General features: G+C 42.4%; 43 protein-coding genes (1 of these 43 cut by a window edge). 26 read left to right on the forward strand and 17 right to left on the reverse strand.

What is annotated here, in order from left to right; genetic code table 11:
• From FHS10_RS23265 to FHS10_RS23325, 13 genes are all read left to right on the forward strand, one after another.
• Positions 1-1,603 carry the 3' portion of a S41 family peptidase gene (locus FHS10_RS23265; protein WP_259095722.1) on the forward strand. It extends 134 nt beyond the left edge of the window, so the window shows 1,603 of its 1,737 coding nt (coding positions 135-1,737); its start codon lies beyond the left edge, outside the window; its stop codon occupies positions 1,601-1,603.
• 125 nt (positions 1,604-1,728) lie between these two features.
• The gene (locus FHS10_RS23270) at positions 1,729-2,253 is read left to right on the forward strand and encodes a hypothetical protein (RefSeq protein ID WP_259095724.1); all 525 of its coding nucleotides are present in this window, start codon (positions 1,729-1,731) and stop codon (positions 2,251-2,253) included.
• A gap of 653 nt (positions 2,254-2,906) precedes the next feature.
• Positions 2,907-3,533, forward strand: coding sequence for a hypothetical protein (locus tag FHS10_RS23275; protein WP_259095726.1), 627 nt, complete (start codon positions 2,907-2,909; stop codon positions 3,531-3,533).
• Positions 3,534-3,819: 286 nt separating this feature from the next.
• On the forward strand, positions 3,820-4,473 hold the full coding sequence (locus FHS10_RS23280) for a metal-dependent transcriptional regulator (protein WP_259095728.1): 654 nt from the start codon (positions 3,820-3,822) through the stop codon (positions 4,471-4,473).
• An 842-nt stretch (positions 4,474-5,315) separates the two neighbouring features.
• Positions 5,316-6,260: an FAD:protein FMN transferase gene (locus tag FHS10_RS23285; RefSeq protein WP_259095730.1), complete on the forward strand. Its 945-nt coding sequence runs from the start codon at positions 5,316-5,318 to the stop codon at positions 6,258-6,260.
• A gap of 302 nt (positions 6,261-6,562) precedes the next feature.
• Positions 6,563-6,787 (forward strand): hypothetical protein, encoded by a 225-nt coding sequence (locus FHS10_RS23290; RefSeq protein ID WP_259095732.1) that lies wholly within the window; start codon positions 6,563-6,565, stop codon positions 6,785-6,787.
• A 30-nt stretch (positions 6,788-6,817) separates the two neighbouring features.
• Positions 6,818-7,690 carry a hypothetical protein gene (locus FHS10_RS23295; protein WP_259095734.1) on the forward strand — a complete coding sequence of 291 codons (873 nt, stop codon included), beginning with the start codon at positions 6,818-6,820 and terminating at the stop codon, positions 7,688-7,690.
• A 9-nt stretch (positions 7,691-7,699) separates the two neighbouring features.
• Positions 7,700-8,383: a response regulator transcription factor gene (locus FHS10_RS23300; protein ID WP_259095735.1), complete on the forward strand. Its 684-nt coding sequence runs from the start codon at positions 7,700-7,702 to the stop codon at positions 8,381-8,383.
• A 3-nt stretch (positions 8,384-8,386) separates the two neighbouring features.
• Positions 8,387-9,721 carry a sensor histidine kinase gene (locus tag FHS10_RS23305; RefSeq protein WP_259095737.1) on the forward strand — a complete coding sequence of 445 codons (1,335 nt, stop codon included), beginning with the start codon at positions 8,387-8,389 and terminating at the stop codon, positions 9,719-9,721.
• A 586-nt stretch (positions 9,722-10,307) separates the two neighbouring features.
• Positions 10,308-10,988, forward strand: a complete 681-nt coding sequence (locus FHS10_RS23310) for a YiaD family glycine zipper/OmpA-like lipoprotein (protein ID WP_259095739.1) — start codon at positions 10,308-10,310, stop codon at positions 10,986-10,988.
• A 439-nt stretch (positions 10,989-11,427) separates the two neighbouring features.
• Positions 11,428-11,817, forward strand: coding sequence for an HYC_CC_PP family protein (locus FHS10_RS23315; protein ID WP_259095741.1), 390 nt, complete (start codon positions 11,428-11,430; stop codon positions 11,815-11,817).
• A 76-nt stretch (positions 11,818-11,893) separates the two neighbouring features.
• Positions 11,894-12,394 carry a heavy-metal-associated domain-containing protein gene (locus FHS10_RS23320; RefSeq protein ID WP_259095742.1) on the forward strand — a complete coding sequence of 167 codons (501 nt, stop codon included), beginning with the start codon at positions 11,894-11,896 and terminating at the stop codon, positions 12,392-12,394.
• A 21-nt stretch (positions 12,395-12,415) separates the two neighbouring features.
• The gene (locus tag FHS10_RS23325; RefSeq protein WP_259095743.1) at positions 12,416-13,216 is read left to right on the forward strand and encodes a hypothetical protein; all 801 of its coding nucleotides are present in this window, start codon (positions 12,416-12,418) and stop codon (positions 13,214-13,216) included.
• Positions 13,217-13,587: 371 nt separating this feature from the next.
• Here the strand turns inward: FHS10_RS23325 and FHS10_RS23330 are convergent, their stop codons facing one another.
• The 4 genes from FHS10_RS23330 to FHS10_RS23345 all read right to left on the reverse strand — a co-directional run bounded on the left by FHS10_RS23330 (position 13,588) and on the right by FHS10_RS23345 (position 21,410).
• Positions 13,588-14,718, reverse strand: coding sequence for an acyltransferase family protein (locus FHS10_RS23330; protein ID WP_259095745.1), 1,131 nt, complete (start codon positions 14,716-14,718; stop codon positions 13,588-13,590).
• Between the two features lie 108 nt (positions 14,719-14,826).
• Entirely contained in the window at positions 14,827-16,608 is a 1,782-nt protein-coding gene (locus tag FHS10_RS23335; protein ID WP_259095747.1) for a RagB/SusD family nutrient uptake outer membrane protein, read from the reverse strand.
• Positions 16,609-16,630: 22 nt separating this feature from the next.
• A complete protein-coding gene (locus FHS10_RS23340) occupies positions 16,631-20,125 on the reverse strand; it encodes a TonB-dependent receptor (RefSeq protein WP_259095748.1) in 3,495 nt (1,164 codons plus the stop codon).
• Between the two features lie 223 nt (positions 20,126-20,348).
• Complete coding sequence (locus FHS10_RS23345; protein ID WP_259095749.1) at positions 20,349-21,410, reverse strand: FecR family protein; 1,062 nt, start codon at positions 21,408-21,410, stop codon at positions 20,349-20,351.
• A gap of 305 nt (positions 21,411-21,715) precedes the next feature.
• Between FHS10_RS23345 and FHS10_RS23350 the strand changes: the two genes are divergently transcribed.
• Positions 21,716-22,282 carry an RNA polymerase sigma-70 factor gene (locus FHS10_RS23350; RefSeq protein ID WP_259095750.1) on the forward strand — a complete coding sequence of 189 codons (567 nt, stop codon included), beginning with the start codon at positions 21,716-21,718 and terminating at the stop codon, positions 22,280-22,282.
• A gap of 59 nt (positions 22,283-22,341) precedes the next feature.
• On the opposite strand, the gene uvrA is transcribed toward FHS10_RS23350, so the two are convergent.
• A complete protein-coding gene (uvrA, locus tag FHS10_RS23355; protein WP_259095751.1) occupies positions 22,342-25,188 on the reverse strand; it encodes an excinuclease ABC subunit UvrA in 2,847 nt (948 codons plus the stop codon).
• Between the two features lie 309 nt (positions 25,189-25,497).
• A complete protein-coding gene (locus FHS10_RS23360; protein ID WP_259095752.1) occupies positions 25,498-26,265 on the reverse strand; it encodes a lytic transglycosylase domain-containing protein in 768 nt (255 codons plus the stop codon).
• Positions 26,266-26,510: 245 nt separating this feature from the next.
• On the opposite strand from FHS10_RS23360, the gene FHS10_RS23365 reads away from it, so the two are divergent.
• The 4 genes from FHS10_RS23365 (at position 26,511) to FHS10_RS23380 (ending at position 30,120) form a co-directional block, all read left to right on the forward strand.
• A complete protein-coding gene (locus FHS10_RS23365) occupies positions 26,511-28,037 on the forward strand; it encodes a pseudouridine synthase (protein WP_259095753.1) in 1,527 nt (508 codons plus the stop codon).
• A gap of 58 nt (positions 28,038-28,095) precedes the next feature.
• Positions 28,096-28,575 (forward strand): DUF6932 family protein, encoded by a 480-nt coding sequence (locus FHS10_RS23370; RefSeq protein ID WP_259095755.1) that lies wholly within the window; start codon positions 28,096-28,098, stop codon positions 28,573-28,575.
• A gap of 9 nt (positions 28,576-28,584) precedes the next feature.
• The gene (locus FHS10_RS23375) at positions 28,585-28,863 is read left to right on the forward strand and encodes a hypothetical protein (protein ID WP_259095757.1); all 279 of its coding nucleotides are present in this window, start codon (positions 28,585-28,587) and stop codon (positions 28,861-28,863) included.
• Positions 28,864-28,983: 120 nt separating this feature from the next.
• Positions 28,984-30,120, forward strand: coding sequence for a lactonase family protein (locus FHS10_RS23380; RefSeq protein WP_259095758.1), 1,137 nt, complete (start codon positions 28,984-28,986; stop codon positions 30,118-30,120).
• A 102-nt stretch (positions 30,121-30,222) separates the two neighbouring features.
• Here the strand turns inward: FHS10_RS23380 and FHS10_RS23385 are convergent, their stop codons facing one another.
• The 5 genes from FHS10_RS23385 to FHS10_RS23405 form a co-directional block, all read right to left on the reverse strand.
• On the reverse strand, positions 30,223-30,711 hold the full coding sequence (locus tag FHS10_RS23385; protein WP_259095760.1) for a hypothetical protein: 489 nt from the start codon (positions 30,709-30,711) through the stop codon (positions 30,223-30,225).
• Between the two features lie 47 nt (positions 30,712-30,758).
• Entirely contained in the window at positions 30,759-30,929 is a 171-nt protein-coding gene (locus FHS10_RS23390; RefSeq protein WP_259095762.1) for a hypothetical protein, read from the reverse strand.
• 74 nt (positions 30,930-31,003) lie between these two features.
• A complete protein-coding gene (locus FHS10_RS23395) occupies positions 31,004-31,588 on the reverse strand; it encodes a non-canonical purine NTP diphosphatase (protein WP_259095764.1) in 585 nt (194 codons plus the stop codon).
• Positions 31,589-31,664: 76 nt separating this feature from the next.
• Positions 31,665-31,910, reverse strand: coding sequence for a hypothetical protein (locus FHS10_RS23400; protein ID WP_259095766.1), 246 nt, complete (start codon positions 31,908-31,910; stop codon positions 31,665-31,667).
• 56 nt (positions 31,911-31,966) lie between these two features.
• Entirely contained in the window at positions 31,967-32,563 is a 597-nt protein-coding gene (locus FHS10_RS23405; RefSeq protein ID WP_259095768.1) for a hypothetical protein, read from the reverse strand.
• Positions 32,564-32,743: 180 nt separating this feature from the next.
• Here FHS10_RS23405 and FHS10_RS23410 point away from each other — a divergent pair, with 180 nt between their 5' ends.
• Together FHS10_RS23410 and FHS10_RS23415 are read left to right on the forward strand one after the other, a co-directional pair.
• A complete protein-coding gene (locus FHS10_RS23410; protein ID WP_259095770.1) occupies positions 32,744-34,177 on the forward strand; it encodes a peptidylprolyl isomerase in 1,434 nt (477 codons plus the stop codon).
• Positions 34,178-34,192: 15 nt separating this feature from the next.
• Positions 34,193-35,155 (forward strand): AAA family ATPase, encoded by a 963-nt coding sequence (locus tag FHS10_RS23415; protein WP_259095772.1) that lies wholly within the window; start codon positions 34,193-34,195, stop codon positions 35,153-35,155.
• 18 nt (positions 35,156-35,173) lie between these two features.
• Here FHS10_RS23415 and FHS10_RS23420 read toward each other — a convergent pair whose 3' ends face one another.
• The 6 genes from FHS10_RS23420 to FHS10_RS23445 all read right to left on the reverse strand — a co-directional run bounded on the left by FHS10_RS23420 (position 35,174) and on the right by FHS10_RS23445 (position 41,125).
• Entirely contained in the window at positions 35,174-35,542 is a 369-nt protein-coding gene (locus FHS10_RS23420) for a hypothetical protein (RefSeq protein WP_259095773.1), read from the reverse strand.
• 119 nt (positions 35,543-35,661) lie between these two features.
• Entirely contained in the window at positions 35,662-37,257 is a 1,596-nt protein-coding gene (locus tag FHS10_RS23425; RefSeq protein WP_259095774.1) for a hypothetical protein, read from the reverse strand.
• 17 nt (positions 37,258-37,274) lie between these two features.
• Entirely contained in the window at positions 37,275-39,005 is a 1,731-nt protein-coding gene (locus FHS10_RS23430) for a M56 family metallopeptidase (protein WP_259095775.1), read from the reverse strand.
• 3 nt (positions 39,006-39,008) lie between these two features.
• Positions 39,009-39,374 carry a BlaI/MecI/CopY family transcriptional regulator gene (locus FHS10_RS23435; protein ID WP_259095777.1) on the reverse strand — a complete coding sequence of 122 codons (366 nt, stop codon included), beginning with the start codon at positions 39,372-39,374 and terminating at the stop codon, positions 39,009-39,011.
• A gap of 426 nt (positions 39,375-39,800) precedes the next feature.
• Entirely contained in the window at positions 39,801-40,214 is a 414-nt protein-coding gene (locus FHS10_RS23440; protein WP_259095779.1) for a hypothetical protein, read from the reverse strand.
• A gap of 332 nt (positions 40,215-40,546) precedes the next feature.
• The gene (locus tag FHS10_RS23445; protein ID WP_259095780.1) at positions 40,547-41,125 is read right to left on the reverse strand and encodes a DUF1543 domain-containing protein; all 579 of its coding nucleotides are present in this window, start codon (positions 41,123-41,125) and stop codon (positions 40,547-40,549) included.
• 219 nt (positions 41,126-41,344) lie between these two features.
• Between FHS10_RS23445 and msrA the strand changes: the two genes are divergently transcribed.
• The 6 genes from msrA to FHS10_RS23475 all read left to right on the forward strand — a co-directional run bounded on the left by msrA (position 41,345) and on the right by FHS10_RS23475 (position 45,563).
• Positions 41,345-41,971, forward strand: a complete 627-nt coding sequence (gene msrA, locus FHS10_RS23450; RefSeq protein ID WP_259095782.1) for a peptide-methionine (S)-S-oxide reductase MsrA — start codon at positions 41,345-41,347, stop codon at positions 41,969-41,971.
• Positions 41,968-42,489: a peptide-methionine (R)-S-oxide reductase MsrB gene (gene msrB, locus FHS10_RS23455; protein ID WP_259095784.1), complete on the forward strand. Its 522-nt coding sequence runs from the start codon at positions 41,968-41,970 to the stop codon at positions 42,487-42,489. Before msrA ends, msrB begins: the two co-directional genes overlap by 4 nt.
• 62 nt (positions 42,490-42,551) lie before the next feature.
• Positions 42,552-43,124 (forward strand): thiamine pyrophosphokinase, encoded by a 573-nt coding sequence (locus FHS10_RS23460; RefSeq protein ID WP_259095786.1) that lies wholly within the window; start codon positions 42,552-42,554, stop codon positions 43,122-43,124.
• 179 nt (positions 43,125-43,303) lie between these two features.
• Positions 43,304-44,404, forward strand: a complete 1,101-nt coding sequence (locus FHS10_RS23465) for a DUF6515 family protein (RefSeq protein ID WP_259095788.1) — start codon at positions 43,304-43,306, stop codon at positions 44,402-44,404.
• Positions 44,405-44,446: 42 nt separating this feature from the next.
• Positions 44,447-44,584 carry a hypothetical protein gene (locus FHS10_RS23470; RefSeq protein WP_259095789.1) on the forward strand — a complete coding sequence of 46 codons (138 nt, stop codon included), beginning with the start codon at positions 44,447-44,449 and terminating at the stop codon, positions 44,582-44,584.
• Positions 44,585-44,777: 193 nt separating this feature from the next.
• Positions 44,778-45,563, forward strand: coding sequence for a DUF1835 domain-containing protein (locus FHS10_RS23475; RefSeq protein ID WP_259095791.1), 786 nt, complete (start codon positions 44,778-44,780; stop codon positions 45,561-45,563).
• Positions 45,564-45,753: the final 190 nt, after the last annotated feature.

A 45,753-nucleotide genomic window follows, 5' to 3' on the forward strand; every position in this document is an offset into this window, starting at 1 on the left:
AGAAGTGAATATTAATTATGTTGATGATATCAACTCGGCCAAGCTGGTAAAAACCGGCGTTGATGCCATGTTAGATGGCCTTGATCCTTACACCGAATTTGTACCCGAATCTGAAATTGAAGACTATAAGCTACACTATGTAAGCACCCAGTACGGCGGCATAGGCGCAAGTATATTTGTACGCAACAACAAAGTATATGTATCTGATGTATTTGAAGGGTTCCCGGCCCAAAAAGGCGACGTACATCCCGGCGACCAGGTATTAAAGATAAACGACATTGAACTCAATGGTAAAAATAACGACCAGGTAAGCCTGCTGCTTAAAGGTTCAAAGGGTGCAGCTATAAAATTGCTTATCAAAAGAGATAACATAGCGCAACCATTTGAAAAAAATCTTGTTCGCGATGAGATCAAACAACCCAACGTATCCTACTACGGTATGGTGCAGGGCAACATGGGTTATATTAAGCTCGATAAATTTTTAGAGAACTCGGCTGCCGAAGTTACCAATGCCCTTGTAGCTTTAAAAAAGAACAACCCCAACGGCATCATCCTTGACCTGCGTTCAAACGGCGGTGGTATTTTACAGGAGGCTGTAAAAATTGTGAACCTGTTTGTACAAAAAGATGTTGAGGTGGTATCGCAAAAAGGAAAAATAAAAGACAAAAACTTTACTTACAGCACAGTAAACACGCCGCTTGAGCCCAACTTGCCATTGGTAGTTTTGGTAAACAGCCATTCGGCATCGGCATCAGAAATTGTTTCGGGGTCATTACAGGACCTGGATAGGGCTATTATTATCGGTCAGCGTAGCTATGGCAAAGGGCTGGTTCAGCAAACATTTAATCTACCTTATAATAGCCTGGTGAAGATCACCATCGCTAAATATTATATCCCATCGGGCCGTTGCATACAGGAAATTGACTACACACATCGCAAGGATGATGGCAGCGTAGTTAAAGTTGCCGATTCACTGATCCATGAGTTCAAAACCAAAAATGGCCGCTCTGTATATGACGGCAGTGGTATTTACCCGGATATTTTTGTTAAACAGGAAAAATTTGCCAACGTAACCCAGGCTTTGGTAGGTAAGCTTTTGATATTTGATTACGCCACCATTTATCACGATAAACATGCTAAAATATCCGAGAGCAAATCGTTCACGCTATCAGATGGCGACTATAATGACTTTGTAAAATACCTGGCCGATAAAAATTACAGCTACAACACGTCATCTGAAAAAATGCTGAATAGCCTTAAAACCGAGGCGACTAAAGAAAAGCAGTTTGGAGAGATCCAGACTGAGTATGACGTGCTGAAAAACAAGCTGATGGCAACCAAAAAGAACGACCTTCAGCTGCATAAAGACGAGATCAAACAGGTGCTTGAAAACGAAATAGCCTCAAGATACTACTACGAAAAAGGCCGCTATGAGACCAACTTCAAATACGACCAGGAGCTTGCCCAGGCTGTAAAAACCATGCAGGATAAAACCCAGCTGGCGTCTATTTTAAAGGGCGAAGGCAACTATAAAGTGATAGGTAAACCTGTATTGGCTATGGCTGGTAAGAAAGCAGCAGAAAAAGAAAGCGACGACGAATAGCCTCATTTACTGAAGCTTACAACCACACCTAAACATTGTAACCGATTAGTTACCTGTTATAACAAGCTATTGGCTAAACTTTATGGCCCTGTTATTGTCATACATCCAAACAAAACAATAACACAATGAAAAAGTTCATTTTAGCCGCAGCTATAGCTTTAGGCTTTTTATCAATAAAACCTGCAAGCGCACAAATTAGTTTAAGCATTAATATTGGCAGCCAGCCAGAATGGGGACCAACCGGTTATGACCGTGCCGATTATTATTACATGCCCGATATTGATTCATACTACGATGTAAACGCGCATCAGTATGTATACTTCAACAATAATATCTGGGTACATTCAACAGCTTTACCTCCGCGTTATGCCAACTACGATGTTTACCATGGTTACAAAGTTGTAGTAAACGAACGTACTCCATGGGTACATAATACTGTTTACCGTACCAAGTACGCCAACTACAAAGGCCGCAGGGATCAAACCGTTATTCGCGATAGCCGCGATGTTAAATACAGTAACCATTGGAAGGGCAATAACGGAAACGGGCACGGCACAAGAGTAACTAACCGTAAGGTAGTTGTTCATAAGGACGTACGTAATAATAACCGCAAAGACGACCGTCATGACGACCACGGTCACAAAAATTAATTTTGATTGTTAATTTTTATACAAAAGGGGCTTCCTATAATGGGGAGCCCCTTTTTTGTGTTTTGCAGTAGGGTACTATTTAAAACAAGCTACAGTTTATCCGGAAAATCTTACCTATTGGCGGCCGTCTTTCCTACGTGTTCCACCGGAACGCTGGAACACGTGGAACGCTTTGGAACGCATTGGCATTGACAATCAGCAAGTTAAGCATTTTAAAACACGAGAACAGTGGAACACTTTTCTCCCTCACTTTCAATCACTTAAGCCCAGATAATAGTTTTTACCCTAAAAAATCGAATAAAAACATGGAACAATTCTGGTTACATCGGCCTGAAAAAGTTTACACTTTTATTGATTAATCCTGTGGTTAGTTTACACTTTTCTAAAGCTGTATCAACCTGGAAAAAAGTTTACACTTGTCAGTTTTTTTGTTCCAGTCCAGGCTGACAAACAACCTCAATGGCCGCTAACTGACACCTTGTTAAAAGCAATTATATATTAGTTTCTTAAAAAATCCAGGTAACTTTTAAGTAAGTTATCAAACCATGTAATTAAATTTTAAACTTTTTGCACTAAACATTGTCATACATCCAAACAATGCGCAACCTGTAAATTATTTTAACAATAACGCGCATTTTAAAACATACTACAAAATGAAAAAGATAATCTTATCAGCAGCCATACTATTAAGCTGCTTAGCCGTAAAAAACGCCAATGCCCAGGTAAGCTTTAGCTTAGGGGTTAACATTGGCAGTCAGCCAGCGTGGGGTCCGGTGGGTTACGAAACCGCCAACTATTACTACATGCCAGATATTGACACTTATTACGATGTGCCTACCCATCAGTATGTATATTTTGATAACAATGTTTGGGTGCACCGTGCTTATTTGCCGGTACGATATCGTAATTACGATTTATACCACGGTTATAAAGTGGTGATAAATGATCGTAACCCATGGGTTAGGCATGATGTTTACAGAACACAATATGCAAGCTACAGGGGCCGTCATGACCAGGTGATCATTCGCGATAGCCGCGATGCCAGGTATGCCAACTATTGGAGAGGCGGCCGCGGTAACAGGGCGGTAGCATATAATCGTGGCGGTCACTTTGACAATGGTAACCACGGCGGTCGCGGGCCACAATATCATGGCAATGGCGGCGGACACTGGGGCGGTGACCATGGAAATCGTGGTGGCGGAGATCATGGAAACCACGGTGGTGGTGACCATGGCAATCACGGTGGCGGAGATCATGGCGGTGGTCACGGCAGGCACTAATCAAAATCATTTTAAATAAAATATAGGCTTCCCTTAAACCGGAGGCCTTTTTTTTTTGAGCTGATAATAAACAAATCAGACCAAATGTTATTTTTCACCCAAAGATCGCCAAACCGCTAAGAACTTAAAATTTTCAATTGCGCCTTAGCGATCCTTGGGTGAAAAGTCCATTACGCAACAGCTTTTGAATCCCCCTTTTCAAAAGCGATTTCCCTTTAATAGTACACCCCCTTATTAAAACAGCCCGCTTTTTATTTATGTTTGTGTGTTAGCAGGTACTACACGGATGTATACATTATCAGAAGAAAATTATTTAAAGGCAATTTACCGGATCGCGCAGCAAAAGGACGTTAAAATAACGCCCACTGCCATAGCCGAAACCCTGGGTAACAACCCGGCTTCGGTGGTTGATATGATTCGTAAGCTTACCGAAAAGCAGCTGATAGCATACGATAAAAAACAAGGCGTAAAACTTACCACCCAAGGCTTAAAGGATGCCGTGCTGATAGTACGCAGACACCGTCTTTGGGAGGTTTTTTTGTTAGAGAAGCTGGGCTACCATTGGGACGAGATCCACGATATTGCCGAAGAGCTTGAACACATCAGCGACGCCACCCTGGCCGACAGGCTGGATAAATTCCTCGGCTTCCCTGATTATGACCCCCATGGCGACCCAATCCCGAAGGCAAACGGTAAAGTACCCAAATCATTTTCGGTAGCACTCACCCACTTAAAAGCCGGCGCAACCTGCAGGGTAGCGGCCGTTAGGGACACCACCAATACTTTTTTGCAGTACCTCATTAAACTCGATATTGGCATAGGCACCCGCATACAAGTGATAGAAAAAATCCCTTTTGATAATTCATTGGTGATCAGCATCAACGGTAAAGAACACACCACCGTATCGCAAAGGTTTGGGGAGAATATATTGATAGACTGACAAGCATGCCATTGTGAGTTGTAAAATTTTGCGAAATTCTGAAGGTGGAATGACATTAAAAAAAAAGGCTGTCATCCTGAGTAAGTTTTATTTGCGCACAAATAATAGCATTGCAAATGACACTAAAAATAGCTCTAGTAATCAGCAAGTTACAAATGTGTCAATGGCAGTCCGTCGAAGGATAGTGGGCAAAGGCCTCTACGCGCGACCCTTCGACAGGCTCAGGGCGACAGGCCCACCCACCTAAAAACACAACTTGTCATGGGTAGAAACGAAGCAATCGCGAACTATGCAGGTTCGCCCTGTAGAGCATGAGATTGCTTCGTACCTTATAATGACGTCCATGTAAGTTATTGATTATCAAATATGTTTTTTTTGTAGAGACGCAATATTTTGCGTCTCTAGCTATACAGAGCGGATTTGCGTGGTGCATTTGCACGCGGGAGACGCAAAATGTTGCGTCTCTACACAAGCGCGTTAACGATGTCATCACTGTTTTTTTCAGGTTACCCTGATGGATACTCGCAATGACATGGCTTATTTAAGGGCAAATATCAGGTAAACGAAAAGTGTAAGCCAGCTCAATCATTTGTTCCTGAACTTTTAAAAAGTCCTTATTCCTTGCTCCGAAAATCCTTGCTCCAAAACAATTGTCTTCCAATTGTTAAATAATGTGAAAACTAAACATTTACAGTAATTGTAAAAACGTTTTCATCTTAATTTCATAGAAGCCCGCTACTTTAGTCTTTATAGCGTGATGATGTTGCGTTTTTTATAAATGCCACGTCATTACATACAACATCTAAGCCGTTAATTTTTAACTATATTATAATTGATATTTTATGCTGGCTGTAAAAACTTTAAGTAATAATTTAACCACCTATAGGCGTAATGTACATGCAATGGGTGATAAATTTGAGATTAGTGTAGTTGGTAATGATCCTTTACTGGCCAATGAACAAATTGAAATTGCCATTGATGAAATTAACCGGGTTGAAAAACTACTCTCAGCTTTTGGCGACGACAGCAATATTAAACAGATTAACCGCAATGCAGGCATCGCACCGGTAAAAGCAAACGGCGAGATCTTCAGGTTAATCAGCAGGGCTTTACAGATCTCAGAACTTACCCACGGCGCTTTTGATATCACCTACTTTACCGGTAACGTGGCAGGAAATGATAATTCGTTAGTTGAAAATGCAACTGTTAAAACTGCTCCTTACACTGTAATGCAAACCAACTACCAAAATGTAGTGCTCGACGCTGTTAAGCAAACCATTTTTTTAAAAGAAAAAGGAATGCGCATTGGCTTTGGTGCCAATAGCAAGGGTTACGCTGCCGATAGGGCAAAATTTATATTGCAAATGAACGGTGTTAGCAGTGGCGTTATTAACTCTGGTGGCGATTTGCTTACCTGGGGCACGCAGCCCAACTTTAAACCGTGGACAGTTGCTGCTGCCGATCCGGAACAAAGGAAGCAACCATTTGCACAGCTTAATATTAGCGATATGGCATTTGCAACCGCTATAAATGCCGAAAGATACGCCAGTATTGGCAACAAAAAATTCCAAAGTGCTGCCAGCAGCAAAAAAGGCTTCCCGGTAAGCGAAATAAAAAGCGTAAGCATCATGAGCCCAACAGCCGAATTGGCCGATGCCATGGCATCGCCTATCATGAACATTGGTGTTAATGCTGGTATGTATTTGATTAACCAGTTAAACCAGATAGCTTGTGTGGTAATTGATGATCAAAACCGGGTGTATACTTCAAAAGGTATCAGCATCTGATCATATTATTGTAAATAAAATAAACCAATCATCATAATCCCGGTAAACGTATACATAGCCTGTTTGTCCCTGCTTTTAACCTTTGCAGTAGCAAACAGGCTATAATTGTTATCAACAGTACCCCTCCCATTGGGTATTACTGTTTATATTGACCGATATTTGAATATAATTTTAAGTTTTTCTTCTTCCCAATGATAAAGTGGTTTGCGTATATTGTCCTGTTATTGATATTTGCGCCATGTTTATCATCTGCCGGCATTACAAACAGCCCACCAAGCCCTGTTTATAGTTATCACTTGATAATGATGCCAAATCATGATATATTGGCAGATACCACCACCAAAAGCAAAAAGGAGCAGGAAGAAAAAAATAAGATTAAAGAGGTAGCTAAGGCAAGGCGGCAGGCAAAACCCGAAAAGGTGATTGAAACCGGTACCCCGGTACAGGTTAAGCCCAAACCCAAAAGACAGCGACGCCCTGAAGGGCTGGAGCGTCCGCCGGAAATACCACGAAGAAATGGCGATTAAACAGGTTAACAAACAATTTACCGATTTTTGATGAAGTACCTTTGCTTACTTTTTTTTGTTGCCGGCAGTAATGCCTTATACGCTGCAGGTATCAACCCAACCGGTTTTACCGGGAGAGATTATCATGTTATTGCCGATACCGATACCATCATCAGGAAACAATCTGTTTCGGTAGGGGTAAATTACGGCAGTGATGCGCTTTTTTTCGGTCGTACAAGCCCCATTAAATACCCTTTTGTTACCGGCGATATCATTTATAACAGCAAACCCGGCTTTTTTGCCTACGGCTCTGTATTGAAAGTTTTGGGATATACCCCGGTAGATGAGGTGGACGTGGGCGGCGGCTACTTTTATAAGCTATCAAAAAAGTTTTCGGGTACGGCCAGTTACACAAGGTTTATATTTAACAAGGATGCCAACGTAATCAAATCGGCATCGTCAAATGATATCAACCTCAAAAACTCTTACGACTGGCATTTTTTTAAAACCAGCGTAATTGCCGATTATCTTTTTGGTAAATCAAACGATATTTTTGTTACCGTTACCAACTCCAAATACATTGAAACCAGCTGGAGCATTTTTGACGACCAGGATTATCTTTCATTTAATCCATCGTTTAACTTTATAACCGGCACTCAAAACTTTGTACAGCGCTATTCTGTTGACCATCAATATAAACAGGAGGTTGATAATATATACATAAAAGACGATGCAAATTCGGCACGATACAACCGCGTGTTCAGAATGCTCAACTATAGCTTTAAAGTACCTATAGCCTACAACAGGCCGCATTATACACTGGAAGCTTCGTGGCGTTATTCGATACCGGTTAACGTTGAGGGGGTACTTGAAAATCACAGGGAATCGTTCTTTAACTTCACATTTTACTACTTGTTTTATTAGCCCCGGCGTATGAATGTATTGATCATCGAAGACGAAAAGGCGCTGGCACAGGAACTGGAAATATTTCTGACTAATTATAACTATGTATGCGAGGTTTGTTACGATGGCACTTCGGCATCTGAAAAGATAGCTACCAATTTGTACGATTTTATTTTGATAGATCTTGGCCTGCCTGATTACGATGGGCTTGACCTGCTCAAAGAACTTAAAAAGCTTGGTTCAGACGCGGCCTGTATCATATTAACAGCCCGCGCTGAAATTGACGACCGCATTAAAGGCCTTGATCTGGGTGCCGATGACTACCTGCCCAAACCGTTTTCGTTACTGGAATTGCAAAGCCGGATGCAGGCTATCATCCGCAGAAAGTTCGGGGTTAAAAATAATATTATGGACCTTGATGGTTTTTTAATTGATTTAACCAACCGCACCATTTCATACGGCAGCAGCGTGGTTAACGCCATCACCAAAAAAGAGTTTGATTTAATAGCCTACCTCATCCTGCATAAAAACCGCACCTTAACCCGTATGCAGCTAAGCGAACATATCTGGGGCAGCGTGGTTAATAATGATTACGATTCCAATTATATCGACGCCCATATTAAAAATATCAGGAAAAAACTCAATGTTTTTGCATCGCCCGATTGGCTGGAAACCGTACGCGGATTGGGCTATAAAATAAAGATCAACGCTTAGGTATTGAAACTAAGAACAAAACTTACCCTTTTTAACGCCATATCAAAACTGGTGATTGTGATACTGTTTGTATTGCTGGTACCCGTATTGATCAAAAACATCAGCAGCAATTATGTTGATAACAAGCTTATCAAACAAAAAAACAAGCTGCTTCAAATTGTTAAAAGCCAGGGTATTGAAACCTATATTGTAAACGGTGAAGCCTATGGCAGCTACCTGCCACTTAAAGACGAGTACATTAGCTTAGATGAGGTAGATGCCAATTACTTTTTAGATACCATTCAACGTGGCAAACGCTTGTTTAGCGAGGGCGATACACTCGAATACCGGATACTGAGCCATACTTTTAAAGTAAAAAATAAAAACTACCTGCTTGAAATAGGCAAAAGTGTTGATACGCTTGATGAAACCAGCGTACCGCTGCAAAACATAGCTTTTGAGGTGCTGCTGGGTATGATTCTGCTCACCATCGTGGCCGACCAGGTGTACTCCAACTACGTGCTTAAGCCGTTGCGGATCATTATAAAAACCAAGCTGGTAGGTCAAAAATTTCCAAATTTTCAATCGTACCGGAAGGTGCGCACTACAACATCAGATTTTGAACACCTTGACCTGAGCATCCACAGAATGGTAGAAACCATTGCCGATAAATTCCATAAAGAGCGCGAGTTTATCTCCAACGCATCGCACGAGCTGATGACACCGATATCCATCCTTCAATCAAAAATTGAAAATATGTTTGAGGAAGAGGATGTTAACGACGACTTAAAGGTGCGCCTGCTGGAAATGCAAAAAATCCTTAACCGTTTAAAAAGCATTACCAAAACTCTTTTGCTTATTTCGCAGATAGAAAACGAGCAGTTTTTAAAAGAGGATAAGGTAAGCGTTAACGAACTGTTGCAGGATGTTTATGACGAGATCTCCATCCGTTTGCAGGATAAAAATATCAGTTACGAAATGATTGTCCCTGACAACTGGTACATGGTTAACATCAACAAATTCCTGCTGTTCAACCTGTTTTTTAACCTCATCAACAACGCCATCAAATATAACCGGGAGGGTGGCAGCATCAGGATCACCGCCGTGGCGGTACATGATAAATTTGTGATCAGCATAACCGATACTGGTATTGGTATTGATGCCGAAGCGCTACCTGTTATATTTAACCGGTTTAAAAAATTCCGCCAGTCGTTACAGCAGGATAGTTTTGGATTGGGACTGCCCATTGTAAAATCAATAGCCGGCTTTCACGATATTGAAATTGACGTATCCTCAGAAAAAGGTGTGGGCAGCACGTTTAAGCTTATCTTGCCAGCGGTGCTGATAGTGGTGAATTGAGTAAACGAGTTTTTAAATCTGGCGACGCTGAAAGGGGAAATGACAAAGCGACGAGAGACTTACGAAGTTTTAAAAACTTCGTAAGTCTGGGTCTACAACTTGTTATGGTTAGGTGCAAAACAAGCCCCAATTAGCAGGTGCCCTTGCAAAGCCGCCGTGTATAGTTGGGGATTGCTTCATCGCACCTCCTACCCATGACGTTTTATAAAAAACGTTTGTCATCCTGAACGTAGTGAAGGATCTTCTTCATTATAAAAGTCGGCGATGAACAGGGCGAAGAAGATCCTTCGTTCCTCAGAATGACAAATCTTTTACGTCATTTCCACCTTCACAGTCCGCGGATTTTACTCCTCGCAATGACGATCTAATAATATCCTCCCCCATCCTTTTGTATCTTGAATTTTACAATCTGTACTAAAAACAAGTCAACACTTCTTGTTCGCGCTAATCAAGCGCGGCGTATCAAATGCCCAATTTCTTAAATGTTAAAAAAATAAAGCATTAGTAGGTGTTTACCCTCGTCGCGCTGCAATATCTCCTTTGGCATTAGCTTTGTAATTGATAGTGTATATACACGTATACTATTATGAAATCGTTAAAAATTAAGATCGCTACTTTCAGCTTAGCATTGGCAACCGTTGGTATTTTAGGTGCCGGCTGTAACTCACTTACCAAAACACAAAAGGGCGCTGCTATTGGCGCAGGTGCAGGTGGTACTGTAGGTGCTTTTATTGGCAAAGCTGCGGGTAACACTGCTTTAGGTGCTATTATTGGTGGCGCTGTTGGTGGTACTGCCGGTGCTTTTATTGGCCGTAACATGGATAGGCAGGCCGCCGAAATTAAACAAACTGTTCCTGGTGCTACTGTAACCCGCGAAGGTGAAGGTATCCTGGTTAAGTTTGACTCGGGAATTTTATTTGATACCGATAAATCGGCATTGAAACCAGAAGCACAGTCCAACCTGCAAAAATTAGCCGTATCGCTTCAAAACAACCCTGAAACAAACATTACCATCATTGGCCATACCGATAATACCGGTACCGACGCCCACAACATGGATCTATCTGTACAACGTGCCGAATCGGTAAAATCATTTATAGCTGCAGATAACGTAGCTGCATCACGCCTGCAAACAATTGGTAAAGGCGAAAGCGAACCAATTGCAGATAACACCACAGCTGCAGGTCGTGCTCAAAACCGCAGGGTTGAGATCACCATTGTAGCTAATTCAAACATGAAAAACCAGGCTAAGCAAGCCGGTCAATAATATAAATTGTTAATATAAAAGATCAAGTTAATTAGAAAAACCTGCCCGCGAGGGGCGGGTTTTCTTGTTTTATATGCGCCCTGTTCGCATATATACAAATTTGTATGTGGGCGAACCAACCGCCATCCATCCCCGATGCACATTCCACTATGTGCACACATCTTTTTAAGCAAAAGAAAATGTCATTTCGATAAAGCGAAGGTAGGATTTGAGCGGGGTGCGAAAGAGAAATCTTCTGCGCTTGCCATGGCCGAATGTCCGCTTTTAGAAGATTTCTCCTCACCTCCGGCACACAATCCCCCCAGGTTCGTTCGAAATGACAAACGTTTTGCTTGGTGATAAGATTTCAAAGGAGGTATACATACTATAGGATGTCTATTAATACTTTTCTCCCAAAAAACTATTTGTAATCAACAAGTTAATCACCTATTTTTGTTTTATGCTAAAAAGATCAGGAGCGATATTATTGACCATGCTGTACGTAGTTACAGTAATGGGCTTTGCTCTTAATCTGCATTATTGCGGTAACCAGATTGCCTCGGTAAAAATTAATGCCCCGGCTGTTAACTGTGGCATGGATAAGGTTGCCGGCAAAATGAAATGCTGCAAGGATAGCCAGTTGCAGGTAAAAGTAAAAGACGTGCACCAGGGTGAGGCGGCCTCGGTTTTAGCCAAATTGTTTGGCTTCGAAATGCCCAACCTCTCGTTTGGCGGCTATTTCTTTTCTTCCCAGGAGTCGGTGTTTGAAAGGTTTTTCAATAAAGCCCCTCCCGACCGGCCCACACAAAGCATTGCTACTTTCATCAAAAACTGCATTTTCAGGATCTGATAAATTAATTGAACATTTAACACCCGGTAATTTTACCACCAGTTTATTTTTCGACAATTAATTTAAAAAAGCACACATGAAAACGCTTAAAATATTTCTCCTTATATTTTCGTTTACTGCTACTGTAGCACAAGCCCAATTTACCAAAGCCGAATTACAGGTTAGCGGCCTCACCTGCGCCCTTTGCGCCAAATCAACAGAAAAAGCATTACGCACACTTCCTTTTGTAGGCGATATTAAAACCGACCTCATCCGCAACACCTATCTCATCACTTTTAAAAATGATGTACCTGTAAACTTCGAGCAGATCAGCAAAAAAGTGCAGGGTTCTGGCTTTTCTGTAAACAGCCTGAAGGCTACTTACAACTTTGATAATACCAAGGTTGATAATAACGTTTTCAGCTATGGCGGCGATACCTATAAACTGCTTAGTCCGGCAGATAAAACAACCACAGGTAATGTAAATTTTATTGTTGTCGACCAGGGCTTCGCGCCTAAATCGGTATCAAAAAAATACCTGGGCCAGGTTGCCGATACCGCGCCCGCATCGGGCCGCATTTATCATTTAGCTATATAGATCACCCATAAAGCAATTTTTATGAAGATCTTATTTCTGGCTATCTGCCTAACGGCGCTGGCATACCCCACCTTTGCGCAGGAATTATATGTAAACACCGAACCGGCCAGCAACATGGCTACCGGCTCTTTAGGCCTACGTGTTGAAAACCAAGGTTTCTTTAAGCCATCGTACAAAAACCGCAGTACATTTGAAGCCATGTATGGCGTAAGCCGGCACCTGATGATTCATGGCTCATTGTACACCTCAGACTATTACAGCAACAGCCAGCATTTTGAAGGGGGCAGTGTATATGCCAAGTATCGTTTTTTATCTATCGATACCGTACAGAAACATTTCAGGGGGGCGGTGTTTGCCAAATTAGCCAGCATTAATAACCCGCTACCTAACCAGGAGATCACTTTAGAGGGCGATAACAGCGGCCTGCAAAGCGGCGTGATATTTACCCAGCTTTTACACAAGCTGGCCTTGTCCGGCTCGGCAAGTTACCTGCGGGCGTTTGATAACCGCGGGGGCTATAACCTGCCCGCATGGCAAGCCAGGAACGCGGCTGCTTATACCCTATCTGCCGGCTACCTGGTACTCCCCAAAAACTACCGCGATTACAAACAGGTGAACATGAACCTGTATGTTGAGCTGTTGGGCAAAACCAATCCCAGCCATGGGCAAAGCTACCTGGATGTTGCGCCAGCGGTACAATTCATTTTTAACAGTGTTTGCCGGTTAGATTTTTCGTACCGAACACCGCTGTATAACGATATGGAGCGCAATTCGAAAAACATGTACCTGGTTAGGTTAGAGTACAATTTTTTTAATTTGTAAGAGCAAGTAAAAAGCAAGGGTACGAGCGAATCCCCTCTTGAGCTACCGTGTACCCACATCTTGTTAAGCCTACTTTCCAAATAAAAACGGTTGTCATTTCGAACGAACCGGTAGGATATTGTGCGCCGGAGGTGAGGAGAAATCTTGTAAAAGCGGACATCCGGCTATGCAAATCGCCTAAGATTTCTCCTCGCACCCCGCTTTTTTCCCTCGCTCGCTCGTTCGAAATGACATTTTTCTTTAATAAAAAGATGTGAGCACACGGGAGTTCTCAAGAGGGGATTGAAAAAATGAGCACGAATTTTACTGCTTAATCAAAAAGCGCGGCCATTTTCACAGCCGCGCTTTTTATTTTCATTCGCACAAAGTATCTAAACCCTGATATAAACATTTTTCTTATCCAACAACCATCCCACGCTCCAACAGATGAGCATATAGCTGATGGCAAACAACAAAGAGCCTATGGCACCTGGCGCTATTACCTGGTAAAAGTTGTCATTTATCCAGCCGTATAAGCTGCCGCCTTTTACGGTTACCATGTAAAAGAAAATCACCAGTGTTTCTGATAGTACATAAACCGGTAAAGGGTTTTTACCCAGAATGGTAAAAAAGCGGGTCCAGTTGCCTTTGTTCCAATCATTGATCTCTAAAGCGTAGATGAGAAAGGATAGGATCACCAGGTCCAGGCCGGTGGTTAGCAGCGTAAACGGACTGCTCCACAATTTTTTACCTATCGGGAATACCATGTTCCAGCACAGGGCTAAAAAGATAAACAGGCAGCCCATTAGCAGCATTTTGGAGATCACATCGTAGCCTTTCCCCTTTTGCTGAATGAATTTACCGGCGTAATACCCCACAACTACGTTTACAATAGCCGGCAGTGTGCTTAGGATGCCTTCGGGATCAAAGGCTATTTTTTCGCCGTGATACAGGTGATTATCGCCCAAAACAAACTTATCCAGGAAAATACCGGCATTACCGGTCATACTGAACGGATTGGTAGGATCGCCAAATACCAGCAACAATATCCAGTAGCCAAACAGCAATATAACAGACAAAATGATAACTGATTGTTTTGACAAAAAATGGATCATGAGCGATGCGAAGCAATAGCACAAAGCGATGCGCTGCAAAACCCCCATAATACGTGTATGGCTTATAGGCGACCACGCGAAATGCCCGTTATCGAAATTAAAGAACGGAAACCAATACATAAGGTAGCCTATCAAAAAGATAAGCAATGTGCGTTTAAAGATTTTGGTTAGTACGGCCGCGTTACCCATCTCTACATAACGTTTCATAGAAAAACTCATGGCATTACCCACCGCGAATAAAAACGAAGGGAACACCAGGTCGGTTGGGGTAAAACCAAACCAGGCCGCGTGTTCAAGCGGCGCAAAAGGAGCGGCTCCGCTGCCAGGGGTATTTACAATGATCATAAAACATATGGTCATGCCCCTGAATACATCCAGCGATAAAAATCGGGTTGATGATTTATTCATAATTTGGTTTAAAATAATTTACCGGTTTACAGTAAGGGGAGTAATTATAAGCAATTTGATAAAATATGCCGGGATATGCAAGCCCCGGCATATTTATGTTATACAGGATTAATGATATCCCGGGTTTTGTTTAAGTACAGGTGCGCCACCTTTTACACTCAGGTCAATTTCGGTAAGCGGAATAGGGAAATACTCGTTTTTCCCCTTGATAAACTTACCTCCTTTTACATCGTTGGTTTGGGTGCTTTGGTAAGCTACATAAGCGTTCAGCTCGGTATCGGCAATGCCCCATCTAACCAAATCAAAAAAGCGGTGACCTTCCATAGCCAGTTCAATTTTGCGCTCAAAATAGATGGCTTTTAGCGCCACATCCTGACTGGTAAAAGAACCGGCCGGGTAAGGGCTAACCTTGTAGTTAGCAGCAGCAGTAGTTGTAAAACCTTTGGTTGGGTTATCATTATCTTTATACGTATGTACCCATCCTGCGGTATTAGCAGCCCTGTTACGCACCATGTTAACATAATTTAGGGCAGCGTTAAAGTTGTTAAGCTGCGCTTCAACTTCGGCGGCCATTAGCAGCACATCGGCAAAACGGATAAGGTTTACGTTTATGCCCGATCCTGGCGCCCATGAAGTATTATCGCCATTGGTTGATTGCTCGGCCTGGCCATAAACATTTTTAATTGGCGAATACGGACCACCATATTGCTGATCCCTGATCCAATCAGTACCAGGGTGTAAGCCCCAGTCAAGGTACGGAATACCACGGCGACCCACCGTCCAATCCAAACGAGGGTCGATGGTACCAGCATCAGGCGTGTAATCATCGCCTGCGGCTACACCCATATCGGTTTTTAAAGCATGGCTGTTATAATCATCAAGATAAGGTAAACCGGTAGCGGGGTTGGTGCGGTAATGGTTTGCCAGCTCGATAGAGGGCTGGTAAAAACCGCAGCAGCTAAACGGACTACTGTTGCCATAAGGGAAGTTCAGCATATCGCCATCATTAGCGTTTGAAGGCCCGTTGGGGTCTGAATTGGCAGCCGCCTGCACCGCGAATACCGACTCGGCGCTGTTATTGGTGGCTGTTCTGAAGTTGTCATTGAACCTGGTATTCAAGGCGTATTTTAAACCCGATGCAGTTTCACCCTGGCTGATCACGGCATCGAACACCGCTTTGGCATCGGTGTACTTGTGCTCATATAAATAGGTTTTAGCCAAATAAGCGCCTGCTGCCCATTTATTTGCCCGGCCAACATTATCCTGGGTAACCGGCAAATTATCGTAAGCATATTTAAAATCCGCCTCAATTTTTGGCCAGATATCGGTGGTATTAGGCTGATTGATATCGGTTGTGGTTTCGTCCATATAAGGAACATTATTAAACATCTTTTTAAGATCGAAGTAATAATGACCGCGTAAAAACTTAGCCTGGGCAAGGATGTTGGTTTTAGTCGCATCTGCCAGTGCCGGAACTTTTTGGGTAACCATAATGGTATTATTTGCACGCGAAATACCCTCATAATCTGCACGCCATTTGCTGTCAAAGAAACCATTACTGGCATCCGGGTTGTATTTCATGATGGGTTCAATAGGCTGCTGATCGCCGGCTATACTTCCTTTTGAAGCATCGCCACCGGCCACACCGCCATAAATCCAGTTATCGGGCGATGCTTCCCATGAACCACCACCACCAATCGCGGCATCGCCGCCTTGCTGGCCGTCTAAAGCGGCATAAGCACCAACCAATAATTCATTGGCACCTGCTTCTGTTTCTAAAAACTGGGGTTGCAGGGCACCATTAATGGGTTTATCTAAAAATGATTTTTTACATGCAGCAAGCGATAAAACGCTTAGCAACATGATGCTGAAATATATTTTTGCTTTCATTGTAATACGCTTTATGTTGTTGTTATAATGAAAAATTTACGCCGAATAAGAATGTACGCGGACTGGCATAACTGCCTTCATCAATACCAAAATCTTTGGTGTTACCGCTCAGCTCAGGATCAATGCCGCTGTAACCTGTTAAAGTGAACAGGTTAGTTGCCGATACATAGATCCTCAGTTTTTGAATGCCTGCCTTCTTTAAAGCGTTCACTTTAAAGGTGTACCCTATCTGCGCGTTACGCAGGCGTACATAGGTTCCGTTTTCAACAAAATAAGAGTTTGGTGTGGCACCGCTGCTGGTTGATGCATCAAGCTCCTGGATAGGCGCTTTAGCATCCTGGTGGGTTGGTGTCCAGGAGTCGTTTAGCGCGGTGTAGCTTTTTGCAGTACCATATGACGCGTAAAAGTCTCTCCAGTATTTTACACTGTTCCATAACTTGTTGCCAAACGAGCCATAAAGGAAAACACTGGCATCAAAATTCTTATAATTTACAGCCAGGTTTAAGCCCGCGGTTACCTTGGGGTTAGGGTTGCCAATAAATGTACGATCTGCGTCGGTAATCATGCCATCGCCATTTACATCCTTGTATTTAAAACGCCCCACTTTAACATCAGATTGGTAAACCGCATTTGGATCGTTGCTTATTTTTTGGGCACTCGCATTGGCCGCGTCAATCTGGGCCTGGTTATTCCAAAAGCCATCTACCTGGTAACCATAAAACTCGCCTAATGAGTGGCCAACCGCGCTGCGGGTTATCGGGTTATCAAAACGGCTGGTGGCATCGCCCACAAAATAATCCCTGTCGTCAGATACTTTTAAGATCTTGTTATTATAGGTTGTTATAGTACCGGTGGCGCTAAAGTTAAGATCTTTATTCGCGGTAAAATTACCGGTTACAGAGATATCCAAACCATCTGTTTTCATTTTACCTACGTTTTGGGCAGGCACTTGTCCGTTACCGGCTGTACCCAACTGGCGTGCTGCATACAACAGATCGTTGATGTTTTTGCGGTAATAATCGGCAGTTACCGCAATTTTACCATCAAATATGGTGGCATCAAAGCCGATGTTGGAGTTGATGTCTTTTTCCCATAAGGCATGAGGATTAGCTATCTGATCCTGGTAAAAGCCAGGTACCAAAGGAGCGTTACCGTCTAAAGGATAGTAAGACTGCCCGATGTTTGTGCTAAAGGTGGTATAAGCATCTTTGGCACCCATATTAATCTGGTTGCCCATAATGCCCCAGCCACCGCGTACTTTTAAATCGGTAAGCCATTTTACATTTTTAAGGAAGCTTTCCTGCGATACACGCCAGCCGCCGCTAAATGCAGGGAAATAACCATAACGCTGATCTACCGGGAATTTTGAAGAGCCATCCCGGCGAATGGTCGCGTTAAACAGGTACTTGTTATCAAAAATGTAGTCGAGACGTGCAAATTCTGAAAAAAGTGAATTTGAGGCTGTGCTGCTATAAGTATCCTTATTATTGGTTCCGGTTGAAAGGTTCACATAATTAGGATCGAAACTATAAAACCCCTGAATGCTGCCGCCAAGGCTGCTATCATGATCTTCAACAGCTTCGGTACCTACAACCACATTCAGGTTATGCTTTCCAAAAGTTTTTTGATAGGATAGTGTATTTGTCCAGTTAAAACTATAGGCATTTTCAGAGTTTTCGCTGTAGCTGTTTATCTGCGAGTTTTCTACGTTTTCATAAGTTGGGTAATTAAACGAATGATTTTTACTGTTCAAAATATCGCCGCCAAAGCTGGTGCGCAACACAAGTCCTTTAAAAATATCGGCCTCGGCAAACATATTTCCCAACAGCCGGTAAGCAGTAGCACCATTTACTTTAGTACGTTGCTGTATGGCTACCGGGTTATTGGCATCGCCTAAACCTGTACCATAGCTACCTGCATAATTGCCTTTAATGTCATAAACGGGTATAATAGGCTGCTCCCGTAAACCCATAGCAATAACACCATCCGGGTTGTTGGCCGTTATCTGTGCATGGTTTGTGCCCGATACCTGTGGTGTATTGGTGATAGAATACGCCAGGTTTTCGCCCACCCTGATGTGCTTGGTAATGTTAAAGGTAGTATTTGAGCGCAGGGTATACCGCTTAAGATAGGTATCTATTAATGTACCTTGCTGGTTAAAATAGTTTAACGAAAACAGGTAACTTGCCTGATCGCTACTACCGCTTAAAGTTAAGTTGTGGCTGGTTATCGGTGCTGTTTTAAACAGCTCATGATACCAATCGGTACCAGTTTTATTGGCTTTTGTGATCCTGTAGAAGTTATTATAGTCATCGGGCGATGTATAATTAGGATTCACATAATATTTTGAAGGATCAACCGAAGGATCGCCGTTTTTAGCACCCGCGGGTGTGATATAATCGGGCAGTGTAAAGTTTGCGCCATGGCCATTGGGATTATACAAAGGGTCCTGAAAATCTGTAGTACCGGAGTTTTTTTCGGCTAACAATTGCAGGTTAGCTGTTTGTTGCGGGTTTAAAGTATTCCAAACGTTACCACCTTTAGGCACCTGTGAGCCATAATAAGCATCGTACTGAATACTTACTTTGCCTTTACCCTTTTTGGTTGTAATAATTATTACCCCGTTGGCTGCCCTGGCACCATATATAGAGGCCGAGCTCGCATCCTTTAACACCTGTAAAGATTCGACATCGTTAGGGTTAATGGTGCTGATATCATAGGTTTCCATCCCGTCAACCACATATAATGGGGTATTATCGCCAAAAGTGTTAAAACCCCTGATGTGTACCTGTGGTTCTTCGCCTGGCTGTCCTGATCCGGTAACGGTGACACCCGATGCCTGGCCTTGTAACTGACTGTTTACCGATGATGAGGCCTGTTTGTTAAGATCTTTAACATTTACAACAGCTACCGCGCCGGTAAGGTCCTTTTTCTTTTGGGTGGCATAGCCCACTACCACAACCTCGTTTAAAGCTTTTGATTCTTCGGCAAGTTTTATATTGATGACCGCTTGTCCGTTAACTGCAGCTTCCTGTCCTGTAAACCCTAAAAAGTTATATACCAGCGTACCGGTACCATCGGGCAGGGTGATGCTGTATTTACCATCGGTATTGGTTACTGTACCTAAGGAGCTGCCTTTGAGTTTTATACTTACACCCGGCAGCGGCGCGCCGCTTGCATCGGTAACTGTGCCAGTAACGGTAAGGGTTACTATTTCTTTACCATCAGGTTTAATGATGATGATATCATCCACTACCTGGAAGGTAAGCTGCTGATTTTTGAGTACATTTTTCATTACGGTTTCAATGTTGGCGTCTTGCAGCTCTATATTGATCTTCTTATCAACATTGACCTGGTCCAACCGGTAAAAAACCGTGTACTTGCTGTTTTTCTCAATCTGTTTAAACATTTGTTTTACAGATACATTGTTCACATTAAAGTTGAAAACGTTTTGTGAGTAAACAGCCGCATGTATTTGCATTATTCCCGTGAAGAGTAAAACAGTTACAAGCTTCATAATTTTAATCGTTTTTTGCCACGCATGCGCAGCCCTTACAGATTTTCTGTCAAAATTTATCATAAATTTGTTTGTTAATCAGTTAATACGATGCTTCCCCAAGCGTAGGGTATTAGCTATTGATTTTATAGGACCCGGAGTGTTAGCGCACATCGGGTTTTTTTATTTTGAAAGAGAGCGTTAGTTTTTCGTCATATGTTTTTTGTTTTTTAAGGTTAACAGATTAGTTTTTATTGTTTTTGGTTATGTTCACGGTGTTCCCGGTTATGGAATAATCAATTGGGGTATTACCCTTAATCAGTTCCAAAACCTTATTGATACTTGTCACATTTTTAAAGCTGCCCGAGTAGCGGATACTTTGCAAACCGGCATCATTCATTATAATTTTCACATTGTAGCGACGCTCCAGCACTTTTGAGATCTCATCAAGTGTGTTGCCGTCAAATACCAGCAGATCATCTTTCCAGCCATCATAACGGTCCAGTTTTGCCGAATCAATTTGCATTACCTGGATCTCATTAAGATTATCAAGATCTTTTTTGTTGGCAGGCTTGCTAAATTCTTCCGGTTTTGGATAATAGATTCTGAGCACCTGGTGTGGCTTTACATAAATGCGGTTCATTTCATGGGCGTTGTTATCTATATTGCCCTCCACAGCTACTTCGCCTTTTACTACTGTAGTTTCAAAAAACCTATCGTTAGGGTAAGCCTTTAAATTAAATTTTGTGCCGATATCCCTGATGGTATAGTTTTTTGTATTCACCAAAAAAGGGATCGTTTTTTTGCCGGGGGCGATCTCAAAAAAAGCTTCCCCCTCTAAATAAACCGTACGATTGGTTTTACCAAAACCGGTATTATAATTAAGTTTACTGCCGGCGTTAAGCCAAACCAGCGTACCATCGCTTAAAACTATTTTTTTAATGCCTCCATTATTTGCAGCTACCTGCTTTACCTTTTGCACGTTTTGCGCATAGTGATTGAGTAATAAGCCCGTAAACACGCTAAACAGCGTTACAGCGGCAGCAACTTTGGTCCATATTTTAAGTGTCCGGTATTTTGTTTCGCGTGGTATATTATCTGCCGAGAATTTCTGGAAAGCTTTTTCCTGGTTAACCACATCGGGTTGCAGGTATAGCATATTTTGCCAGGTTTCGTAAAGCTGGGCAAAATACTGTTCGTTCTCGGGGTGCGCGCTTACCCATAGCCTTACCTGCTCCACCTCTTCATCATTGGCTTCGCGGGTTATATATTTCACCAGTAAAAGTTTTATTTCTTCGTTATCCATCCTTATATACTACCAAGACAACTGAAAAGGGCCATACCCTCAAACGGTTAAAAAATATTTCAATAAAAAAGCCGGCTGAATATTGAACCGGCTTTCATTACCATTAGTTAAGGTATATTATTGCAAGTATTTAATCAAGGTTACCAAACTCAACGGTAAAAATTTATTGGGGTCTATAGCCCAACTACAAAACAATACAGGTTACTTTATCATTATTTCCATATTAAATTTGACGCTTACAGATTAATTCCTAACTTGTTAAAGTTTTTTAAAAAGTATGTCATTTCTATTTTACCTATGAATAAATGATTACCCAAAGCAGCAACCTATCAATTACAAAACTTACGCAGGGCGATGCGCGGGCTTTCGAAGCTTTATTTAAGCTTCACTATACCCGCCTCACGCTTTTTGCCAATCGTTTTGTAAATAATTTGTTGGTTGCCGAGGAAATTGTCGCGGATGTATTTACCGATCTGTGGGAAAAAGGGCATGAGGTTACCTTTTCAACGTCCGTAAGTTCATACCTATATAAAATGGTGCAAAACCGAAGCCTCAATTACCTGAAGCACCAAAAAATAGAAAACCTTTACGTGGTTTACCTGCAAAAAAACAACCTGTTTGATGAGATACGCAGCGCCGTTGAAAACGGCTATGAAGAAAAGGAACTGGCCCGCCAGATTAAAGCAGCTATAAATACCCTCCCAGAAAAATGTCGCGAAATTTTTGTGCTGAGCCGCTTTAGCGATATGAAGTATAAAGAAATTGCCAGTCAGCTTAATATTTCACCTAAAACTGTAGAACGCCAGGTAAGCATTGCCTTAGAAAAGCTGAGGCAGACATTGCGGCATGTGAGTTATTTGTTTATGTTTTAAAACCTTCCTAATAGCGATGGATTTAAAACCCATCGCTATTGGGCAAAGCCTGTAAAATTCTACTTAATCCCCATTTCCTTTTTCAAAAACTGACCGGTAAAGCTTTCCTTCACTTTGCAAAGCCCTTCGGGAGTACCACTAAAAAGGATCTTTCCACCACCGGAACCACCTTCGGGACCAAGGTCTATCACGTGATCGACTACCTTAATTACGTCAAGGTTATGCTCAATTACCAATACCGTGTTTCCTTTATCAACGAGCTGGTAAAGTACACCTAACAGTACATTGATATCTTCAAAGTGCAAGCCCGTGGTTGGCTCATCTAAAATATAGAAGGTGTTACCGGTATCTTTTTTAGATAGCTCGGTAGCCAGCTTAACACGTTGCGCTTCGCCGCCCGATAAGGTTGTTGATGCCTGCCCCAAAGTAATATAGCCCAAGCCTACATCGTTCAGGGTTTTCACCTTGCGGTAGATAGATGGGATATGCTCAAAAAACGGGGTAGCATCCTCAATGCTCATATCCAGCACATCGCTGATGGATTTGCCACGGTAACGTACTTCCAGCGTTTCGCGATTGTACCGTTTGCCCTGGCATTCTTCGCAAGGCACTTGTACATCGGGTAAAAAGTTCATTTCAATAACTTTCATACCGGCACCCTGGCAGGTTTCGCAACGGCCGCCTTTTACGTTAAATGAGAAACGACCGGGCTTATACCCCCTGATCCTTGACTCGGGCAAAGCCACATACAAATTCCTGATATCCGAGAACACGCCGGTATAAGTGGCCGGGTTTGACCGTGGTGTACGACCGATTGGCGTTTGATCTATCTCAATCACTTTATCGATATTCTCTAACCCTTCAATTTTTTCATAAGGCAGCGGATGCTTTTTAGCCCTGAAAAAGTGGTGGTTCAATATAGGATACAGTGTTTCGGTAATTAAGCTTGATTTACCACTGCCGGATACCCCGGTAATGCCAATCAATTTACCCAACGGAAAATCGACAGAAACCTTTTTTAAATTATGGCCCGTAGCTTTTTTAAGGCTTAATGTTTTGCCGTTACCTTCTCTCCTCTTTTCGGGCACAGCGATAGAACGCTCACCATTAATATAAGATGTAGTAAGGGTATGTTCTGCCATTAACTGTGCCGGTGTTCCCTGGGCAACTATCTGGCCGCCGTGTACGCCGGCAGCCGGCCCCATATCAATCACATGATCAGCCTCCAGGATCATATCTTTATCGTGCTCAACCACCAATACGGTATTGCCTAAATCGCGCAGGTTCTTGAGGGCGTTTATCAGTCGCTCATTATCGCGCTGGTGCAGGCCGATGCTTGGCTCATCTAAAATGTACATTACATTCATCAGCTGCGAGCCAATTTGAGTTGCCAAACGGATGCGCTGGGCCTCGCCACCAGATAAGGTTTTAGCGGTACGATCAAGCGTTAAATAGCTCAAACCAACATCCAGCAAAAACACAATACGCGCACGGATCTCTTTCAGGATCTCTTTGGCAATCACATTCTGGCGGTCGGTAAGCCTGTCCTCTAGTCCGTTAAACCATTCCTGCAAGTGGTTGATATCCATGCAGGCCAGTTCAAATATATTTTTGTTATCTACCTTAAAATGTAACGATTCCTTTTTTAATCTGGCACCATCACAAACCGGACAGGTTTTCAGCACGCGATAGTTCTCCATATCGTCCATACCTTCGTCGTTACGGCGCTCCTGTTGCTCTTCCAGCATGCGCACAATACCGTCAAAAGTGATGGTATAGCTTTGCACATTCCATTTATTGTATTCAACAGATACGCTGATGGTATCGGGCGCGCCGTTCAAAATAATATCCAGGTGTTCGCGGCTCAGCTTTTCAATAGGTGTAGTCAACGAGAACTCATATTTTTTGGCCAGCGATTTCAACACCTGGAAAATCCAGGTTTCGCGATATTCACCAATAGGAGCCAAACCACCATTCATAATGGTGAGCTTTGGATTTGGGATCACCGATGCTTCATCAACCTCAAAAATATAACCTAAGCCGTTACATTTTTCGCAGGCACCATAGGGTGAGTTAAAAGAGAAGGTATTAGGCTGCGGCTCATCATAAGATATACCCGAAACCGGGTCCATCAAATACTTACTATAATAGGCTACGTTACCGTCCTTATCCCCCACACGAATAATGCCTTTGGCTATTTTTAAAGCCGCCTGTACCGAGGTGTATAAACGCTTTGCATCTTTTTCGGTTACTACCAGTCTATCTACCACAATATCAATATCATGGATCTTGTACCTATCCACCTGCATTTTGGGTTCCACATCGGCCATGGCCCCATCAATCCATACTTTTAAATAGCCTTGTTTGCGGATGGATTCAAACAATTCGCGGTAGTGTCCTTTACGTGCCTTTACCACCGGGGCCAGGATATTTACCGGTTGCCCGTCAAACTTTTCGGTAATGGTTTTCAGGATCTCGTCTTCGCTCATGCGCTCCATCTTCTCGCCTGTAGTATAGGAGTAGGCATCGCCGGTACGGGCAAAAAGCAGGCGCATAAAATCATAGATCTCGGTAATGGTACCTACGGTAGACCGTGGGTTTTTGCTGGTTGTTTTTTGCTCAATGGCAATAACCGGACTAAGGCCCGATACCTTATCCACATCGGGGCGCTCCATACCACCCATAAACTGGCGCGAGTAGGCCGAAAATGTTTCCATATAACGGCGCTGCCCTTCGGCATAAATGGTATCAAACGCTAACGACGATTTACCACTGCCGCTTAACCCGGTGATTACCACCAGCTGGTTACGCGGAAAAGAAACATCAATATTTTTTAGGTTATGCACCCTGGCTCCGTAAACTTCAACTTCGCTTTGTTCGCCAAGGTCTATTGTTTTTTCGCTCATATTTATTTTAAACCGATGTAGCCGGCCCGCCTTTAAAGGGCAATAGCCATACTAATATTTTTCGCAAATATACGTAAAAAGCTGGTGCTTTATAAGATATGCAAGCCCCCCAAAGTTTATTTGACTCAAAAACTACGGTGAAAATATAACCCATGTTTGCGGCGGTTGTTTTATAGCAGGGCCCATTAGAAGCCATGAAAGAAGATGACATTTAACCGCATAAAAAAGGCCTGTTTTCCGTCCGGGAAAACAGGCCTTAAAGTGCTCCGTAACTAATATTCTTAATTAATTCATAACGTTACGCGTTAATCAATTAAATGCCAGCAATGTTGTTGGCTGGGTAATATTGTAATAGTTTTTATAGCCAAACTCTTTAGGCTGCTCAATAATTGCTTTCATGGCGATGATGTTGTAAACGTAAGCGCCGGTTTCGCGGTTAAGTTTCATCCTGAAGTAATTATCCTCTTTTTGTTTGTTGATAGCCCTTTGCAATTTAACCGAGCCATTGTTATAAGCAGCAGCAGCTAAAGTCCAGCTGTTAAATTCGCCGTACAATTCTCTGATGTACTTGCAGGCCGCGATGGTTGATTTGCGTATGTTTTTACGCTCATCAACACCATGCCCCACCTTTAAACCATAAGTACGCGCTGTGCCGGCCATAAATTGCCATAAACCAGACGCTCCTTTTGGAGACGTGCCGGATTGCAGGCCCGACTCAACCAGCGGGATGTACTTAAAGTCATCGGGAATACCGTAAAACTTCAGGATAGGCTCAATGATGGGGAACAATACTTCGGCCTTACGGTGCAGTAAGGTTGATTGCACGTTTTTAAAAGCATGCCGTCTAAGCGATTTGTTCAGTTTAAAGGTAACCCTGGCATCATTAACAGGTAAAGCTTCATCTGCAAAATTATATGCTGCAGCATTGCTTTTAACAAAAATAAACTTCGAGGTTCGGTTGCTTGATCTGGCCGGTTTCGCGCTCTTCGCGTCGATAGTTGTGCCGTAGATATTAAGCAGGGAAATGAGAACCAGCACCAGCATTACGGAGCACGTAAGTAAGTGTTTTTTAATCATTTCTTTTTTTATCATTAACTATACATTAGGTAAAATGTGCCGCAAAGGTATGCCATACAAATCACATAATCAAATACTTAGCTTTTTGCTAACTTTTTTAGTTGCGGTTTTTGGTTCAAAAACGAGGTTTAAAACGGTTTAAACCATGTTTTTGAACCCGATAATTTTTTTTTGATTTTGGGTTGATTTTTGCCAAAAAAGCGTAACTTTGACCCTCACGCTGCGAAAGCGCTAAACAAAAAAATATGGTATTTAAGAGACCAACAGGTAGTCGCGATGACAAGCCGGGAAAATCATCGGGAAGAAGCTCACGTAGTGAGGACAAACCCAAAAGACCGGCAACCGCGAAAGGCAAAGCCACTCCAAACGGAGAAAAGAAAGCAAGCTCCAGACCGGAGAAATCATTCCAAAGCAACAGGTTCAGTGACGATAAGCCCAAAAGCAATTTTAGGGACAGTTCATCTGCCGGCGATAAAAAATCATCTGGCAGATCAAAACCGTACTCTGGTCGCCCGTCTGCAGGTGATGACAGACCCAAAAGCAATTTCAGGGATGGTGCAGCATCTGGCGATAAAAAAAGCTTTTCGCCACGCAGCAAACCATACTCTGGCCGCCCATCATCCGGCGATAGCGACAGACCGCAAAGAAGCTTCGGCGCAGGCTCTGCTTCGGCCGATAGAAAACCTTACTCTGGCAGGCCAACAGGCGGAGAGGGTGAAGAAAGACCAAAAAGAGGCTTTGGCAGCAGCGCTCCCGGCGATAAAAAACCATACTCATCACCTCGTACACGTACCTCAAATACCGACTTTGGCGATAAGCCTAAAAGAAGTTTTGGCGCAGGTGCCGAAAGATCAACAGACAAAAAATTTAATGAAAGGCCCGAAGGCGGATTTAAAAAACGCGAAGGAAGCTTTTCAAAAGATAAACCGGCTTACAATACCGATAGACCGCAACGTAAGCCTACTTACGATAAAATAACCAAAGACCTTGATGCCCCTGTAAGGACCATGCGCGGCCGCAAAAACGCCGGCGAGCCTAAAAAAGGTGCCGACGATGGGCTGATCCGTCTTAACCGTTATATCTCAAACGCAGGTATTTGCTCGCGCCGTAAGGCCGATGAGCTGATCATTGCAGGTGTAGTATCGGTAAATGGCGTAGTGGTTGACGAATTAGGAGCCAAAATTGATCCATCAAGAGATGAGATCAAATACAATGGTGAAACCCTTCGTCGCGAAAAAATGGTTTATGTATTGCTAAATAAACCAAAGGATTACATCACCACTACCGAAGACCCGCAAGAACGCCGTACCGTAATGCACCTGGTTGAAAAAGCAACCAAAGAGCGTATTTATCCTATCGGCCGTTTAGACAGGAACACTACCGGCTTATTGTTAATGACCAATGATGGCGCGCTTGCCGATAAACTTTCACACCCACGCAGCAACATCAGCAAGCTGTACCAGGTTGAATTGAGCAAAGCTTTATCACAAGGTGACCTGAACAAGATCACTTATGGTATCGAGCTTGAAGATGGTGTAATTAAACCAGATTCGGTATCGTACGTTGCCGGTGGCTCAAAAAGAGAAGTAGGCATCCAGATCCACAGCGGTAAAAATCGTGTTGTACGCCGCATATTTGAAAGCCTTGGCTACGAAGTTGTAAAGCTTGACAGGGTGGTTTATGCCAACCTTACCAAAAAAGATCTTCCACGCGGCCGCTACCGCCACCTGGAAGAAAGCGAGATCATCCAGCTTAAACACCTGATAAAATAATTAAAACGCCCCGCTGAATAGCGGGGCGTTTTTCTGTCTATTTTGTTAACTTGCTGCTATGCTAACCTTTAACCCCAAAGGCTTATTAACGCCAGCAACAATTATAAAATCGTCTTTAAACGAGTTTGAGACTGAGTTTGCAATTAGCTTAAATGAAGATAAGCGAACATATTTATTTGAACAATACAAACTATATTGTAATGAACTGAAAACTCTTTGCAACAATCTTCCAATTATTCAATGGATTGATGGTTCTTATGTAACTAAAGGCAAAAACCCATCGGATATTGATTTGGTTTTCTTTTTAGATTATGAAACGGCAAAGGCGAAACAAAATGAACTCAAACAATTTATCTATCCTCAAAGTCTGGCAATTTATGGTATAGATGCGTACATCATCGTTATTTACCCCGATGATAGCAAATATGCGTATGGTTCTAAAGCTGATAAAGCATATTGGACACAACACTTTGGAAACACTAAACCTAATCGACAGCATAAAAAAATACCGAAAGGTTTTTTAGAAATAATTATTTAAATTTGATATATGAGGACTCATCATTTAAAGGAGCTTGTTGAAAGTATCAAAAAAACAGAGGAAATGATATCCTTGCATAAGGATGATGAACTTACTTTGGTGATAACTCAATATGAAGCTTTAAAAGCAAAGCAGGTAGCTGAATTTATCGACGAATTAGCAAAGCCACCTTTTCAATCAGTAGAAAGCTTTTCGCTGATCAATCTTATTATTAACAAATATTATCCCACAATAAATTCCGACAGGGTTAAACAAAAAGATTTGAGAGAATTGGCTTTAACAATTTGATATCAATAACACTTTGAATACGCGCCACCCGATAAAATAAATTAAAAAACGCTCCGCTAAACATCGGGGCATTTTTTTTGTCTATTTTGTTAACTTGCAAGCCTTAACTAATATACCAACATGAAAAAAGTTCTTTTGATGGTAACGTTGCTATCACCGCTGTTCAATTTCGCGCAAGATAAAAAACCGCTCCCCAAAACTTTCGACCTTGTAGTGGGTACTTATACTACCGGCACCAGTAAGGGCATTATGGTTTACCGTTTTTATACCCAAAGTGGTAAGCTGGCCTATTTAAGCCAGGTAGATGGTGTTACCAATCCATCCTACTTACAGGTTAGCAAAAACAATAAATTTATCTACGCGGTAAATGAATTGCCTAAGGGCGAGGTGAGCGCGTTTTCATTTGATGCCAAAACAGGTAAAATTGATTTCATTAACAAACAATCGTCCCTTGGTGCCGATCCTTGTTATATCGCGGTAGATAAAGCGCAGAAAACAGCATTTGTAGCTAATTACTCAAGTGGCCAGGTTACCGTGCTGCCTATCAATAAAGATGGCTCATTAGGCGCAGGGATTGAAACCGTGCGTAATGAAGAAGGCAAAGGCCCCAATAAAGAGCGCCAGGAAGGCCCGCATGCACACATGAGCATTTTATCGCCCGATGAAAAGTATTTATTTTATAATGATCTGGGCACCGATAGGATCAATATTTATCGTTTTAAACCCGGTAAAGATTCTCCTTTAACTGGTGCAAACCCATCATTTGTAAGTGTAACGCCAGGCGACGGTCCGCGCCACCTGGAGTATTCTTTAGATAAAAAACATGTTTTCCTGGCAACAGAAATGGGGTCGAACGTTTTTGTTTTTGATTACGATGGTGGCAAGTTTAAACAAAAACAGGTGATATCATTATTACCCGATGGCTTTACCGGCAAAACTGCCGCGGCAGCAATCCACCTATCGCCAGATGGCAGGTTCCTGTACGTATCAAACCGTTTAGAAACCAACGAGATCATTTGTTTCTCGGTTAACCAGGAAACCGGCGCGCTCACTTTTGTATCGCGTCAATCAAGCTTTGGTAAAAACCCGCGTGATTTTGCTATCGACCCAACCGGCAACTTTATGGTGGTAGCTAACCAAAGCAGCGACAGCATGTTTGTATTCAGGATAGACCAAAATACCGGCAAACTAACACAAACAGGAATTAAGGTAGACATTGGCAACCCGGTTTGTTTGAAATTTACACCAGCGGAATAAGCTGAAGGCCGAAGGCTTAAAGCAGAAAGCTTTAAAATGAAAAAAGCTCAAAGCAAGAAGTATAGTTCTTCTGCTTTGAGCTTTTTGCTTTAAGCCTTCGGCTTAATTAGCTTTAGTGAACGAATAAATAATATACCCCGTGCTGTTACCTACAGCAACAGGCGATTTTAGCGTCATGGTCGAGCCATCGTTATTAGCAATGTCCAAACGGTAGCCTTCTGCTACGTTTTTGGCTTTATCACCTTCATAAATCTTTTTGAATTGAAATTGGGTACCGGTGGTACCACCATTATAAACCGACCAAAAGATGGTTTGTGATGTACCGTTAGTTAACGTATAAATGCCGTTGCCACTATTGGTTAATTTCCAGGTGCTGCCAACAAAAGCCTCGGGCGCAGCCTGGTCAAATACATTTTGAACAGCATTTTGTACTAAGCCGTCATAGCTTACATTATTTAATGTCCAGGTGCCAACAAATTTGCCCCGGGATACATTGGATACAGCTGTGGATGTGTTTTTGGGAGTTGAACAGGCAGTAAATACAACGATAAGGGATAGCAACGCTATCGAAATTTTAAACAGGTTTTTCATGACAGTAATATTTATATGCGTATAAGCATAAATCCTGCCAAAAAGTTTTAACGATACTTAACTGCATTTATATTAAGTTGTTTTTCAATCTCATTCAGTTGTTTGTTGATTGAAGCAGTTACCATATCAACCTCTTTAACCTTTTTCAAACTTTTAGCAAAGCGATGATCAAGATCCCCTGAAAATAAATTGCGATGTAGGTTTTTTATAAGATCCATAGGCTTTAAAATACTCCTTATAGCTCTATTTTACGGACACCTTGCATTAAGGTTACATGTTTTTTAATTATTTATTAATTATCCCCCATTTTACTTAAAAAGGCAATCAGTTTCTCCATTGCCCTGCCCCTGTGGCTAATTTGGTTTTTCTCGGCCATACTCATTTCGGCAAAGGTGATATCATAGCCATCAGGCTCAAATATGGGGTCGTATCCAAAGCCGTCGGTTCCACTGGAAGCGGTACGTATGGTGCCTTCAACCGTTCCGTCAAAAAAATGCTCCTCGCCCTCCCATATCAACGAGATTACCGTGCGGAACCGGGCTTTACGGTTTGTATTGTCTGCTAAATTATCCAGTACCTTTTTAATATTGGCCGCATGGTTGCCGTGCTCACCGGCGTAACGGGCAGAATATACGCCCGGATCGCCATTAAGGGCATCTATCTCCAGGCCACTGTCGTCTCCAAAACAATTGAGGTGATATTGCTGATAAATATGATTGCTCTTTATAGAGGCGTTACCCTTAAAGGTGGTGCCAGTTTCTTCTATCTCATCATAACAGCCAATATCATCAAGCGTTAGCAGTTTAAACTTATCACCTATTTTGGCGGCTACTTCATCAAGCTTGTGGCGGTTATTGGTGGCGAAAACTAATTGCATTTTCTTTGGATTAAGGATTTTGGGATAAAGGAGTAAGGACTTGGGGACTAAAGACTTATAGACAAAGGAACAAGGACTAAAAATTCATTTTTTCGACCCTATCTTTAACTCGATTTAGGATATTTTCGCTTGAGTCGCCATGAATATCCCGTATCTGATAACTTGCATTAGATGGATTTTCCTGATCTTTAAACTGATTGATATTCAAATTAAATAAGATTTGGCCGAAACGTTGGGTTGGATTCTTTTCAGCATATGCTGCAATGATCTCCAGGATCTGCCTGTTAAATTCAATATGATTATCATCAAACCTGTTATCCATCGTACAGCTATTATATCATAAAACTCAAAACTTACCACTCAAAACTCATCACTAATTTAAAACCCTTTCACCTGTTCCCAAAACGCTTTTTTGTACTCTACGTTATCCATCATTTCGCCAAAGCTGAAGCTGTAAAGGTTGCTTAGACCACCTAACAGCTTTGGAGTATTTAGTGTTAACGTAGGTGCTGCTTGCGGTAGCGCATTTTTGCCCAATATTAAAACCTTTGCTGGCTTAAAAAACTGCTGCAGGTCGTCATATTTAGCATCGGGGTAGGTAGCAATATTAACGATGGCAAGGTCATTTACCTCAAGATCCTTACGTTTAATAATATTTGTTAACGCGGTAAGGTGGGCATCATCAATAAATTCCAGGTTGGGATAGTGAGTCAATACTAAAAAGCGCTTCAGGTTTTTACCCATATACTTAAAGCTAATTGATGGCGTTTCAATTATTGGCACTACGGGTATTTGTGTAGACGGGATAATTACCGGCGTTGGCGTTTGTAATACAACCGGTGCTTGCTCAACCGCTGGCTCGGCTATTTCAGGTTCGGCAACAGTTGGGATTTCGTACGTGACTTTATCTGCTTTGAGCAAGTAAAGTTCGTCCTGTAAAATAAAGCGGAGGGCAACCGGGTTTTCAACTTTCACTTTAACAAATTTTAACCAAAAGTAGTTAAACGGTTTGAAGCATTATAACCATATTAGCACAATTATAGCGTGGTGTATTTTAATTGAAATTAATTGTGCCGCTATAATTAATAAATTTTACCGAAATTTGAAGTTTTAACGGATTCAATATCTCCGTTTTATTTAGTACATAAGCATTACATGAGAAAGTTAGGGTTATTAGTTTTAGGGGTTGTTTCTTTAATTACGGTTGCCAAAGCGCAGGTTACAACCGATGCAGCAGCAGCAAAAGCAGACACCATCGCCCCAAGAACGCCGGGTAAAACATTAGATAAAATTGCAGCAGTTGTTGGTAACGCTCCTATTTTATTATCAGATATTGAACAGCAATATGCCCGTTACCTGGTTGAGGGTATGCAGCCCGATCCCCAGGTTAAATGCAGGGTACTACAATCATTATTAACTCAAAAACTACTGGCACAACAGGCTATTATTGATAGTATTGATGTAAAAGAAGATGACATTGACGCCAGTGTTGACCGCCGCATGCGCGAAATGACGCAGCGTGCCGGTGGCCAGGATAAATTAGAAGGCTTTTTGGGCAAATCACTTATTCAGTATAAGGATGAAATTCGCCCGGATATGAAAGAGCAAATGATTGCTCAAAAAATGCAGCAAAAAATAACCGAGAAGCTGAATGTGACCCCACAGGATGTGAAAGATTATTATAACGCCATCCCTAAAGACAGCCTGCCATCTTTCAATAAAGAGGTTGAAGTTGGCGAAATTGTGTTTCAGCCTCAATTAACCAAAGACGAAAAAGCACTTTATAAAGAAAAAGCCGAAGAGCTGCTTGCCCGCGTTAAAAAGGGAGAAGACTTTGGCACACTCGCCCGGTTATATTCACAGGATCCAATGTCGGCAGTTGAAGGTGGTGATCTTGGCTTTGCCGATCGTACAACGTTTGTTAAGGAATTTACAGCTAATGCCTTTAAACTTAAAGCAGGCGAGATCTCGCCTGTATTTGAAACCGATTTCGGCTTCCACTTTTTGCAGGTTATTGAGCGCCGTGGCGAGCAGGTACACGTAAGGCACATCCTTATTACCCCTGCTATTACGGAAGCCAGCCTTGAAAGGGCAAAAACCAAGGCCGATAGTATTTATACCCTGATGATGGCGCATAAAAAAGACCTTGATTTTTCGGCAGCAGCAAACTTCTATTCAGATGATAAAGAAACCAAGTTTAATGGCGGTATGATGTTAAATGCCGAGAATGTTCAGGCACGCTCAACCTTTATCCCTACCGATAAGCTTGATCCTAAAGTAGCGCTTATTGTTGATACCATGAAGGTTGGCAGTATTTCAAAACCAGATTTGTTTACCGGTGCCGATGGCAAAAAAAGCTATAAGATACTTTACCTTAAATCGGCTACTGATGCTCACAAGGCTAACCTGGCGCAGGATTTCCCTAAGCTAAAGGATATGGCCTATGAGGATAAAAATACCAAAACGGTAAACAAATGGTTTGATAAACGCCGCAAGGAAACTTTTATCAAGATTGACCCGGAATACCAAACCTGCGATATCCTTAAAAAATGGGTAACCACACCGGTAACCACCGCCCAAGCTAAATAATAAAAAACCTTATTTATGCCACACCGCTCTGATGTTGAAGCTGCTGACGCTTTAAAGCTTGCTTACCAGCAAATACGTACCGAAATTGGTAAAGTGATCATTGGGCAGGATGAGGTAGTTAAGTTTGTACTGATATCTATTTTCAGCAACGGGCATTGTTTACTTGTTGGTGTGCCGGGTTTGGCAAAAACATTGCTGGTACAAACTGTATCGCAGGTGTTAGACCTTGATTTTAAACGCATTCAGTTTACGCCAGATCTGATGCCATCAGACATCATCGGGTCTGAAATATTGGGCGAAGACCGTAATTTTAAATTTATACCCGGCCCCGTTTTCAGTAACATTATCCTGGCCGACGAAATAAACCGTACACCGCCAAAAACCCAGGCCGCTTTGTTAGAGGCCATGCAGGAAAAAGCGGTTACAGCAGCCGGCGTTACCCACAAACTGGCCCAGCCATTTTTTGTACTGGCCACCCAAAACCCTATTGAGCAGGAAGGTACCTATCCCCTTCCCGAAGCACAATTGGATAGGTTTATGTTTAACGTAGCCTTAAACTACCCATCCTTTAAAGAGGAGCTACAGGTAGTTAAAAATACCACCAGCACTTTAAAGCCCGAGGTTAACAAGATCCTGAATGCCGAACAGATCATTTATTTTCAGCAACTGGTACGCAATATCCCGGTTACCGATAATGTAATGGAATACGCCGTGAAGCTGGTATCTAAAACCCGCCCTAATACCGAATTTGCTACCCCGCAGGTAAATCGCTTGCTTACCTGGGGTGCCGGCCCAAGGGCGTCACAGTTCCTGATATTGGGGGCCAAATGTCACGCGGTGATCAACGGAAAATACTCGCCCGATATTGAAGATGTAAAAGCTGTGGCCAAACCTATTTTAAGCCACCGTATTGTGCGCAGCTACCACGCCGAAGCCGAAGGACTTAGCGCAGCTGATATTATTGACAGCTTGTTTTAGCTCCCGTATAGTCACAAATTAAAACTCGCTCTGGTATTTTATTACAGGCTTAATGTTATCCGGCAGCAGGATCATTCCTATTGTTTTCTCCGAAGCATCAATAATTTGTCCGGAAATAATACGTCCCTTTTCATCGGCTTTCATCGTACAGTATTGCCCGGCCTTGTTAGCCCTGCCCGATGTTTTAAACTTATACTTCAAGGTATCTTTTGTAGCAGTATCATAAACCGACGCTTCGATACTATCTGGACAGGCACCCTTAAGTTTAACGGTTACCGCCTTACAACGAAACCTCGGTTCGGCATCCGTACCCTTACTTTGGCAAATAGTTATGGTAGCTAATACAGTAGCAATAACTAAGGCAGTATAAATTGGTTTTCTTTTCATTTTTTAAGGTAAAGGAGTATGATAACAAATATAATTAAAAAAAGAGCCGTTCCCTTGCGGAACAGCTCTACCAATTTAACCTTCCTTAGATAAATTCCAGGCAGAAGATAAAAACCTTTCTATTTAAGCATCTCGCTCACGTACTGTTTAATTTTTAATTTATAATCGTTAACCGATTGTTGATCCTTGTCTTTATCTGCCAGATCAAGCGCTTTGGCCAGGTATTGCAGGCCATCAAGGTGTTCGCCAAGGTTTTGCAGTATGGTATTCAGAGTGCTGTAAAACAGGTGATTATCCGGGTTGGTTTTAAGCGTACGTACCGACCATAGCTTTGCCTTTGCAAGCGCGGCCGTATCGTTATATTTCTGATAATTATCCGCTATACAAAGCGCGATGTTATTTATCTGTAAATCGCTTGCCTTACCACTTGCTTCGTACTGCGTGGCCATGGCTATAAAGCGGGCCCAGGTATCGGGCATGGGCGTTTGCAGGTTGCCCAACCAGTCGGTATACATCAACAGCTTGTTTTCCATCGCCAGATCACCCTGGAAAATGGCAAGATGATCGCGGGTGTAAAATTCTTCTGTTACATAAATCTTAAATTCGGCCAGGTCAATCATCTGAAACGTTGTTTTGCCCGGTTCCAGGTACGCCCGGTTGCCATAATTTACACCAGGGGCACGCAAGGTAACAATTGTTGGTTCGGCAAGGTCAAGCTCGGTTGAAAAAGCGCCAAAGCGGTCCACACTTACTCTTTTTTCACTAAACCCGTTATTTTTGCTTTGCAGATCAATCAAGGCCTCGGGGCCCATTTGTACGCTATAGTTTTTGATAAAACCCTTGTAAACGGCCTTTCCCGCCGCCGGGTGCGATTTTACATAGGTTTGATTGTTGCTTGCGGATGTATTGTAGGTTTCCTTACGGCTGCAAAGCTCCAAATGATCGGCATCCGGACCTATAGCAAGATTAACACTACCGTTTTCACCAGCAACCTGTTTCATAAATAAATGTCCGAAGCCTTTATCGGTAAGATACATTTCATATAAGCCATCGTTGTTGGTAACTTCGGCATAGCTCCAAACCCTGTTTTTGTATATAACATTGTTATCATAAAAGCCGGCAAGCCATTCGTTACTACCATCGGCTTTTACCCAGTCGCCGGCCATTTGTATGGGCAGGTGATTATAAAAAATGGTGCTGGTTAGTTGTACATTGCCGTAACGCATACCGCCTTCGCCCCCATTGTTCCATACTTTTATGGCAATGCTATTGGCTTTGCCGGGCTCAACCAGTTTTTGAGGAATGTAGTAAACACGGTATTTTTTCCACTGGCTGTAAACAGATGTATCTGAAATGTCGTTCCCCGGGCGCGGATTATCATACAATTTAACCAACTGTCCGTTAAAGTACACCTCGCAATTATCATCAACCTGCCCCAGTGTAAGGCTTAGCGCCTGTTTGGTTTTGATAGGTATTGTAATGGCCTGGCGGTACCAGGCAAAGCCTGTAAAACCGGCATCCCAGGTGGGCACCATCATATTGTCCCAGTTGCTATCGTTAAACTTTTGTTTGGCAAATTTGGCGTTATCGCCTTTATTAAATTTCCAGCTTCCGTTAAGGTCCATCCACATGTAATCCTGCCCTTTGTGGGTTTCCTGGGCATACAGCGCCAGGGCGAATACTGTTGCCAGTAAACACAATACTAATTTTTTCATGTATAATAAGGTTTAGGTTATTTTTTAATATTGTTATATCCTTTAAGGTATACTTCCACCACGCCGTTTTTGCATTCGGCACCATACTTATCTGTAGCGGCTTTACCGGTTATACTTATGGTACTTTCTATGGTATCGCTATCGTTTTTAAATAACAGCTCTTTATTGGCCGATAGCAAAAGTTGCTGTTCGGGCGAAGCTATCTTCCCACCGATAAAGAAAACATAATTGGGTTCTTTAACTGTTGCTTCAGTGTCATTAATTACAAATGCTCCATTAGCATCGGGTTGCCTTGTTGTTACATCGGTCGCGGTTACGTAAGAGCCGCTTGCTTTTAAAACAGCAGATTGCTTAAATAGCTTTATTACATCCGCAGCGGTTATACCAGAATTATTTAAGTTAACAACCCCTGCTTGCTTAAGTATCTTTATTACATCGGCCACGGCTATGGTAGTATTGTTTAAGTTGGGATTATTAAATTGCTTAAATATATCCGCTGCGGTAATGTCACTTACGGTGATCTCTATAGCGCCGTGTTTACCCTTATCGCCATAAACGGCAATTGCCTCTTTCTCTTTAAGCACTTTTACACTTTTTATAGCTTCGGGCGCTATCATTTCAAATTGGGCATAGGAGGTTTCCTTCCCATTAACCATACACAATGGTGATGACGCGCTTTTATCAACCTGGTTATTTTGATCCTGGACAACGGGAACAACATCCGTACTTTTAGCCATTGGCATTTGATCTGCTTTAACCGGTTTATCTACGGGCGCCACACGTTTTTCTATTTTAGCAGCCGCAGCTATTGCCGTAACCTGCTTTTTGATAAATCCGCCAAGCTTAGCTGTTGAAATGCCTTTAAGCTCATTGGTAACATCGGGCCGTGCAAAAGCGATAACCGAAAATAGGGTCAGCACTATAATGCACAAGTATTTTAGCTGAGCCCATGGGTTTGATCGCTTGCGCAGCATCATCCTGATCCTTTTGCTGATGCTGCTTTGGTTAAAGGTATTGGCTACCGAGTAAAGCTTTTCGCCCACTGCTTTCCTGATCAGCAATAACTGGTATTCCTTGGCATCTACACCTTGTTTTATCAAGGTGTCATCAACCTCAAACTCATGAATATCTTTTAACTCCTTTTTAAGCAGCCAAATGGTGGGATTAAACCAAAATATGATAATGGCAAGTTCGGCCAGGAGCAAATCGCAGGAGTGAAAGCGTTTAAGGTGGATCAGCTCGTGCTGAATAATAATTTCGGGTTGATTCTGGTAATCATTTTTCGACAGTACAATATAATTTCCCCAGCTAAAAGGAGATTGTTCCTGGCTGGTAATCGCCAGCGTATACCCTTCATAAGCCTGTTTGGTTGAGTACCTGGCCAGCCTGTATATCCTGGTGAAATTAACAGCGGTAATAATAAGCTGTATAAGTACACCTGTCAGATAAATAAAAAACAGCAGTGAGTAAAAGCCGTCACCTGTATCGGCAGTAAAACCGGTAAGGTGTACCTGTTTCTGCAATATCAAATGCTCGATGCCTTTTAAGCGTACCGGCACCGCCGCAACAGCCGGCTGACTGATACTCATTTCAAAAAACGGCAACAGAATAGATGCTATAATAATGGAGAGCAATATAAACCTGTTTACCTTGTAAAAGGTTTCTTTGCTTAACAACGCTTTATAGGCCATGTAAAAAAACACCAGGCAAAGCGATGATTTAATGATGTGGATAAAGAAAAGGCCCATGGTTTATTTCTTTTGTTTGTTTTCAACTTCGTTAATAAGCATCCGCAATTCATCAAGGCTGATATTTTCCTCTTCTATTAAGGCCGATACCACCCTTTTATATGAATTGTTGAAGTATTTGTTGATAACCCCATGTAAGGTGCCACGGTTATATTCTTCGGCAGTAACCACAGCATTATATTGGTGTGTGGTGCCAAAAACGGTATGCCCCAGGTAGCCTTTATCTTCCAGCGTGCGCACGATGGTTGATAAGGTATTAAAATGAGGCTTGGGCTCGTCATACAGTTCCTGTAGTTGCTTAACAAACAGGGGGCCTTTTTCCCAGAAATGGCCCATGATCTCTTCTTCTTTAGCGGTAAGTTTTGTCATTGGTTTTGGTTTGATAAAACAAATGTAAACTATAGAAAATAGTTTTGCAACTATAAAACATAGTTTATTAACTATATTTTATAGTTCATATTCAAATACCTGATTATCAATAGTATAATTTATTAAAATCTTAAAATAACAAATTACTTAATCGCTTATAAAGCCTGGTGGTTCTAAGAAGCTGTTTAAAAATGGTTTCACAAGAATATTATAACACAAAAAAACGTTTGTCATCCTGAACATAGTGAAGGATCTTCTTCGCTATAAAAGTCTGCAATTAGCAGGGCGAAGAAGACCCTTCGTTCCTCAGGATGACAGGGCGGAGGGGGCTGTTTTTTTACGTCATCTTCACTTTCAGAGGCCCCCCGGATTTAAAAACTTGCAATGACGATTCTTTTCGTTTTTAAACAGCTTCTAAAAATTAAATCAATTCATCGTCATGATCTTTACCGGCGCTATCTGCAGCGTGTCGATGCCATTGCTGTTGATACACAAATTCAAAATTTCACCATCCCGCCGATACGGAATTACCCGGTCTGCATAATGCCCGTACAGGCTCAGGATTTTACCGGTTAGCTCATAACGAAATTTTGTTCCCGAAAAATAGGTCTCCCCTAATTCCGTACCAATAATTACCACTCCATTGGGCCTAAACTCAAACACCTCCTGCTTTTTATCCAAAATGTGAATGAGCTTACCCCCATTCTTATCCATATCCGATTTAACCTTAAACCCAAGAACCGCATATTTCCCGGTCAGCTTTTCAATAGCACCAGATGGCTGCTGATTACAGGATAAAATCATTAACGCAGGGACAAGCAACAAGATGATATTTTTCATACGAAAGCTATTTATAACTGGTTGACGGAAAATGAGATACAGTATCTAAATAAAATTAAGCATATCGCCAATCTGTTCCAATGGACTTTTCGTTTTTCCAAATGGACAATTGCGTTATACTCCCGGATGTGGGATAAATAATCAGGGAAATCTCTTTAAAATTTAGTTGGTTATAATGTGTACTAATAACTGTTCACGATATATAGTTAGTGATATCGCGCAAAGACGCTAAGTTCGCAAAGGAATTGTTTTATTTCTCTTTGCGAACTTAGCGTCTTTGCGCGAACTAACTTTTCCTTTCCAGTTTGAGATGACAGGCAAGTACCTACTCCTTACAGCAAGTTCAGCTTAAAATATCCTAAATGCAACTCATCTTCGGGCAAATCTGTAGCCGGGATAAGTTCTATCCTGTATTTCTCTTTTTGCCCGGCAGATAAGATATCTTCTATCTGGTAAAGGTCATCTACATCAATGCCGTATTTATCATCGATGTGCGAGTTGGCACCGTCAAAATGATTGTGTTTAAAAAAAGTCGTTTCTTTGGCTTCTTTGAAGGCGGCTGCCCTATCATCTTTTACGGTTAGCACAACGTAATGCTGCTCCTCAAACCGGTTGGGCAGGTAACCACCAAGGTTTATAAAAAATAGCTTCTTGCCGACTGCTGCTTCGGGAGCCGCGGGGGCAATCTTTACCTGGTATCCGTCAACAGCGGTAACCTCGCGCCAGCCATCTATGTGGATCTTACCTATTGCCTCGGGCCAAAACGTATTTATTGGGGGGACAAGCTCTTTTAATGAGGCAGCTATCCCAAAGAAAAAATCGTGCTGCTCCACATGCCTGCCCGGCGCTTTTGAGCCCAATAGGATCATAAAAAGTTTCAAGTCCGGCTGCTGTTGTTCTTCGGTATTCATAAATACGATGTTTGGTATCGGTGCCACAAGATAATAGTTCTGTTGCTTTGGGGAATGATTTGTTTGTCAACACGGCTCGCTCTTTGTCAACAAATCATCACATTTGGGCAAAATTTGTAAGGAACATCAAAATTTACCGACTACCACGTTACCAAGCCGCTATATTTTACGTTAATCATATAGTGGTGCTTGCAAAGCGCACAATACAATTAAACAACAATGAAAAAAACAGTTCAGTTAGTCCTCTTTTTACTGGCCGGTCTATCGGCATTTGCCAGAACCGGCACCGGCAACAACCGGCCTAAAGCAAAAGGTTTAGACACCGCCACTTTTGCAACCGGCTGCTTTTGGTGCACCGAAGCTAAATTTCAGCAGATAGAAGGCGTTAAAAAAGTAGTATCGGGTTTTGCGGGCGGCCACGTAGCCAACCCAAGCTATAAGCTGGTTTGCACCGGCACAACCGGCCATGCCGAAACCTGTAACATTATTTACGACCCAACTAAGGTTAGTTACGATGAATTATTAGCCGCTTTTTTTGTGGCGCATGACCCTACCCAGCTTAACCGCCAGGGTAATGATGTAGGTACGCAATACCGGTCGGCCATATTTTATCACAACGCGGCCCAAAAACAAAAGGCAGAGTATTACATTAAAAAGCTTAATGCCGAAAAAGTGTATCCCAACCCCATAGTTACACAGGTAAACCCTTATACCGTGTTTTATAAGGCCGAAGATTATCATCAAAATTATTTTAATCAAAACGGCGATCAACCGTATTGCAAGTACGTGATACAACCCGAGTTGGAAAAATTCAGGGCAGTATTTAAAGGAAAATTAAAGAAATGAGATCAGCAGTTATAGCATTTGCCATGTTAATGGCTACGGTGTTGAGCGCCAATGCCCAGCATTTAAAAACCACAACGGGTCATGAAAATAACCCCTACTACTCCACCACCGATACCAAACCACTAAAAGTAAGCGATGCTGAGTGGAAAAAGATCCTATCCCCTGCTCTGTATGCTACAGCCCGCGAACAAGCTACCGAGCAGCCTTTTACCGGTCAGTATTGGGATAAAACAGCAAAAGGCACCTACTATTGCGCCGTTTGCGGCAACAAACTATTCCGCTCCGATGCCAAGTTTGCCAGCAATTGCGGCTGGCCCAGCTTTTACGAGGCCGTGCGTAAAAACAGCGTGATCTATAAAGACGATGACTCGCATGGCATGCAGCGTACCGAAGTAATTTGCGCGCGCTGCAATTCGCACCTGGGGCATATATTTGATGACGGGCCGCCGCCTACATTTAAACGCTTTTGCATGAACTCCATTTCGCTTGATTTTCAGCCGGATGGTCTGGGTAAATAATTTAACATTTTCCGGTGCGCGCATTTCATCAATTATTCATTTATTCCATTTAACTTTATAAAATGTCTTCTCATCATATCGTTCGCGAAAAACAGGAACCTGCTTTACTGGTGCTGGGGATAAACAATTTTGAAGAGGAGCTGCTGGGTCAATTACTGGAATGGAGCCCCACGGTAATTACCACTCCGGATACCGCCGAAAAATTGAACAGTTTTGGGATTAAGGTTGACGGCATAGTTACCAATGGCGATGGCGAATTTTCACAGGAAGATGTGAAGCTGATTCCTGCAGATAACGATAGCCTGGCAGAAGCCGCTTTAAAGTTTTTGACGGCCAACGGCTACCCGGCAGTGAACATTATAACAGACGAACCGGAGTTAAGCATCTTTTTGCCTTACGCCGGTAAAATAAACCTGGTTATTTTTAATAACAGGCAAAAAATTTATCCGGTAACAACGGGTTTCAGCAAGTGGAAACCGGCGGGCGAGCAAATTGAAATAATAACACCAACTAAAGCACTGCAATACAGCGGCTTGCAAAACACGGCACCAGGCATTTACAATACCACAGGCGATGGTTTTTTTAGGCTGCAGTTTGAACAGCCTTTTTTACTGATTGCCGAGGCCTTAAATTAGTAAGCTTTATGCAATAAAAAGACAATTTAAGGGTTGTTGTTAGGGTAAAAATTATATTGGTGTGCTTTTTGTAATATATATTGCAAAAAATATTAAAGGGCCATTAAACCGTTTAAACATTTTTTAGTCTATATATTACAATCAGCAGAATTAAGCTGAACAGTTAAAATTTTTCAATCATGAAAAGGGCATATAAAAATTTATTCACATTGGCTTTAGGCGGCTTGTTAAGCTTGTCTTTAGCATTTACCGCAAATGCACAACGTAGAGGTGGTGGTGGCGGAAGCAGTGGCGGTGGTGGCGGCTCACGTTCTGGTGGTGGAGGCGGCGGTAGTGTCGGTGTTTCCCGTCCATCTGGCGGCGGCAGCGTAGGTGTTGCACGCCCTTCATTTAACGGCGGTGGTGGCGGTGCACAGCGTACAGCAGTGGCTCCATCACGTGGCTTCAGCGGTAATGGCAACGTAGCAACCCGTGGAAACACAGCAATTGCGCCGCAACGTGGCAACTACGGTTATGGTACAAGACCAAACTCATCTGTGGCTCCACAACGCAGCGCGGTAAATGGCGGTCAGCGCGTTTACAGCAATGGCACAGGCACCCGTAGTTACAGCAGTGTTGACAGGCGTTCTTATAACGGCGGTCGTGGTTCTTATTACAATGGCAGTGCCGGTTATGGCACCAGGGTACGTGGCGGTTACAGCTACGGTGGCCGTGGCGGTTATTTTGGCAACCATTACTACTATCCATACCATAACTACTATAGCTCATACTATTTACCACGTATTGGCTTTAGCATAGGCTTTTTACCTTACGGTTATTATCCGTTCTGGTATGGCGATTACCAATACTATTACAGCGATGGTTTATACTACCGTCAATACAATGATCAGTATACTGTGGTTGAGCCACCGGTAGGTGCCGAAGTTAAAAGCTTACCATCTGATGCCAAATCAATTATGATCAATGGCGAGCAGTATTACGAATCAAATGGTGTTTACTATCAACCATATACCAAGGATGATGGCACCCAGGTTTACGTGATTGCAGGTAAAGATGGCGAGTTAAACACCGATAATGGTGGCAACAGCGATGTTCAGCAAGGCCCGCAAATTGGCGACATTGTTACCAACCTGCCAGATGATTGCAGGAAGATAAAGATCAACGGCGAAAAGTTATTTGTTTCTCCGGATGGTTTTTACTACCAGGAAAGCAGAAACAACAATGGTGACACTGTTTACAAAATTGTAGGTACCCCATCTGACGAGCCCGATAATCAATAATAAAAATTCAATTTTAAATACCCAAAAACGGCTGCTTCAATCATGAAGCGGCCGTTTTTGTTTTGGGGCGGATCCATAAAAAATACCATAAGTCATGATGAATTTATTTCGGCACCCCACAGGACAGGTGGTCCGCGTGAAATACTTAGCATGTGGGGTGCCGAAACAAGTTCGGCATGACATTGAATATATACCAGCTGTCATTTTTACTCCCCGAGTTCGCGGATTTTAACATTCTACATACTTCTTTGCAGGTGCATGTCACTCCCGCATCAAATTTTATCTCACATATAGCTCTTCCAAATTTATTTTCTTAATATGTACTCATTTCATAGCAAAACTCGTTGCTTTGCTATAATTATCCCATACACTTATGAGCAACATCCTTCATATTTTAAATGGCGATGCCGCCCTTGATGGCTTTAACCAAACCGGGCTTGACGGCGATGTAATGGTTTGGCGCGAGGTGCTTTCTGAAGGCCCCTTGCAGGAAAACATTTTGTCGGGCAGCTTTTGGAGCGCGCGTTCAAAATGGATCTCGCAAAATGAACCTGAAGAACAATATCAGCATAAAGTAATTGACGAATTGGGGAAACTCAACAGCCAGTATACCGAAATCAATTTATGGTTTGAGTTTGATTTGCATTGCCAGGTAAACCTACTGGGTGTATTGCGGATGCTTACCCTGCATACAGATCTATCGGTCCCAGCCGTTTACTTGATTTGCCTTGCCGATTGCATTCAGTTTAACAATGCCAGGGGCCTGGGCGAGTTAAACGGCGACCAGTTTGAAGAGTTATTTGACGCCCGCGAACACCTCAACGAATGGGAGTTTGAACTTGCTGCCGAAGCCTGGCAGCTGTATGTAAACAACGATACCGAAGGTTTAAAGAAATGGCTTAACGAAACCACCTTTTGGGGAGGCGTTCCCCTGCTTAAACCAGCCTTACAAGCGCATTTAAAGCGTGTCCAAATTAATGCCGATGGCTTAAGCTATATTGAACAAAAACTACTGGATATTTATAACGGCGGCGCTAAAACCAAACACGCTATCTACGCCCAATTCTGGAAAACCGAAGGTATTTTTGGTATGGGTGATTGGGAGATAGATATCTATTTGAACAGGTTGGTTGAGAAGGGGCTGATTGGGTTGGAGTAAGAGCCAAATCTGTTGTAGGTCATTGCGAGTTTTAAAAGCCGGCGGACTGTGAAGGAAGGCATCGCGTAAAAAACTATCCTCTCCACCCTGTCATTCTGAGTAGGTTTTATTTGCGCACAAATAATCGCATTGCAAATGACACGAATAGTTATGAGTTTTGCTTTATAAAAGCAACTTATGGCAGTGTAGC

Origin of the sequence: Mucilaginibacter dorajii (genome assembly GCF_024808255.1) — a bacterium.
Taxonomy (GTDB): Bacteria; Bacteroidota; Bacteroidia; order Sphingobacteriales; family Sphingobacteriaceae; genus Mucilaginibacter; species Mucilaginibacter dorajii.

Coding starts and splice junctions, on each gene's coding strand:
- FHS10_RS23270 (WP_259095724.1), top strand. CDS start 1,729: ATGAAAAAGTTCATTTTAGCCGCAGCTATAGCTTTAGGCTTTTTATCA.
- FHS10_RS23275 (WP_259095726.1), top strand. CDS start 2,907: ATGAAAAAGATAATCTTATCAGCAGCCATACTATTAAGCTGCTTAGCC.
- FHS10_RS23280 (WP_259095728.1), top strand. CDS start 3,820: ATGTATACATTATCAGAAGAAAATTATTTAAAGGCAATTTACCGGATC.
- FHS10_RS23285 (WP_259095730.1), top strand. CDS start 5,316: ATGCTGGCTGTAAAAACTTTAAGTAATAATTTAACCACCTATAGGCGT.
- FHS10_RS23290 (WP_259095732.1), top strand. CDS start 6,563: ATGATGCCAAATCATGATATATTGGCAGATACCACCACCAAAAGCAAA.
- FHS10_RS23295 (WP_259095734.1), top strand. CDS start 6,818: ATGAAGTACCTTTGCTTACTTTTTTTTGTTGCCGGCAGTAATGCCTTA.
- FHS10_RS23300 (WP_259095735.1), top strand. CDS start 7,700: ATGAATGTATTGATCATCGAAGACGAAAAGGCGCTGGCACAGGAACTG.
- FHS10_RS23310 (WP_259095739.1), top strand. CDS start 10,308: ATGAAATCGTTAAAAATTAAGATCGCTACTTTCAGCTTAGCATTGGCA.
- FHS10_RS23315 (WP_259095741.1), top strand. CDS start 11,428: ATGCTAAAAAGATCAGGAGCGATATTATTGACCATGCTGTACGTAGTT.
- FHS10_RS23320 (WP_259095742.1), top strand. CDS start 11,894: ATGAAAACGCTTAAAATATTTCTCCTTATATTTTCGTTTACTGCTACT.
- FHS10_RS23325 (WP_259095743.1), top strand. CDS start 12,416: ATGAAGATCTTATTTCTGGCTATCTGCCTAACGGCGCTGGCATACCCC.
- FHS10_RS23330 (WP_259095745.1), bottom strand. CDS start 14,718: ATGAATAAATCATCAACCCGATTTTTATCGCTGGATGTATTCAGGGGC.
- FHS10_RS23335 (WP_259095747.1), bottom strand. CDS start 16,608: ATGAAAGCAAAAATATATTTCAGCATCATGTTGCTAAGCGTTTTATCG.
- FHS10_RS23340 (WP_259095748.1), bottom strand. CDS start 20,125: ATGAAGCTTGTAACTGTTTTACTCTTCACGGGAATAATGCAAATACAT.
- FHS10_RS23345 (WP_259095749.1), bottom strand. CDS start 21,410: ATGGATAACGAAGAAATAAAACTTTTACTGGTGAAATATATAACCCGC.
- FHS10_RS23350 (WP_259095750.1), top strand. CDS start 21,716: ATGATTACCCAAAGCAGCAACCTATCAATTACAAAACTTACGCAGGGC.
- uvrA (WP_259095751.1), bottom strand. CDS start 25,188: ATGAGCGAAAAAACAATAGACCTTGGCGAACAAAGCGAAGTTGAAGTT.
- FHS10_RS23360 (WP_259095752.1), bottom strand. CDS start 26,265: ATGATTAAAAAACACTTACTTACGTGCTCCGTAATGCTGGTGCTGGTT.
- FHS10_RS23365 (WP_259095753.1), top strand. CDS start 26,511: ATGGTATTTAAGAGACCAACAGGTAGTCGCGATGACAAGCCGGGAAAA.
- FHS10_RS23370 (WP_259095755.1), top strand. CDS start 28,096: ATGCTAACCTTTAACCCCAAAGGCTTATTAACGCCAGCAACAATTATA.
- FHS10_RS23375 (WP_259095757.1), top strand. CDS start 28,585: ATGAGGACTCATCATTTAAAGGAGCTTGTTGAAAGTATCAAAAAAACA.
- FHS10_RS23380 (WP_259095758.1), top strand. CDS start 28,984: ATGAAAAAAGTTCTTTTGATGGTAACGTTGCTATCACCGCTGTTCAAT.
- FHS10_RS23385 (WP_259095760.1), bottom strand. CDS start 30,711: ATGAAAAACCTGTTTAAAATTTCGATAGCGTTGCTATCCCTTATCGTT.
- FHS10_RS23390 (WP_259095762.1), bottom strand. CDS start 30,929: ATGGATCTTATAAAAAACCTACATCGCAATTTATTTTCAGGGGATCTT.
- FHS10_RS23395 (WP_259095764.1), bottom strand. CDS start 31,588: ATGCAATTAGTTTTCGCCACCAATAACCGCCACAAGCTTGATGAAGTA.
- FHS10_RS23400 (WP_259095766.1), bottom strand. CDS start 31,910: ATGGATAACAGGTTTGATGATAATCATATTGAATTTAACAGGCAGATC.
- FHS10_RS23410 (WP_259095770.1), top strand. CDS start 32,744: ATGAGAAAGTTAGGGTTATTAGTTTTAGGGGTTGTTTCTTTAATTACG.
- FHS10_RS23415 (WP_259095772.1), top strand. CDS start 34,193: ATGCCACACCGCTCTGATGTTGAAGCTGCTGACGCTTTAAAGCTTGCT.
- FHS10_RS23420 (WP_259095773.1), bottom strand. CDS start 35,542: ATGAAAAGAAAACCAATTTATACTGCCTTAGTTATTGCTACTGTATTA.
- FHS10_RS23425 (WP_259095774.1), bottom strand. CDS start 37,257: ATGAAAAAATTAGTATTGTGTTTACTGGCAACAGTATTCGCCCTGGCG.
- FHS10_RS23430 (WP_259095775.1), bottom strand. CDS start 39,005: ATGGGCCTTTTCTTTATCCACATCATTAAATCATCGCTTTGCCTGGTG.
- FHS10_RS23435 (WP_259095777.1), bottom strand. CDS start 39,374: ATGACAAAACTTACCGCTAAAGAAGAAGAGATCATGGGCCATTTCTGG.
- FHS10_RS23440 (WP_259095779.1), bottom strand. CDS start 40,214: ATGAAAAATATCATCTTGTTGCTTGTCCCTGCGTTAATGATTTTATCC.
- FHS10_RS23445 (WP_259095780.1), bottom strand. CDS start 41,125: ATGAATACCGAAGAACAACAGCAGCCGGACTTGAAACTTTTTATGATC.
- msrA (WP_259095782.1), top strand. CDS start 41,345: ATGAAAAAAACAGTTCAGTTAGTCCTCTTTTTACTGGCCGGTCTATCG.
- msrB (WP_259095784.1), top strand. CDS start 41,968: ATGAGATCAGCAGTTATAGCATTTGCCATGTTAATGGCTACGGTGTTG.
- FHS10_RS23460 (WP_259095786.1), top strand. CDS start 42,552: ATGTCTTCTCATCATATCGTTCGCGAAAAACAGGAACCTGCTTTACTG.
- FHS10_RS23465 (WP_259095788.1), top strand. CDS start 43,304: ATGAAAAGGGCATATAAAAATTTATTCACATTGGCTTTAGGCGGCTTG.
- FHS10_RS23470 (WP_259095789.1), top strand. CDS start 44,447: ATGAAGCGGCCGTTTTTGTTTTGGGGCGGATCCATAAAAAATACCATA.
- FHS10_RS23475 (WP_259095791.1), top strand. CDS start 44,778: ATGAGCAACATCCTTCATATTTTAAATGGCGATGCCGCCCTTGATGGC.